Raw genomic sequence first — 56,389 nt, forward strand, 5'->3', positions numbered from 1 at the left:
TTCTGGCGCAGACAGACGGCGGCTCCGATCGCTCATTTATGTCATGAGGTGATATATTTGCGCGCTTTCGCGCCACCGGCTTCCGGCCCCTCCATGTCCACCTCCACCCATCGCCGCGGCGACTTCGCGCTCGATGCGCGCCTGCTGCGCATCGCCACACTGGCGGCCGTCATCGGCGCCGCGAGCACCGTGGCCGCGCGCGTGCTGCTCGACCTGATCCGCTTCTTCACCAACCTGTTCTTCTTCCAGGACTTCTCGCTGGCCGACCGCTCGCCGGCCGGCCACACGATGGGCGCGTGGGTGATCGCGGTGCCGGTGCTCGGCGGACTCGTGATCGGGCTGATCGCGCGCTACGGCTCCGAGAAGATCCGCGGCCATGGCATTCCCGAGGCCATCGAGGCGATCCTGTTCGGCCGCAGCAAGATGTCGCCGAAGGTGGCGGTGCTCAAGCCGCTGTCCTCGGGCATCGCGATCGGCAGCGGCGGGCCCTTCGGCGCCGAGGGGCCGATCATCATGACCGGCGGCGCCATCGGCTCGTTGATCGCGCAGCACTTCCACCTGTCGGCGGCCGAGCGCAAGGCGCTGCTGGTGGCCGGCGCCACCGCGGGCATGACGGCGGTGTTCGGCACGCCGGTGGCCGCGGTGCTGCTGGCGGTCGAGCTGCTGCTGTTCGAGTTGCGCCCGCGCAGCCTGCTGCCGGTGGCGATCGCCTGCGCGGTCGCGGGCTTCACGCGGCCGCTGCTGATGGAAGCCGGGCCGCTGTTCCCGCTGCAGACCGCGGCGCCGGGCCCGCTCGCGCTGCTGTCGTGCGTGGTGGCCGGACTGCTGTGCGGCGCGCTCTCGGCCAGCCTCTCGCTGTCGCTCTACAAGGTCGAGGACCTGTTCGGCAAGCTGCCGCTGCACTGGATGTGGTGGCCGGCGCTCGGCGGCCTCGCGGTGGGCATCGGCGGTTATTTCGAGCCGCGCGCGCTCGGCGTGGGCTACGACGTGATCGGCGACCTGCTGCACAACCAGCTGGCCTGGCAGGCGGTGCTCGCGCTGATCGCGGTCAAGGCGATCATCTGGGTGATCGCGCTCGGCTCGGGCACCTCGGGCGGCGTGCTGGCGCCGCTCTTGATGATGGGGGCGGCGCTCGGCGCGGTGCTCTCGCACGTGCTGCCGGGCGGCGACCCGATGCTGTGGCCGCTGGTCTGCATGGCCGCCACGCTCGGCGGCACCATGCGCGCGCCGCTGATGGCCACCGTGTTCGCCTTCGGGCTCACGCACGACAGCAATGCGCTGCTGCCGCTGCTCGCCACCTCGGCCACCGCCTACGGTTTCACCGTGCTCACCATGCGCCGTTCGATCCTCACCGAGAAGATCGCGCGCCGCGGCCATCACATCTACCGCGAGTACGGCATCGATCCGCTCGAACGCCAGTTCGTGGAAGAGGTGATGACGCGCGAGGTGCGCACCATCGACGCCGCACTGCCGGTGGCCGAGGCGCTGGCCATGTACTTCGGCGAAGGCCAGGCGCACCGTGCGTTCCCGGTGCTGCGCGGGCGCGAGGTGATCGGCGTGGCCGACCGCGCCGTGCTCTCTGCCTGGAGCACCGGCACCGTCGGCGATGCCGTGGCCGGCACGCCGCCAGTGGTCGCGCTGCCCGGCGAGAACTGCCGCGCGGTCGCCACGCGGCTCGCGCGCCACGGGCTCGAGCGGCTGCCGGTGGTGCGCGATGCCGATTCGCGCCTGCTGGTCGGCATCGTGGCGCGCAGCGACCTCATCAAGCCCTCGCTCGCGCACTTCCACGAGGAAGAGCAACGCGAGCGGGTGCGCAGCCTGCGCTGGAGAAGCTGAGCTTCGTTCAGAACCCGGCCAGCACCACCTTGCCCTGCGCCTTGCCGCTTTCGATCAGCGCATGGGCGCGGCGCAGGTTGGCGGCGTTGATGGTGCCGAAGCTCGCGTTCGCGGTGGTGCGCACGCGGCCGGCGTCGACCAGCGCGGCCACCTCGGCCAGCAGCGCGCCCTGCTCGGCGATGTCGGGCGTCTCGAAGCGCGAGCGCGCGAACATCATTTCCCAGTGCAGCGACAGGCTCTTGGTCTTCAGCGGCATCGCGTCGAGCGTCTTCATGTCGTCGATCACCGCGAGCTGGCCCTGGGGCTTGAGGCTCTCGATGATCTGCGCGTAGTGCTGCTCGGTCTGCGTGAGGCTCGCGACCATGTCGACCTCGGCGATGCCGGCGGCCTTGAGTTCGGCCGCGAGCGGCTTCGAATGGTCGATGACGAGGTGCGCGCCCAGTTCCAGGCACCAGGCGCGGGTTTCGGCGCGCGAGGCGGTGGCGACCACGCGCAGCTGCGTGAGCTGGCGCGCGAGCTGGATCAGGATCGAACCCACGCCGCCGGCGCCGCCGGTGATCAGCAGGGTCTGGCCCGCGCCGCCGCCCTTGGGCACGCGCAGGCGGTCGAACAGCAGTTCGTAGGCGGTGATGGTGGTCAGCGGCAGCGCGGCGGCCTGGGCATCGTCGAGCGTGCCCGGCGCGATCGCGGCGATGCGCTCGTCGACCGCGTGCAGTTCCGAATTGGCGCCGGGGCGCACGATCGAGCCCGCGTAGTAGACGCGGTCGCCGACCTTGAAGCCCGTCACGCCCGCGCCGATGGCCTCGACCGTGCCGACCGCGTCCCAGCCCAGCACCTTGGCCTGGCCGGCCTCGGGCGCGGCGTTCCTGCGCACCTTGGTGTCGACCGGGTTGACCGACACCGCCTTCACGCGCACCAGCAGGTCGCGCGCGCCGGGCTGGGGCGCGGGCAGCTCGATGTCCTGCAGCGCTTCGGGGTGGTCGATCGGGAGGGGCTGGTAGTAGCCGACGGCTTTCATGGCGGTTCCTTTGTGGCGGATCTGGAGATGGATCGAATGTAGGGTGACAATCTCGATTTGATAAGGCTGGCTAGGCGAGCAACACTTTCAAATGAAGATTGAAAATACCTCGGACCTGCGGGTGCTGGTGCAGACCGCGCGCGCCGGCACGCTGACGGCCGCGGCCCATGCGCTGGGCATCACGCCGGCGGCTGCCAGCGCGACGCTCAAGCGGCTCGAGACGCAGCTCGGCGCGCGCTTGTTCGAGCGTTCCACGCGCGCCATGCGCCTCACGCCGCAGGGTCAGACCCTGCTCGACTACGCGGTGCGCGCCTTCGAACTGCTGGCCGAGGGCGAATCGCTGGTCACGGCCGACCGCGGCGAGCTGGTCGGCACGCTGCGCGTGGCCGCGCCCTCGGACCTCACGCGCAGCACCCTCTTGCCCTGGTTCGACGAGTTCCTCGCGCTGCACACGGGCGTGCAGCTGTCGCTGTCGGTCGGCGACCGGCCGCTGGACGTGATGCGCGACGAGGTCGACGTGGCGCTGCGCTACGGCGCGCTGGCCGATTCGCGGCTGGTGGCGCGGCCGTTCGCGATGACCAATCCCTTGTTGACCGCCTCGCCGGACTACCTGCGGCGGCATCCGGCGCCGAAGGTGCCGCAGGACCTGGTGCATCACAACTGCCTGATCTTCAATCGCGGGGGACGGCTGCATCGGGTCTGGCGCTTTGCGCAGAACGGGCAGTGGACGGAGGTGCGGGTCGATGGGAATCGCAGCGTGGACGATGCTTCGCTGGCGCGCGAATGGGCGGTGGCGGGGTATGGGGTGACGCTGAAGTCGGCGCTCGATGTGCGCGGCGATATCGAAGCCGGGCGGCTGGTGCATCTGATGACGGATTGGGAGACGGAGCCTTATCCGTTGCATGCTTTGTTGCCTAGTGGGCGGTTTGTTCCGGCTCGGGTTCGGGCTTTGGTTGATTTCCTGGCTTTGAAGTTTGATGTGTTGGGGCGGGGTGTTTACTCTGGGTAGGCTGTTGGCCGGGTCTCGCCCCGGCGGGCGAGTCACTTTCTTTTGCTTCGCTGTATGGACCGGGCACATGGTGGACAGGTGTGCGAGGACATGGTGGACACCATCGGGCGTATCGCCCGATCGGAAGACGACCATGCCCTGGAGCACCCGAGACACCATGAGCCTGAGAGAAGAGTTCGTTGCCCTGGCACGCCAGGAAGGTGCCAACCGGCGTGAGCTGTGCCGGCGCTTCGGCATCAGCCCGCAGACCGGCTACAAATGGCTCGCACGCAGTGCCACGCTGGGTGCCGCCGGCCTGGGCGATGCCAGTCGCCGCCCACACAACAGTCCCGGCGAGACCTCGCCCGAGCTTCAACAATCCATCGTTTCGCTGCGCCAGCAGCACCCTGCATGGGGCGCACGCAAGCTCGCACGGCGCCTGAGTGACCTCGGACAGGGTTGCCTGGCTCCGAGCACCGTCAACTCCATCCTCAAGCGCCACGGCCTCATCAGCGCCCAGGCCAGCAGTGCGGCCACCGCCTGGCAGCGCTTCGAGCACGAGGCGCCCAACAGCCTCTGGCAGATCGACTTCAAGGGCTACGTGTCCACCGCAGCGGGGCCCTGCCATCCGCTGACGCTGCTGGACGACCACTCCCGTTACAACCTGGCCCTGCGCGCCTGTGCCCGCCAGCAAACGGCCAGCGTGAAGGAGCAGTTGCAGGACGTCTTCTCCCGCTACGGTCTGCCGGTGCGCATCAATGCGGACAACGGCGCACCCTGGGGCAGTCCGCGCGAGCCGGGCCAGCTCAGCGAACTCGCGCTGTGGCTCATCCGCCTGGGCGTGCGGGTGAGCTTCAGCAGCCCTTATCACCCGCAGACCAACGGCAAGGACGAGCGCTTCCATCGCAGCCTGAAGGCGGAGTTGCTGGTCGGGCGCAGCTTCCAGGATCTGGCGCAGGCGCAGCAGCAGTTCGATCGCTGGAGGCGTATCTACAACCATGAGCGCCCGCATCAGGCGCTGGGCATGAACACCCCGGCGAGCCGGTACCGCGCCAGCGAGAGGGCCTATCCGAGGACGCTGCCACCGCTCGAGTACGGCCCGAACGACACGGTGGTGAAGGTCGGCTGGCTGGGGGAGGTGCGCTTCAAGAGCAAGCGCTTCAAGGTGTCCGCAGCACTCAAGGACCACGAGATCGCGCTGCGCGCGCAGCCCGGGCGAGAGGGCTGCTACGACGTCTACTTCGTGCACCACAAGCTGCGCGAGATCGACCTGCGCGAGGCCTGAACCACCATGCAGAATGTGTCCACCATGTCCTCGCACATGTGTCACCCATGTCTCCGGTCCATACACTTCGCCAAAAGAAAGTAACCAAAGAAAAGGCGACCCACTGTCTGCGACCCTCCGCTTCGCTACGGGCAACCTGCGGTGCTCGCGTTTCGCGGGGTCTCGCAGAACTCGCTTCGCTGCGCTGCGCTCAGACAGCTGCGAGCCCTTATCCGCGAAACGCTGCGCTCCTCGGCGCAGCCAGAGGGGGTGGGTCGGGCCATCGCTGCGCTCGGCTCCGGATACCCAACGGGCCGTCGCTTCGCTCGGCCTCAGTGAAAGACCCAGGGCCTACGCATGCGCACTCACCACACAAGGACGCGCCATGGCGCGTTGACCCTAGTCCCCTCTGGCTGTGCCGAGGAGCGCAGGAGAAAGCGGGATAAGGGCCGCAGCTGTTTGAGCGAAGCGAGTTCTGCGGACCCCCGCTTTCTCCGAGCACCGCAGGTTGCCCGTAGCGAAGCGGAGGGACACAGACAGCGGGGTCGCCTTCTTTTGCTTACTTTTCTTGGCGAGACAAGAAAAGTAAGTCGCCCGCCGGGGCGAGACCCGGCCAACAGCCTCAACAAAGAAAAGACACCAGCCCGCCAACCGCAATTCAAATCATCGGCGTAACCGCCCCATCCATCGCCACGATCGCCCCCGTCACATAACTAGCCTTCCCCGAAGCCAGAAACAGCACCGTATTCGCCACCTCCTCCGGCGTAGCAATGCGCCCCAGCGGCAGCCGAGCGGTGGCCCGCTTCAGCGCCTCGTCGGTATCGATGCCCTGCAGCTTCGCATCCGCCTTCATCCCTTCGGCCAGCCGCGCAGTCAGCGTGAGGCCAGGATTCACCGCATTCACGCGCACCCCCTTGGCGGCATAAGCCGCAGCCATGCCCGCACTGACCAGCATCAGCGCCGCATTGGCGGCACCACCGGCCATATGCACGGGACTCGCGACCTTGCCGCCCTGCCCAATGACATTGACGATGGCCCCCCTGCCGCGCTGCCCCATGCGCTTGACCACGGGATCGATCATGTGGATGTAGCTGAAGTACTTCGCGTCCATCGCGTCGTGCCAGGCAGCGGGCGTGAGGTCGTCGGGCGGGGTGCGGCGCGCGGCGCCGGCCGAGTTGACGAGTACGTCGACGGGGCCGAAGGCCTGCTCGGCGGCGTCGAGGGCGGCCAGGGCGGCCGCCGGGTCCTTGAGGTCGGCGGCGTGCAGCGAGACGCGGCCCTCGGCCTGCGCGTGGGCCGCGAGCAGTTCCTGGCGGCCCTGTTCCAGGTTGGCCGGATCGCGCGACACCAGGCTCACGCGGGCGCCCTCGCGCAGGAAACCGAGCGCGCAGGCCAGGCCGATGCCCTTGCTGCCGCCGGTGATGAGTACGTGGCGGTCCTGGAGTTCGAGATCCATCTGAGTGTCCTTGTGGGTGGTTGGCGGAGTCGCGTGGATTGAATCACCGCTCTAAGATCGCCGGATGAACGCTCCCACGGTATCCCTGCCCCGCTTCTGGTCACAGCTGTCCACGCGCGACTTCGCCGCGCTCGATGTGGCAGCCACGGTGGCGGTGCTGCCGCTGGGCGCCACCGAGCAGCATGGGCCGCACCTGCCGCTCGGGGTCGACACGGTGCTGGCCGACGGCATCGTCGCGGCGGCGCTGCCGCTGCTGCCGGCCGAGCTGCCGGTGCTGTTCCTGCCGACCCAGCAGATCGGCCTGAGCCCCGAGCACGCGCGTTTCGCGGGCACGCTCACGCTGTCGGCCGAGACGCTGATCCGCGTGTGGAGCGAGATCGGCGCCGGGGTGGCGCGCGCCGGGGTGAAGAAGCTGGTGCTGTTCAACGCGCATGGCGGCCACGTGGGCGCGATGGACATCGTGGCGCGCGAGCTGCGCGCCGCGCACGGGCTGATCGTCTATTCCGCGAGCTGGTTCAACCTGCCGCTGGGCGAGGCGGGCGCCCGGTTCAGCGCGCACGAGCACCGCTTCGGCGTGCATGCGGGCGAGATCGAGACCTCGATGATGCTGGCGCTCGCGCCGGGTCAGGTGCGCATGGACGCGGCACAGGATTTCCGCTCCAGCTCCGAGCAGCGCGCGGCCGACTACGCGATCCTCGGCAACGGCAGGAGCGCGAAGCTCGGCTGGGCGATCGAGGACTACAACGCGCAGGGCGCGGCGGGCAATGCGGTGGCGGCCACGGCGCCGGCGGGGCAGGCGGTCGTCGATGCCGCGGCGGCGCAGCTCGCGCTGCTGCTGACCGAGGTGTCGCGCCTGCCCTTGAGCACCGCGAACACCGGCCCACTGCCCTGAAAAAAGAGTGAGGGAAGAGCGGCGGCCGCTCAGGCCTTCGCCAGCACCTCGGCGAACATGCCCGAGTCGACGTTGCCGCCCGTCAGGCTGATGCCCACCGTCTTGCCGCGCCAGCGTTCCCGCTGCTGAAGCGCGCCGGCCAGCGCGGCGGCGCCCGCGCCCTCGGCCACGTTGTGGGTGTCGCTGAAGAGGATGCGCATCGCCTCGCCCACCTCCTCGTCGCTGACTGCGATCACGTCGTCGGCCTCGCGCAGCAGCACCTCGAGCGACTCGGGCACCGGCACGCGGCAGGCCATGCCGTCGGCCAGGCGCGTGCTGACCGGCGACTCGACCGGATGGCGCGCGCGGAACGAATCGAGGTAGGCGGTGGCATGGGCCGACACCACGCCGACGATCTTCGTGGCGACGCCGCAGTGCGCGCGCGCCGCTGCCGCGCCCGCGAAGCCCGAGCCCAGGCCGATGGGCACGAACAGCACGTCGGGCGGCGCGTGCTTGAGCGCCTCGAAGAACTCGACGTAGGCGGTCGACACGCCGCGCACCAGCTCGCGGTGGAACGAGGGCACGCGGTGCAATCCGTCGCGCTCGGCCAGCACGGCCGCATGCTCGGACGCGGCCTGGAAGTCCTCGCCGTGCTCGACCAGTTCGACGCCGAGCGCGCGCATGGCGGCGTTCTTCTCGACCGAGTTGCCATGCGGCACCACGATGGTCGCGGCCAGGCCGTGGCGGCGTGCCGCGAAGCCCAGCGACTGGCCATGGTTGCCGCGCGTGGCGCTGATCACGTGGCGCGCCCCGGGCTGCTCGCGTGCCAGCGTCTCGAAGTAGGTCAGGCCGCCGCGGATCTTGAAGGCGCCGACCGGCGTGTGGTTCTCGTGCTTGGCCCAGAGCTTCGCGCCCAGGCGCCGCTCGAGCAGCGGCCAGGCGTACTGCGGCGTGGGCGGCATGGCCGCGTGCACGGTGGCGAGCGCGGCTTCCATTTCTTCGCGGGTGAATCGCATGGTGATCACTTTCTTTCGGTCAGGGCCACGCGCACCGCCAGCGCGGCCAGCACGCTGCCCATCACGTAGCGCTGCGCGCGCAGCCAGCCTTCGCTCTTCGACAGCACGGCCGTGATGCTCGCGGCGCCGACGATCATGGTCGTGTTGACCACGGCGCTGCTGGCCATCTGCGCGGCGCCGAGCTGCAGGCTCTGCAGCAGCACCGAGCCGCGCTCGGGATGGATGAACTGCGGAAAGAACGAGAGGTAGAACATCGCCACCTTCGGGTTCAGCAGGTTGGTGAGGAAGCCCATGCGGAACAGCTTGCCCGGCGGGTCGGCCGGCAGCGCGCGGGCCTCGAAGGGGGCCGTGCCGCCGGGGCGCACCGCCTGCCAGGCGAGCCACAGCAGGTAGGCCGCGCCCGCGAAGCGGATCGCGTCGAAGGCCAGCGGCACCGCGAGCAGCAGCGCCGTGAGCCCGAGCGCGGCGGCGCACAGGTGCACCAGGAAGGCCATCAGCACGCCGCCCAGCGAGATCAGCCCGGCACGGCGGCCCTGGATCAGGGTGCGCGAGACGCAATAGATCATGTTCGGCCCGGGCGTGAGCGCGAGCAGCAGCGAGGCGAGCGCGAACCAGGCGATTTCGGTCAGGGTCAGCATGTCAGAGTCCTCGGGATTCCAGGGTGACGGGGCCGCGCGGCGTGTCGAACACGGCCACGAGGTTCGGTGCGCCGGCCTCGACCTGCAGCGCGCGCAGGCCGATGGCCGAGAGCGCGGCCGACAGCGCCGGCGCGCGCGGATGGGTGGCATGCAGCGAACGCAGCGCGAGGCCCGAGGCCGGCATGGCGTCGACCGGATGCACCGGGCCCCACTGGATCAGCGTGGGCAGCGCGCCGTAGAACAGCCGCTGGCCGTCGTCGCGCACCGTGATCTGCCATTCGAGCCGGCCGGCCGCGGTGTCGCGCGAGGCCTCGAGCAGGTGGCCGCGGTCGATCTGCGCATGCTCCTCGCGCGCCAGGGCCTGGATGGCGGCGCGCGCATCGGGCACGCGCGCCACGAAGTGGATCAGCCGCGGGCCGTGCTGCGCGAGCCCGGCCTGCAGCTCGGCATCGTCGAGGTCGAACCAGCGGCGCGTGTTCGGGCGCGACGGCGCCTTGCCCGGTTCGATCGCGATGATCTCCGCGTAGGCGCGTGGATGGGCGTCGCTCGCGACGTTCAGCAGCCGGTTGTGCGTGCCCATCAGCGGATGCGCGCCGCCGGGCGCGGGCACCACGCCCAGCGTGGCCTCGCACCACGCCACGCCCTCGGCCAGCGAGGCGGCGGCGATCACGAGGTGGTCGACTTCGGCATGCATCGCGGTGTCTCCGTTCAGAGCGCGACGCTGCCGTCGACGCAGGTCACGGCATCGCCGCCGACCCAGATCCGGCCCTCGGCGTCGCGCTCGATGTGGACGCGGCCCGCGCGGCCCAGGCACTGGCCCTGCGCCGCCAGGTAGCGCGCGGGCATGTGGCCGTCGGTGATCAGCCATTCGGCCAGGCCCGCGTTGAGGCTGCCGGTGACCGGGTCTTCCTGCACGCCGATCGGCTCGGCGAAGGCACGCACCTCGAGGTCGATCTTCGCGCCGTCGTCCAGCGGCACGGCGGGGCGGTTGCCGAAGGCGCGCGCCTCGCGGTTCGAGCGGCCGATCAAGAGCGAGGTGTCGTGCACCGTGGGCACGCCGGCCACGCCGGCCTTCACGCCCAGCTCCTTGAGCGCGCGATGGTCGGGCGACAGCGCGAGCACCGAGTCGGCATCCTCGAGCAGCAGGCCGAACCAGACCGGGCCGTTGTCGAGCACCTGCGCGGCGATCACCTGCTGCGCCTTCAGGCCCAGCGCGCCGGCCACCTTGGCCAGCAGCGCGGGACTCGGCGCGCTGCGCTTGAGCGGCGGCGCCGCGAAAGCCAGCCGCGTGCCCTCGCGCCGCAGCGGCACCAGGCCCGCGCCGCACTGCTGCACCACCTGGCCCGGGGCCTTGGGCTTGCCGCCGGCCTGCAGCCAGGCATGGCAGCTGCCGATGGTGGGATGGCCCGCGAACGGCAGCTCGCCGCTGGGCGTGAAGATGCGCACCCGGTAGTCGGCCGCGGGATCGGTGGGCGGCAGCAGGAAGGTGGTTTCGGACAGGTTTGTCCACTGCGCGAAGCGCAGCATGGCCGCATCGTCGAGCTCGCTGCCATCGATCACCACGGCCAGCGGGTTGCCGAAGTAGGGATGGGCGGTGAAGACGTCGACTTGCTTGAACGGGCGGGTTTTCATTTCTTACTCGAGAGGGAGATCGAGCACGCCGCGCGCGCCCGGACGGATGAGCAGGTCGTTGAACCAGCGCTCGACATTGGGCCAGCCGGGACGGCGGTATTCGGCGGCCGGCAGGTTGAACCAGCGGTGCGCCTCGCAGCCGATCGGGATGTCGGCCATGGTGAAGCGCTCGCCGGCGATGTAGGGATGGCGCGCGAGGTGGGCGTCGAGCAGGCCGAACAGCGCCTCGCTCTCGCGCACGGAGGCGTCGATCAGCGCCGGCTGGCGTTCGGCCGGCGGCGTGCGCACCCATTGCACGAAGGCATCGCGGCTCGCGCGGTTGAGCGTGGTCTGCTGCCAGTCCATCCAGCGCTCGGCGTCGAAGCGCGCGGGCAGGTCGGCCGGGTAGAAGGCGCCGTGCGAGTACTTGGCGCAGAGGTAGCGCACGATCACGTTCGATTCCCAGAGCACCACGCGCTCCGCGTCCTCGCCGTCGTCGATGGTGGGCACCATGGCGTTGGGGTTCAGCGCCAGGTATTCCTCGGTCTGCACCACGCCGAAGCGGCCGCCGGCCTCGGTGCGCTGGAAGTCCAGCCCGAGTTCCTGCGCGCACCACACCACCTTGCGCACATTGATCGAGCTGATGCGGCCCCAGATGTTGAGCATGTCGTCGTCTTTCCTTGAAGCTTGTGTGTTCGTGTTCGGGTCAGTCCCGCATGATGCGCGCGGTGCCCGAGACGCGGATCGAGCTGCCGGGCGCGGCCGGGATGTCGGCATGCAGGCGCGACAGCATGCCCATGTCCTCGCCCTGCACCACGTCGATCGCGCCGCCGTGCGGCCAGTCGATATCGCGCAGGTAGCCCGCCAGCGCGGCCGCGGCGGCGCCGGTCGCGGGGTCTTCGTAGACGCCGCCCGAGGCGAAGGGATTGCGCGTGTGGAAGCGCCGCGCGCTCTCGGCATGCAGCAGCACGATGGTCGTGAGATCGAAGCGGGCCATCAGCGCGCGGCCGGCCTCGAGCTCGTAGTGCATCGCCGCCAGCGCCGCGCGGCTCTCGAGCGCGAGCACCAGGTGATCGGCGCCCGCATGGGCGACGGCCGGCGGGATGCGCGCATCGAGCGCGGCCGCGTCGAGTCCGAACAGCGCCAGCGCGGCCGACAGCAGGGCCGGCACGGCGGTGGCGCTGCGCGTGGGCGGCGACTGCAGCGCGGCCTCGACGGTGGCGCCGTTGCGGCGGCCCTCGACCGTGATCCGCGCCTGGTTCAGCGTGAGCGGAAACACGCCGTCGCCCTGCTGCAGCGCGAGCGCCGCGCCGAGCGCGATCGTCGCGTGGCCGCAGAACGGCACTTCGGACTGCGGCGCGAAGTAGCGCACGCGCCAGCCGTCGGCGGTGCGCGCGGCGAAGGCGGTTTCGGAGAAGCCCACGTCGGCGGCGATGCGCTGCATCTGCGCCTCGGTCGGCAGGGCCTCGGCGATGACGACGCCGGCGGGATTGCCGCCTTGCTCGCCATCCGAGAAGGCCGCGATCTTCAGGACATTCATGGGGACCTCTTCAGCGCGGCACGGGCCGGTCGAGGAACAGCAGGCGCACCGCGAGCGCCAGCATCACGGTGGCGAGCAGGCCGCGCTGGAACTTCTGGGCGCCGGGGCGGCGCTGCAGCCAGCGGCCGACCTGTCCGCTGCAGGCGCCCAGCAGGGTGTTGAAGCCCAGCGCCGCCAGCGACAGCACGATGCCGAGCTGCACCAGCTGCAGCGGCACGCTGCCGCGCGCGGGATCGACGAACTGCGGCAGGAACACCATGAAGAACAGCAGCGCCTTCGGATTGACCAGGTTGTTCAGCAGGGCCATGCGCACGATGCGGCCGAAGCCGGCCGGTCGCGCCTGCACGCCCGGGCGCAGGCCGCCGCCGCTGCGCAGCGCCTGCACGGCGAGCCACAGCAGGTACAGCGCGCCGGCATAGCGCAGCAGGTCGAAGGACGGCGGCCAGGCCGCCACCAGCGCGGTCACGCCGGTGGCGGCGAACAGCGTGTGCACCAGGTCGGCGGCCGAGATCCCGAGCGCCGCTGCGAAGCCGCCGCGCGGGCCATGGGCCACGCCGTGCGAGAGCACGAAAGCCATGTTCGGGCCCGGCGACAGGAACAGCGCCAGCACCGCGAGCAGGAACAGCGAGAGCGTTGCGAGGCCGATCAAGGCAGGCTCCGGTGAATGCGCGCGCTCAGATCTGCGCGGCCGCGAGCTGCTTGTCGCCGGCCAGCGCGAGTTCCTCGCGCACGGTCTGCGCCAGCGCGGCGATCGCGGTGTCGATCTCCTCGACGCTCGCGGTCACGAACGACAGCCGCAGCGTGCGCGCGTCGCCTTCGCCGGCATAGAAGGGCGCGCCCGGCACGAAGGCCACGTTGCGCTCGACCGCCTTGGGCAGCAGGGTCACGGTGTCGATGCCCTCGGGCAGCCGCGCCCACAGGAACATGCCGCCCTTGGGCGCGTTGAACTTCACGTCCAGGCCGGCCATCTCGCGCGTGAGCGCGGCGCTCATCGCATCGCGCTGGCGCTTGTAGAGCGCGCGGATGGTCGGCACGTGGCGCTCGAGGAAGTTGTCCTTCATCACGGCCGACACCATGCGCTGCGTGAAGATCGGCGTGTGCAGGTCGACCGCCTGCTTGGCCTGCAGCAGCTTCGGGTAGATGGACTTGGGCGCCACCAGGAAGCCCAGGCGCAGGCCCGGTGCCAGCACCTTCGAGAACGAGCCCAGGTAGATCACGCCCTCGGGGTTGCGCGCGGCCAGCGGCGGCGGCGGGGCTTCGTCGAACCAGAGTTCGCCGTAGGGGTTGTCCTCGACGATCGGCAGGCCGGCCGCGGCGGCGGCGGCCGACACGGCGGCGCGGCGTTCCTCGGTCATGGTGCGGCCGGTGGGGTTCTGGAAGTTGGGCAGCAGGTAGATGAAGCGCGCGTCCTTGGCCTTGGCGACCAGGTCCTCGACGATCACGCCATCGTCGTCGCTGGCCACGCCCACGGGGTTGGGCTCCATCGGGCCGAAGGCCTGCAGCGCGCCGAGGTAGGTCGGCGTCTCGACCAGCACCTTGCTGCCCGGATCGATCAGCACCTTGGCGACCAGGTCGAGGCCCTGCTGCGAGCCGGTGGTGATCAGCACCTGCGAGGGATCGACGTTCCACGGCAGCATGTCGGCCACGGCCTGGCGCAGCGGCGCGAAGCCCTCGCTGGCGGCGTACTGCAGCGCGGCCTGGCCGTCGTTGTGCAGCACTTCGGCGCAGGCATCGGCGAAGGCCTGGATCGGGAAGGTCTTGGGCGAGGGCAGGCCGCCGGCCAGGCTGATGATGCCGGGGCGCTCGGTGACCTTGAGGATTTCACGCAGCACCGACGGGTTCATCTTGGCGGCGCGGGCGGCGAGTTTCCAGTTCATGGGAGTCTTCTTTCTGACGGTGAGGGGCGATGCGAACGAACGGGGTGCGGATGCGAGGGTAAGACGGAGGGCGCGATCAGTCCACGGCGCCGACCGGTGCGCGCAGGACCGGGGTGGCGGGCGCCGACGGCTGCGACAGCCGCTTGCCGACCACCACCGTGGCCACCACCGCGGCCGCGAAGCCCAGCGTGACCACGTCGAGCGGTTCGCCGAGCAGCGGGATCGACACCAGGATCGAGAGGAAGGGCTGCAGCAGCTGCGTCTGGCTCACGCGCAGCGCGCCGCCGAGGGCCAGGCCGCGGTACCAGGCGAAGAAGCCGATCCACATCGAGAACATGCCGACGTAGACGAAGCCCAGCCAGGAGGCGGTGGCGATCGGCTGCGTGGGCCACAGCGCGAGCGTGGCCGGCAGGGTGACCGGCAGCGCCATCACGCAGACCCAGCAGATCACGCGCTCGGCGCCGAGCGCGGGCGTGACCTGCGCGCCGTAGATGTAGCCGAAGGAGGCGGCGATCACGGCGCCGACCAGCAGCAGGTCGGCCCATTCGAAACCGAAGCCGTGGCCGTTCTGGCTCGCGCGCACCAGCGAGAACACCACCACCAGCAGGCTGCCCGCGATGGCGCAGAGCCAGAAGCCGAGCCGCGCGCGCTGGTGCAGCACCCAGGCCGCGACCGCGGCCGTGACCAGCGGCAGCAGCGCCGTCACCACCGCCGCATGGCTGGCCGTGACCACGCGCAGCGCATAGGCCAGCAGCAGCGGAAAGCCGACGCAGTTGCCGAGCACCGCGATGCCCAGCGGCTTCCACTGGTGGGGCGCCGGCCGCGGCGAGCGCGTGACCAGCAGGAACACGGCCGACAGCAGGCCCGCGAGCGCGGCGCGGCCGAGCGTGACGAACCACGGCGAGAGCTGCGGCTGCGCCTGCGTGCCGGTGGCCAGCCGCGTCATCGGTAGCGTGACCGCGAACAGCGCCACGCCGATCACGCCGAGCCACATGCCGAGGGTTTCGTCCTTGATCTTCATGGCGGACCTAGACGCGCAGCATCCACCAGGCGGTGAGCACCAGCACGGCGGCCATCGCACGGTTGAACCAGGCGAGGCGCTGGCCCTTCGACAGCCATTCGCGCAGCAGCGCGCCGGCCAGCGCATAGGTGAAGTTGCTCGCGAAGGCGTAGACCAGCATCACCGGCGCGACGATCGCGAAGCGGTGCAGCGGCTCGGCCTGGCCCGCGATCCAGCCGGCCACCAGCGTGAGCGCCAGCAGCCAGGCCTTGATGTTGAGGAACTGCAGTGCCACGCCCTGCACGAAGCCGACCGACAGGTTGGCATCGTCGGCGCGACCCAGCGTGGTGCTGGTGGCGAGCTTGAACGCGAGGTACAGCAGGTAGGCGATGCCCAGCGCCTTGATCGCCCAGCGCAGCGCGGGCGCCGCCATCACCAGCGCGCCCAGGCCGGCCGCGCACAGCGCGAGCAGCAGGGTCCAGCCCACGGGCACCGCGACCACGAAGCGCATCGCGCGCGGCAGGCCGCCGTTGGCCGCGAGGGTGGTCGACAGCGTGGTGTTGGGGCCGGGCGAGAAGCTCATCGCCGTGGCCAGCACCAGCAGTGCGGTGAATTCTTGCCAGTTCATGACACACACTCTAAACTTTGGACCATTACAGTTCCAGTACAGATGGCCGTACACACAGTCAATCTGTATCGGCCTTGCGTACAACACAGATCGAACGTCGATGCTGACACGAACCTCGTCCCAGTCGCTGACCGCCCAGTTGGCCGATCGCCTGGCCGAACGCATCCGCAACCGGCTGCTGTTGCCGGGCGCGCGCCTGCCCTCGGTGCGCGAATGCGCGCGCCAGCAGGGCGTGAGCCCCTACACCGTGGTGGCGGCCTACGACCAGCTGCTGGCGCTCGGGCTGGTGGAAGCGCGGCGCCAGCGCGGCTTCTTCGTGCGCGATTCGGGCCGCGATCCTGCGCGCGACCCGGCGCAGCCGCCCGGCGACCCGCTGCAGATCAGCGCGATGTCGATGGTCACGCAGATGATGGCCTCGCGCACGCCGGCCGACGCCAGCTCGCTGATCCGCAGCATGTTCCACCGCCCGAGCGACAAGCCGCAGCCCGGCATGGGCGTGTTTCCGCCCGACTGGCTCGATTCCTCGTTCATGCCGACGGCCGTGCGGCGCATGACCAGCACCGCGATGCTGCAGGAGCTGTCGCTGCAGTACGGCGAGCCCGCGGGCGACGCGGCGCTGCGGCGCAGCCTGTCGCAGAAGCTGGTGGGCATCAACGTGCCGGCCGCGCCCGACCAGATCGTGACCACCATCGGCGCCACCCATGCGCTGGACATCGTGAGCCGCACCATGCTGCGCGCCGGCGATCCGGTGATGGTCGAGGAGCCCGGCTGGGCGCTCGAGTTCGCGCGGCTCGAGGCGCTGGGCATGCGCATCCTGCCGGTGCCGCGCCGCGCCGACGGGCCCGACCTCGACGTGATGGCGCAGTACTGCGCGCTGCACAGCCCGAAGCTGTTCGTCAGCGTGAGCGTGCTGCACAACCCGACCGGCTACAGCCTGTCGCCCAACAGCGCGCACCGCGTGCTCAAGCTGGCCAACGAGCACGACTTCCACATCGTCGAGGACGACACCTACAGCCACCTCGCGCCCGAGCACGCCACGCGGCTCAGCGCCCTCGATGGGCTGCAGCGCACCATCTACGTCAGCGGCTTCGCGAAGATCCTCGCGCCCAACTGGCGCATCGGCTTCCTGGCCGCCTCGCCCGCGCTCAAGGAGCGGCTGCTCGAGACCAAGCTGCTGGCCACGCTGACCTCGCCCGCGCTGTTCGAGCGGGCGCTCTCGTGGTGCATCGACCAGGGGCAGCTGCGCCGCCATGCCGAGCGCGTGCGCATCCGCCTCGAGGGCGCCCGGGCGCGCGCCGCCAAGCTGGTGCTGGCGCACGGCTGCACCTTCGCGTCCGAGCCCGCGGGGCTGTTCGGCTGGGTCGACACCGGCGTCGACACCGACATGCTGACCCAGCGCATGCTCGACCAGGGCTACCTGCTGGCGCCGGGCTCGCTGTTCCATGCGCGCCGGCCGCCCACCACGCTGATGCGCATCAACTTCGCGAGCTCGCAGGACGCGAGCTTCTGGAAGGTCTTCGCCAAGACGCGCGACGAGCTCTGATCCGGGGCGGGGCGGGCCCTGCCTTGGAGTAAGCTGGCAGCACAACACCCGCCAGACCGGAGACCTGCCGCATGAACAAAGCCAGCCAACCCTTCGATTTCAGCCAGTTCGTACCCGGCTTCGACTTCCTCAAGAACCTCGCGGCCGGCGCGAGCGGCGCCGGTTCCGTGCCCGGCATCCCGAGCCTGGCGAGCTGGGTGGCGCCCACCATGAGCGTGGAGGAGGTCGACAAGCGCATCCAGGAACTCAAGACGGTGCAGTACTGGCTCGAGCAGAACGGCCATGCGCTCAAGGCCACGATCCAGGCGCTCGAGGTGCAGAAGATGACGCTGTCCACCCTGCGCGGCATGAACGTGCGCATGGAGGACCTCGCGGGCGTGTTCACGCGGCAGGCGAATGCGGCGGCCACGGCGGTCAGCCCGGCGCCGGCGGCCGCGCCGGCCGCGGCGCCCGAACCCGAGGTCGAGTTCGAGGACGAAGAGGAACTCGACGAGGAGGAGGAAGAAGAGGAAGAGGCTCCGCCGCCGCGCCGCAAGGCCAAACCGGCCGCCAAGGCCGCCTCGAAGTCCGCCACGGGCGATGCCGCCGGCGGTGCCGTCGACCCGCTCAAGTGGTGGGGCTCGCTGACCGAGCAGTTCCAGCAGATCGCGAGCACCGCGCTGCAGGACGCGGCCCAGCTCAAGATGCCGGCCGTGACCCAGCCGCTGGCCGACGCCGTCGGCAAGGCCATCGGAACCGCGAGCGCCTCGCGCAAGTCCACCCCCCGCAAGGCCTCGACGGCCGCCAAGCGACCGGCGGCGAAGAAGCCGGCCGCGGCGCCCGCGGCCCGCAAGCGAACGGGCGGCCGACGCTGAGCCGCCTTGTCCTGAACATCGAACGAAGCAGGTTGGCACGATGAAGTTGTTTCCCTCCGGTCACGCCACCCATCCGCAATGGCGCATGGCGGCCGGCCTTGTGCTGGCCCAGCTGCGCGCGCAGATGGCGCTGCCCGACTACGCCTCGGCACCCACCCTCGGGCTGCTCTACATCACCGACCACTATGCGGTCGATGCGCAGGAGATCCTCGACCACCTGAGCGCCGAGCTGCCCGAGGTGACCGACTGGGCGGGCACCGTGGGCATCGGCGTGTCGGCCAACAATGCCGAGTACTTCGACGAACCCGGCCTGAGCCTGATGCTCTGCGCGCTGCCGAGCGACCAGTACCGCGTGTTCTCGGGCGTGGCGCCGCTGGCGAGTTCCGAGATGAGCGGCTTCGAGGCCCACACGGCGCTGGTGCATGCCGACCCCGCCACCCCCGACCTGACCGAGCTCATCGGCGAGATGGCCGGGCGCACCGACACCGGCTACCTGTTCGGCGGCCTCTCCTCGGGCCGCGGCGGCGCGCTGCAATTCGCGGTCGGCGGCAACGGCAACATCCGCGGCCAGGGTGCGGCCGGCGGCGTGTTCTCGGGCGGCCTGTCGGGCGTGGTGTTCGGCGAGGGCGTGCGGCTGGTGTCGCGCGTCACGCAGGGCTGCCAGCCATTGCGCTCGGGCAGCGCGCGCGAGCGCGAGATCACCGAGGCCGACGGCAACCTGGTGCTGCAGCTCGACGGCGAGCCCGCGCTCGACGTGCTGCTGGCCGACCTGCAGGTCTCGCTCGAGCGGCCGCAGGAAGCCATCGAGGCCGTGCGCGCCACCCTGGTGGGCCTGGTCGATGCCGGCAGCGACGGCATCCGCCGCACCGGCGACCTCGGCGCCGACGTGCTGGTGCGCCACATCATCGGCCTCGACCCCACGCGCCGCGGCATCGCGATCGCCGACGTGGCCGAGGCCGGCATGCGCCTGAGCTTCTGCCGCCGCAACGCCCAGGCCGCGCGCGCCGACCTGATGCGCATCTGCGCCGAGATCCGCGAGGAGCTCGAGCCCGAGGAACAGACCCTGGCCACCGCGCGCGCCGTCGCCGCCGGCGAGGCCGAGGCGGCGCCGCATCCCGCGCGGCGCATCGCCGGCGCCGTCTACGTGAGCTGCTCGGGCCGCGGCGGCCCGCACTTCGGCGCGCCCGGCGCCGAGCTGCAGATCGTGCGCCACGCGCTGGGCGACGTGCCGCTGGTCGGCTTCTTCGCCGCGGGCGAGATCGCGCGGCACCACGTGTATGGCTACACGGGGGTGCTGACGGTGTTCACGGCGGACGACTGACGGGTCCGCCTTGCTTCGGAGGCTCAGCCCAGCGCGGGCTGGGCGATGCCCGCCACGCCCCTGGGCATCCCAGCGAACGCGAAATCCACCTCCGGCACCAGCCCGCTCACGATGCGCGCGATCGACTTGCCCGAGCCGCAGGCATGGGTCCAGCCGAGCGTGCCGTGGCCGGTGTTGAGGTAGAGGTTCGCGAGCTTGGTGCGGCCGATCAGCGGCACGTTGCTCGGCGTCGCCGGGCGCAGGCCGGTCCAGAACTGGGCTTGCGTGGTGTCGCCGGCGCCGGGGAACAGTTGCTCGACGCGGCGCACGATAGCTTCGCAGCGCACGCGGTTGAGGTCGCGGTCGTAGCCGTTGAGCTCGGCCGTGCCGGCGATGCGCATGCGGTCGCCCGACTCCGAGGTGTAGCGCGAGAACACCAGCTTGTATTCGTCGTCGGTCAACGAGACCTGGTAGGCCTTGCTCGCGTCCTTGACCGGCAGCGTGACCGAATAGCCTTTGGCCGGATAGATCGGCAGCCGGATGCCCAGCGGTGCCGCCAGCAGCGGGCTCAGCGAACCCATCGCCATCACGAAGGCATCGCCGCGGATGCGCTGGAAGCGGCCCTCGGCATCGGTGACCTCGACGTGGTCGATCGCGCCACCCACCTCGCGCAGCGCGGTGATGGTGTGGCTCATCAGGAACTTCACGCCGGCCTCGGCCGCGAGCCGCGCGAGTTCGCGCGCGAAGCGGTTGGCGTCGCCCGACTCGTCCTCGGCCGTGTAGGTGGCACCGGCCAGCTGCGGCCGGATGTGGGCCAGCGCGGGCTCGAGCTTCACGGCCTCGTCGGCCGAGATCACCTGGCGCTCGCAGCCCAGCGCGCGCATCTGCTCGGCGGGCGCGAGGGCGCCGTCGAACTCCTTTTGCGTCGTGTAGAAGTGCAGGATGCCCTGCGTGCGCTCGTCGTAGCGGATGCCGGTGTCGCGGCGCAGCTGCTGCAGGGTGTCACGGCTGTAGGTGCCCAGGCGCACGATCTGTTCGATGTTGTGGCGCGTGCGCGCGGGCGTGCATTCGCGCAGGAACTGCAGGCCCCAGAGCCACTGGCGCATGTCGGCGCGGATGCGGAACAGCAGCGGGGCGTCTTCCTTGCCCAGCCACTGCAGCACCTTGAGCGGCGCGCTGGGATTGGCCCAGGGCTCGGCATGGCTCACCGAGATCTGGCCACCGTTGGCGAAGCTGGTTTCGGCGGCCGGGGTGGCCTGCCGGTCGATCACGGTCACTTCGTGGCCGAGTTGCTGGAGGTAGTAGGCCGAGGTCACGCCGAGCAGGCCGGCGCCCAATACGATCACGCGCATTTCAAGTACCTTTCGAGGTCGAAGCGCTTGAACGGCGTGAAGGTCGTGCTACTGAATAGATAGCGCGCAACCGGACGGCCGTCCAATTGCCGCTCCCCCTGTCCTCGGTACCTGAGAGTTTCATCCGCTGCACCTCGCAGCGGACTTGCTCCTTCGGCGCAGCACGGCCGCGATGGGCGATGTGCTGGCTCTCCAGACGGCGTTTCAGTGGTTGCAGTACAGGCCCCGCGCGAGCGTGGAGCCGACCTGAGCGTTTATGGGAGTTTGCGCCTTCGGTGGGGCTGCCTGCGCGATGCATGCGGCCCGCTCTCCTGCAATGGGTGGCGATTGTAGGCGGGCCGCGGGCACCGGCCAACCCCGGGATTCGGCCTTGCAGGCAGATGGGATAATCCGCGAAAGCCGCGCCAGCGCGGCTTTCGACCAAGCGGCACTCCAATTCACAGCACAGAGGACTCCATGATCCTGGTTACCGGCGGCGCCGGCTTCATCGGCGCCAATTTCGTCCTCGACTGGATCGCGCAAGGCGACGAACCGGTCGTGAACCTCGACAAGCTCACCTACGCCGGCAATCTCGAGACCCTGGCTTCGCTCAAGGGCGATCCGCGCCACATCTTCGTTCAGGGCGACATTGGCGACAGCGCGCTGCTCGACCGCCTGCTGGCCGAGCACAAGCCGCGCGCGGTGGTCAATTTCGCGGCCGAGTCGCACGTGGACCGCTCGATCCACGGCCCCGAGGATTTCGTGCAGACCAACGTGCTCGGCACCTTCCGACTGCTCGAGTCGGTGCGTGGTTACTGGAACGCGCTGCCGGCCGACCAGAAGGCGGCCTTCCGCTTCCTGCACGTGTCGACCGACGAGGTCTACGGCTCGCTCTCGAAGACCGACCCGGCCTTCACCGAGGAGAACAAGTACGAGCCCAACAGCCCGTACTCGGCCAGCAAGGCCGCGAGCGACCACCTCGTGCGCGCCTGGCACCACACCTACGGCCTGCCGGTGCTCACCACCAACTGCTCGAACAACTACGGCCCCTTCCATTTCCCCGAGAAGCTGATCCCGCTGATGATCGTCAACGCGCTGGCCGGCAAGCCGCTGCCCGTGTATGGCGACGGCATGCAGGTGCGCGACTGGCTCTACGTCAAGGACCACTGCAGCGCGATCCGTCGCGTGCTCGAAGCGGGCCGGCTCGGCGAGACCTACAACGTGGGCGGCTGGAACGAGAAGCCGAACATCGAGATCGTGAAGACCGTGTGCGCGCTGCTCGACGAGTTGCGTCCGCGTGTCGACGGCAAGGGCTACGCCGAACAGATCAGCTACGTCACCGACCGCCCCGGCCATGACCGCCGCTACGCCATCGACGCGCGCAAGCTCGAGCGCGAGCTCGGCTGGAAGCCGGCCGAGACCTTCGACACCGGCATCCGCAAGACGGTCGAGTGGTACCTCGCCAACGGCGACTGGGTGCGCAACGTGCAAAGCGGCGCCTACCGCGCCTGGGTCGAGAAGCAGTACGACGCGAAGGCTTCCGCATGAAGCTGCTGCTGCTGGGCAAGGGCGGACAGGTCGGCTGGGAACTGCAGCGCAGCCTCGCACCGCTGGGCGAGCTGGTCGCGCTCGATTTCGACAGCACCGACTTCCACGCCGACTTCAGCCGTCCCGAGCAACTGGCCGACACCGTGCGGCAGGTGCGCCCCGACGTGATCGTCAATGCCGCCGCCCACACCGCCGTCGACAAGGCCGAGAGCGAGCCCGAGTTCGCGCGCAAGCTCAACGCCACCTCGCCCGGCGTGGTGGCGCAGGCCGCGCAGGAGATCGGCGCGCTGATGGTCCACTACTCGACCGACTATGTCTTCGACGGCAGCGGCACCGCGCCCTGGAAGGAAGCCGATGCGACCGGACCGCTGAGCGTCTACGGCCGCACCAAGCTCGAGGGCGAGCAACTGGTGGCGCGGCACTGCGCGAAGCACCTGATCTTTCGCACCAGCTGGGTCTATGCGGCGCGCGGCGGCAACTTCGCCAAGACCATGCTGCGGCTGGCCAGGGAGCGCGACAAGCTGACCGTCATCGACGACCAGTTCGGCGCACCCACCGGCGCGGAGCTGCTGGCCGACATCACGGCGCATGCGATTCGCGCGACGCTGCAGGATCCGTCGAAGGCCGGCCTTTATCACGCGATCGCGGGCGGCGAGACCACCTGGTACGGTTACGCGCGCTACGTGCTCGAACTCGCGCAGCAGGCCGGCGTCGAGCTCAAGGCCGGGCCGCAGCAGGTCGAGGCCGTGCCGACCAGCGCCTTTCCCACGCCGGCCACCCGGCCGCACAACTCGCGCCTCGACACCTCGAAGCTGCAGGCCGCCTTCGGGCTGGTGCTGCCGCCGTGGCAGAACGGCGTCGCGCGCATGCTGCGCGAGATCCTCTGAGTCCGGCATCCGTGCCGAACACGACATCCGAAGAGAAGAGACACCAACGATGACCATCCAGACGACGCAGCGCAAAGGCATCATCCTGGCCGGCGGCTCGGGCACGCGGCTGCATCCGGCCACGCTCGCGATCAGCAAGCAGCTGCTGCCGGTGTACGACAAGCCCATGATCTATTACCCGCTGAGCACGCTGATGCTCGGCGGCATGCGCGACATCCTCGTCATCAGCACGCCGCAGGACACGCCGCGTTTCCAGCAGCTGCTGGGCGACGGCAGCCAGTGGGGCCTGAACCTGCAGTACGCCGTGCAGCCCAGTCCCGACGGGCTGGCGCAGGCCTTCATCATCGGCGACAAGTTCGTCGGCAATTCGCCGAGCGCGCTGGTGCTGGGCGACAACATCTACTACGGCCACGACTTCGTGCACCTGCTGTCCGACGCCGATGCGCAGGACAAGGGCGCGACCGTCTTCGCCTATCACGTGCACGACCCCGAGCGCTACGGCGTGGTGGCTTTCGATGCGCAGGGCAAGGCCAGCAGCATCGAGGAGAAGCCGCTCGAGCCCAAGAGCAGCTATGCCGTGACGGGGCTCTACTTCTACGACAACCAGGTCGTCGACATCGCCAAGGCCGTCAAGCCCAGCGCGCGCGGCGAACTCGAGATCACCGCGGTCAACCAGGCCTACCTCGACCTCGGCCAGCTCAACGTGCAGATCATGCAGCGCGGCTATGCGTGGCTCGACACCGGCACGCACGAGAGCCTGCTCGAGGCCGGCCAGTTCATCGCCACGCTCGAAAATCGCCAGGGCCTGAAGATCGCGTGTCCCGAGGAGATCGCCTGGCGCAACGGCTTCATCGATGGCGCGCAACTCGAGAAGCTGGCCGCGCCTTTGGCCAAGAGCGGTTATGGCAAATACCTACAGCGCCTCTTGAAGGAAGAGGGACGGCCGTGAAAGTCATCCCCACCGCCATTCCCGAAGTGCTGGTCATCGAGCCGAAGGTGTTCGGCGACTCGCGCGGCTTCTTCTTCGAGAGCTTCAACGGCAAGGCCTTCGACGAGGCCGTGGGGCGCCACGTCGAGTTCGTGCAGGACAACCATTCGCGCTCGGCCCAGGGCGTGCTGCGCGGGCTGCACTACCAGATCCAGCAGCCGCAGGGCAAGCTGGTGCGCTGCACACGTGGCGCGGTGTTCGACGTGGCGGTGGACATCCGCAGGTCGTCGCCGACCTTCGGCCAGTGGGTGGGCGAGGAACTCAGCGAGGACAACTACAAGCAGATGTGGGTGCCCGAAGGTTTTGCGCACGGTTTCCTGGTGCTGACGGAAACAGCGGAGTTTCTGTACAAGACGACCGACTACTACGCGCCGGCGCATGAGCGCTGCATCAAATGGGACGACGCCGACCTGGCGATCGCGTGGCCCGCGACCGGAGGCGTTCCGCAGCTCTCCGGCAAGGACCAGGCCGGCGCCAGCTTCGCCGGCGCCGAAGTGTTCGACTGACAGGCCCGAACACGGCGCGGGCATCGGCGCGGCTCTCTCGTGGCCGCCGACCCCGACGCCGCTCGCGTACGGTCGCTTCATGACCGCTGCGCGTAGCCTGCGGAATACCCAGCCGCACCGTCCCCGAAAGCGATCGCTTCATCGACATTTCATAGGTCGATGTTAGTATTTGTTTGCATTGAGGTAACACTTCCTCGATGACTCCCCGCACGATGGATCGACGGCATCGAGCACGCCACCAAGGCGTGCCGGTGCCGAGAATCGGCACCCCACTTCCCCCTAGAACGCGCCGACAAGCCGCGCAGCCGGAGAGCCCCAGAAGATGGATCAGCAGGAATTGATTCGAGAAGTCATTTCGGATCTGAAATCCACGCCCGACACCCCGAAAGAGGGCCGCTACCTGTCGATCGCCGAGGCCGAGAACATCCTCGACACCACCATCGAGCATGTGCGCAGGACCGGGTCGGCCACCGAATTTCTCTACCTGACGGCGCATCGCCGCCGGCTGTCGCTGTCGCTCACGATGATTCCGTATGCCGAATCGCCGGATGCGTCGTGCCTCGATATCGGCTGCTATGGCTACATGGCCTTCTGGGCCTGGCATTACCTGGGCTATGCGCGCGTCGAGGGCATCGAGATGCGCCCCGACATCGACCAGCCCATCCTGACGCGCAGCATCGAGATGGAAGGGCGCCGCCTGGAGTTGAAGAGCTACAACTTCAACATCACCCAGGCGCAGTGGCCGCTCGATGCCACCTTCGACACGGTGCTCTTCTTCGAGACGCTGGAGCACGTGGACCAGGACCCATCCGGTGTGCTGCTCAACGTCACGCGTTGCATGCATCGCGACTCGATTCTCGTGACCTCGGTGCCGAATTCGGCCTCGTACAAGACGCTGCGGGAATTCATCGCGGGGGCACCGCCCTGGGTCTACTGGTTCTTCCATCCGGACCTCGGGCACGAACCCCGGCATTCGTTCGAATACACGCCCATCTTCTTCAAGATGGCGCTGCGCAGCGCAGGGCTCACCGACGTCGCGTTTCGCACCATCTGCGCCTTCGCGGAGCCCGAGCACGTGACCGACATCTTCGAAGTCGGCGCCATGCTGTCGATCGATGCCTCGCTGTTCGGCGACACCATCCTGGTCCAGGCCCGCAAGACCTCGGACGAGCCGTTGTTCCGCTACCCCGATTGCCTCTACAGCAGCGACCGCTACTACCGCACCACCAACCCGGCCATCGAGGAGCGTCTGACGCAGGCGCGCTCCACCTATGCGCGCAAGCGCGATGCCGCCGTGCAGGAGGCGCGCGACCAGGGCCAGGCACAGCTGCAGATCGAGCGCGAGCGGCTGGCGCAATGCGAAGCGGAGAAGCTGGAGGCCCAACGCCAGGCCGCGCACGTCACGACGCTCTACCAGGCCGTCACGGGCAGCGCCTACTGGCGGGTGAGCGGTCCGATCCGGCGTTTCGGCACCCGGCATCCCGGCCTCGCGGGTGGCGTTCGCGCCATCCTGTCGCCGCTGGTCCGCGTGCTCCGCGGCTCCAAGGGTTCGTAGCCAGCGCGCGTGCGTTCTGGCGCACGCGTACCCGCTGGCGCCGGCTCAGCCGTCGAGCGAGGCCAGGGCGCCGGACAGCGACGCAATGACGCGGGCGCCATCGAGCTGCGCCAGGTCCGACGCTTCTTCGTTGCCGGCCAGCAGGAAACGCACGGGAACGCCCGCGGCGCGGGCCGCCTGCATGTCGGTGATGCGGTCGCCGACCATCACGGACGCCGAGAGATCGATGCCCAGTTCGCGCGCCGCGCGCAGCAGCATGCCGGGGGCCGGCTTGCGCGAATCGCAGTCGCGTCGATAGGGGCCGATGCCATGCACCGGATGGTGCGGGCAGAAGTAGACGCCGTCGATGCGCGCGCCCTGGGCGAGGAACTGCGCCGACATCCAGTCCGACAGCGCGTGGAAGTCCGCCTCGGTGTAGTAGCCGCGCCCGATGCCGGCCTGGTTCGTCACGACGACGACCAGGAAGCCCGCGGCATTGGCGGTGCGCACGAGTTCGAAGATGCCGTCGACGAATTCGACGTGCTCCTGGCGATGGAGGTAGTTCTTCTCGACGTTGACGACACCGTCGCGGTCGAGAAAAAGCGCGCGGCGCCCCGTCATCGCATCGCCAGCTCGACCTGTGCCCGCCGATAGTCCTCGGGAACGCCGATGTCGATGAACTGTCCTTCGCACGGAAAGACCCGGATGTCCGTCGCGGGAACCGCCCGCGCGAGGAAGTCCTGCTCGAGCGAGAACGCGGCATGCAGGGCGCGGTCGTCGAACTGCGAGGTGGGGAAGACATAGCAGCCGGCATTGATCAGGCCGGCGCCCGGGCTGCCCTTCTCGGCGAAGCCCACGACGCGATCGTCCGACACCACGAGCCGGCCGTAGCGGCTCACGTCGGCGACCGGGCGTCCCACGATGACGGGCTTGCGATGCTGCTGCCAGAAGGCCTCCAGCGCCGCGCAGTCCAGGTCGAGGAAGGTGTCGCCGTTGAAGACGAAGACGTGGTCGTCGGCGACCTCGGTCATCGCCAGGCGGATCGCGCCGCCCGTGCCCAGCGGCTGTTCCTCGACGACGAAGCGAAGCGCCATGCCGCGGTAGCTCGCTCCGAAGTGGCTCATGATGGTCGGGGCCATGTAGCCCAGCGACAGCACGATGCGCGAGAAGCCCTGGCGCGCCAGCCCGTCCAGTAGGATCTCCAGGAACGGGCGGCCGGCCACGGGGGCCATGGCCTTGGGCAGATCGGGAACCTCCGAGCGCAGGCGGGTGCCGAACCCGCCCGCCAGGACGATGGCTTCCATCAGTTCGGCGGCGTGAAGATGGCGCGTTCGACCAGGCCGCACAGGATGTGGCCGATCACCAGATGGCCTTCCTGGATCTTCGGCGTGTCGGCCGAGGGCGTCGCCAGCACGAAGTTGCAGAGCTCGAGCATCGGGCCGCCGCGGTTGCCGGTGAGACCGACGCACAGCATGCCGCGCGCGCGTGCTTCCGTGAAGGCCGCCAGCACGTTGGGCGAGCGTCCCGAGGTCGAGTAGCCGATGAAGATGTCGCCTGCCTGGCCCAGCGCCTGGATCTGGCGCGAGAACAGCTTCTCGTAGCCGTAGTCGTTGCCGATGGCCGTCAGGATGGAGGTGTCGGTGGTCAGCGCGATCGCCGGCAGGCCGGGTCGGTCGAAGGCGAAGCGGCTGACGAATTCGCCGGCGATGTGCTGCGCGTCGGCGGCGCTGCCGCCATTGCCGGCGAGCAGGATCTTGCGACCGTTGCGCAGCGCGGCGATGCAGGCCTCGGCGGTGGCGGCCAGCGTTGCCTGCAGCGTCGCGTCGGCCGCCATCGCGGTCATGACTCGCTGGGCCTCGGCGATCTGGGCCGAGATGTAGGAGGAGGGGGTCAGATTCTCCATGCTTGCGCTCCGTTCTTGGTGAAGTGGCAGTTGCTGATTTGACCGTTGAACCGGTCCAGTGCGCGAATCACGTCCATGCGCTGTTCGTTGGGGACGAAGAAGAGCATGAACCCGCCTCCACCGGCGCCCGACACCTTGCCGGCCAGTGCGCCAGCCGCCGTCGCCGCCTCGTAGATCTCGTCGATGTGCGCGTTCGAAACGGTCTTTGCCGAGCGCTTCTTGTTCTCCCATCCCAGGCGCATGGATTCCACCAGGCCGGTGAAATCGCCGCGCAGCAGGCAGTCCTTCATCGCCAGCGCCTCGCGCTTGATGCCGTGCATCGCCTCCAGCGCATCGGTCGCGCCGCTCTTGAGGTTGCCGCTCTGGTCCGCGATGATCTTCGCGGACTCGCGCGAGACGCCGGTGAAGAACAGGACCAGCGAGGCCTCGAGCTCGCAGATGATCGAGCTGCGGATGCGCAGCGGATTCACCAGCGCGCGCTCGTCGGCGTAGAACTCCATGAAGTTGAAGCCGCCGAAGGTGGCGGAATACTGGTCCTGGCGGCCGCCCTGCAGCCCGCAGTCCACGCGCTCGATCTTGTAGGCCAGGTGGGCGACCATGTAGTCGTCCAGCGGCAGATTGAGCAGCTCCACGAAGGCCTCGATCATCGCCACCACCAGGGTGGAGGACGAGCCCAGCCCGGACCCGACCGGCGCGTCGCAGAAGGTGCTGAGCTGGATCGCGATCGGCTGGCCGCCGTTGTAGTTCGCCACGAAGTGGTTGTAGACCGCCTTGTGCAGGTCGAGGCCGCCGTTCAGTGCGATGTGAGGCACCAGGCCCCAGCTTTCCTTGTCCTGCTTGTCCGACGCGACGAAGCGGACCGCGGATTCCTCCAGCGGCTGGATGACCGCGTAGGCATAGCGGTCGATGGTGGCGTTGAGAACGCAGCCGCCGTGCACGTCGCAGTAGGGCGAGACATCGGTCCCGCCCCCGGCGAGGCCGAGCCGAAGCGGCGCTCTTGCTCGAATAGTTTTCACCTGGTTTCCTCGTGGTTTTCTGGGCTGGGCGGCTTCGGGGCGCAGCGCTTCAGATGGTATCGCCCCGGGGGGCACCATCCTGGAACGCCGCTGCGTGCCCCGCCGCCGACATCGGTACGCGCTGTACCAGTGCCTGCAGCGCCGTCACGCTGGTGTCGAAGAACTGTTGATACAGGCCGCGGCTGACGGCAGCCAGACGCTCCAGCTCCGCCGGCCGCTCGACCAGCTGGAGCAGCGTGCGCACCAGGTCGTCGAGCGATGCCAGCTTGTGCAGCGGTTCCATGGTGTCGACGCCCTTGCTGCCCCACTCGGTGGTCAGCAGCGGCATGCCGTAGGCGATCGCCTGCACCGTCTTGACGTTGATGCCGGTGCCCATGGTCACGGGCGAGATCACCACGTCCACCGATTCGTAGAACTCCTGGATGTCGTCGACGAATCCCAGCAGCCGGACCCAGGGGCGGTCGAACAGCGCGGCCTCGTGGGCGGGCAGCGTCGGAATCAGCGCCTTGACCTGTCCTGCGACGAGGACCAGGAAGGGGCAGTGGCCTGTGCCGACCTGGCGGTCGATCGACTGCAGGCAGTCGCGCACGATCTCCAGGTTGATCCGGTTGGCGCTGGCCACGATCCCGACCTGGCGCAGGTCCGTGAAGGCGCGCCGCACGAAGTGCGGGGCTTCGAAGTGCGGCACCACGATCGCCGAGCCGGCGCCGCTCACGCTGTCGAAGTAGTCGGCCTCTTCCTGCCGCCGCGCGACCACGACGTCGGCGCGACGCAGGTAGGCGCCTTCTTCCTCGGGGGTGCAGGAGAAGAACTCCAGCGGCAGGCCGCGCTGCTGAAGCATCTCGTAGCGTCCGCCCATCTTGTCGTGCGTGTCGATGACCCGCAGGATGTACGAGGGGATGTAGTCGAGCATCTTCGACTGGAACACATAGGAGCAGAACACGACGTCGATGTCGTAGCGCGCGCACAGCGCGCGCACGGCCTCGCCCAGGCCGTCCTCGTACCAGCCGTCGAAGGGGATCGCCGATCCGTCGGCGCCCAGCGGATGCGCGTTCGGCAGGATGTCGAAGCTGTCCCACTCGGCACGCATGGACTGCTCGGCCTCGAGGTCGTACATGTTGCTCTGGAGCAGCGCGAAATGCACCTTGTGACCCGAGCGCTGGAACTGGCGCGCGAACTGCTGGATCGTCGCCTGGTTGCCGTGATTGCTCGGATGCGAGGGGAAGGGGCTGAAGTACAGGATGTTGCGCGACTCGGAGGCGGCACGGCGTGCCTGCACCGCGGGGGGAATCGAGCGTTCGCCGCGGGCCGCCACCTGCTGCCATTGCGCACCGGCGGGCAGATGATCGCGCAGCAGCACGTCGTGCCATTTCTCGACCAGCACGGCCTTGTTGCGCCGCTGCAGTTCGATGTGGTCGGCATCGACCTCGTCCGCATAGCTCTGGTGTTCCAGATGCACCAGCTCCGACGCCGGCTGATAGACCACGCGCATGCCGCGCGCGCGCGCCTGCATGGCGAGGTCGGAGTCCTCGCAATAGGCATTGCCGAAGCGTTCGTCGAAGCCGCCGGTTGCGCGCCAGAAGCTGCCGCGGATCAGGATCGAGGCGCCGGTCAGGTAGTCGGTCTCGCGTTCGAAATTGAACACCGGCTCGTCGCGCGGCACCGGCATGGGCAGGCCCTGGCGATAGAGCCAGCGGCCGATGCTCACGCCGTCGGCATTCGCCAGCATGCCGCCACCGGCTTCCTGGATGCGGCCGTTCGGGTACAGCAGCTTCGAGCCGACGATGGCGATCGAATCGTCGCCCTCCAGCGTGCGGTGCATCGCGTCCAGCCAGCCCGGCAGCACGACGGTGTCGTTGTTGAGCAGCAGGATGTGGCGCCCGCGCGCGAGCTTGGCCGCGTGATTGCAGTTGCGCAGGAACCCCATGTTCTGCGGCGTTCTCGCGATGCGCAGGCCCGGCACCAGCTCCTGCGCGCGCAGCGTCTCGTCGCTGGAGCTGTCGTCGGCCAGGATCACTTCGTAGCTGATGCCCACGCCCGCGTTGGTGTAGGCGATCGAGGCCAGGCAGGCCCGGGTCAGCGCCCACTTGTTGTAGACCGGAACGATGATCGAGACGTCGACCGGCACGTCCGCGGGCGGCTGCGGAACGGCGAAAGGCCGGTCCTGCGCGCAGAACGATCGGAACAGCGACAACGGCAGTCCGCGCGCGTCGTTGAGGACCCGGAGCAGCGCGCTGCGGTTGGCCACTTCGCCGAAGCGTTCCTCGACCAGTGCCTGCCCGTTGCGCGACAGGCGCTGCCACAGCGCCTCGTCCTGGTAGAGCGCGACCACGGCCGCGGCGAACTTGTCCGGCTCGTCCTCGATGATCGAATGGACACCGCTCTGGATGCCCATGCCTTCGGCGGCGATCCGCGTGCCCACGCAGGGGATGCCCGCGCCCAGCGTCATCGCCACCTTGCCCTTGATGCCCGCGCCGAAGAGCAGCGGCGCCACGCCGACACGGTAGCCCTGGAGCACCGGCTCCAGGTCGGGAACGAAGCCCCTGATCTTGATGCCCGGAACGGCTTCGAGGGCCTGGATGCTCTCGGGCACTTCAGCGCCGACGACGTGGAATTCGACCTCGGGCAGCGCCGCGCGAACCGCGGGCCAGATCTCCTTGGCGAACCATTGCACCGCGGAGACATTGGGCGCGTGGCCGAAGCCGCCCAGGAAGAAGATGTCGCGCCGCGCGGCGAACCCGGCGGGCCGCGGCGCGACCGGCGCGTACAGCACCGGGAACACGGTGATCGGCTTCTCTGCGCCCAGCTCCTCGCGCAGGAAGGGCACTTCCGCGGGGCTCACCAGCACGACGTGATCGGCGGCTCGCATCATCGCGACCTCGCGCTGCCGCGTCGCTTCGGCGCGCGCGACGGCGGCCGGATCGTCGAGCAGCCGTGCCTCGCGCATCTCGCGCAGGAAGTACAGGTCGGGCGCATGGAAGATCACGCGCGCATGCGGCGCGGTCCTGCGGATCGAGGGCAGCGCGTTCTCGGCCACGTCGAAGCGCATGACGTAGAAGACGCCGAAGCTCGCGCCATGCCGCTCGATGTAGTGGCCGGTGTACTGGAAGCCCGCCTGGCGCGTGATCACCGTGACGCCGAAGCTCTCGAGTTCCTTCTCGTAGCGCGGCGACGGCGTCATGTCGTTCGGCGCGAACACCACTTCGTAGCCAAGCGCCACCAGGTCCCGCAGGATGCCCACGGTGGCGAGTTCCCCGGCCGAGGTATCGCCGCGGGGGATGCGGTAGTCGAGCACGAGGATGCGCCGCTCGAAGCCGTCGGGTCCGCCGCCGGGGCCCGTGCGCGCCAGGCTGGCGCGCAGGCCGCTCAGGCCTTCGGAGCGAAGCATGCGCAGCGCGCTGCCCACCACGCGGCCCACGCTGCCGGCGAGATAGACGCGGTGGGCGAGCGTGTAGCTCAGCATGACGATGCGCCGCCACCAGCGGGGCTTGGTCATGAGGCGCTGGCGGATCTCCTGGTGGGCATCGAAGACCGTGGCCGCGAAGGCCGGGGTCCTGCGATAGGCCCGGAACACGGCTCCGAAGCCGCCGCAATACACCGACGCGGGCAGCAGCAGCAGCAATCCCAGCATCGCGCGAAACAGCAGGCCCGTGCGGCCGATGGCCCGCAGCGGGATCTTGAGCAAGTCGGCCAGCGCGCGCAGGGGGCGCGTGAGCCGCCATGAACTCGAGCGCCGCATCTCCTCGAAAGCGGCCTGCACCGCGCCGACCTGGTGGCGTGCCATGTCGACTTCCCTTTGCAGCTCCTCGACGCGGATGCCCAGCCGGGTGGCGCGCTCCCTGGCGGCATCCGACTGCTTCGACTGGGCATCGGCCTGCTTCCTGAGCCGCGCGATGGTTTCCTCGCGCTCCGCGAGATGCGCGTCGGACTGGGTGGCATGCACCCGGGCCGCTTCGATCTGGCTCAGCAGCGTCTCGACCTGGGCCTGGAGTTTCTCGAGGCCCGCGCCGTGCTCGGCGATGCGCGCCTGCGCGGCGTCCTCGCGCTGCCAGGCTGCATCGACCAGCGTCCTGGACTCCTGCGCGATGGCCGCGAAATGGGACCTCGACGCTTCGAACAGCGCGATCTTCTCCTGCAGGACCGCGTCTGCCGGCCGGCCCTCGGCCGCGAGCAGCTCATGCCGCAGGATCTTCAGGATCGCTTCCGGACTCGGCACGTAGGGCGCGCGTGCCAGCGCCTCCCACAGCGAAGGCCGCCGAAGCTTCGGCGCGATCTGGGTCGCGTAGTGCTGAATACCTTCTTCGACATTCGCCGCGAAGGTAGCGGGAATGCCTACCCCTTGCGCGAAGTCCTGCCATTTCGCCGGCAGATCGACGAAATCGGGATTCCATGGCGCGAACGGCCGCCCGTAGGCGGCCGCGACGATCGCGCCGTGCAGCGAGGCCGACAGCACGAAGCGCGCGGAACACAGCGCATCGATGAAGGATTCGACCGCTTCGTCCGTCGCCTCGATGCCGGGACGCAGCACCAGATCCGCCTTGGAGATGGCCAGCAGTTCCGCATCGCTGCGGCGATCGTTGAAATGGGGGATGCAGAGGGTCTTGTCGCGGTAGTGCGGCTGCGCGCGCGGGCTGTGGAGCGCCGGCAGCAGGAAGGCCGGATCGCCCTGGGGCGTCGTCGCGTCGAGCTGCAGTTCGCTCGCGGACAGCGGTCCGCGCACCGACAGGATCTCCACCTTGGCGCGATTGCGCGCGCTCACGCCGCCGGTCTCGCGAATGCCGCCACCCCATGCCAGGAAGCGGCTGCCGATGCGCCCGCCGCCCACTTCGTGGGCCGTCTTCTCCGCCTCCTCGATGATCCGGTCGCCCAGGAAGCTGCCGATCAGGCGGATCTGGGTCGCATCGCGCGCCGGGGAAAGAAAGAGATGACCCGCCAGATACTCGTTCAGGTAGTCGCCGAAATTCTGGCTCTCCTCGCCCTTCCGCCAGTAGGCAAGCTCACCCATTTTTCTTAGCATCGTGTTAACGCGTCCCCTAAATCAAGGCGCGTATTGTCCATGTAAAGTAAATGTAAACCGCCAACTACTGCCTGGCGGTTGCGTAAGTTTGGTGAGATTCCTCTCAGCCAGCGTCCGCGAAGAGGTGCGGCGAGCGGTGTCGCCGCAGTGGGTGGAGCCTTATTGCTCGACGATCCGTCCGTGCTCCAGATGGATCACGCGATTGCATTCCTTGGCAATCAGATCGGGCGAATGGGACGCCAGCACCAGGATGCCCGAGTTGGTCACCACTTCGCGCATGCGCTTCTCGGCCTTCTCGGTGAATTCCGCATCGCCGACCGACAGCCATTCGTCCATCAGCAGGATGTCGGACTGGATGCTGGTCGAGATCGAGAACGCCAGCCGCATCAGCATGCCGGTGGAATAGGTGCGCACCGGCATGTTCACGTATTCGCCGAGGCCGCTGAACTCGCAGATGTCCTGCGTCAGCTTGTCCACCTGCTTGCGGCTCATGCCCATCACGAGGCCGCGCAGCATGATGTTCTCGATGCCCGTGGCATCGACCTCGATGCCGAGCACCGGGTCGATCAGGCTGGAGACGGTGCCCTGGCGCGTGAACGAGCCCGAGGTCGGTTCGTAGACGCCCGCGAGGGTGCGCAGCAGGGTCGACTTGCCCGCGCCGTTGTGGCCGACCAGGCCCAGCCGGTCACCGCTGCGCAGCTCGAAGCTGACGTCGCGCAGCGCTTGAACGACGGTCACGCCCGTCTCCTTGCCGAGGCGGCCACCGGTGACCGAGGCGGCCAGCGTGCTGCGCAGCGAGCTGGCGCCCGCGCCGTAGATCGGGAAGCTGACGGATACGTTCTGGAGAGAAATCAGTGCCATGGGCGATCAGAGCCAATAGACGACGCGGCGTCGGTACTTCACGAACAACAGGCTGGCGCCGACGATGGTGGCGACCGTCCAGCAGAGGATGCCGAGCCAGTCGTGCAGGCTGGCCACGCCGCCCATCAGCGGGGTGCGCAGCAGGTCGAGCATCTGTGCCAGCGGATTCCACAGCACGTAGCGGGCGCGGCCCGGCAGGTTCTCGGGCAGCCAGAACACCGGCGTCAGGAACATCAGCATCTGCATGAAGCTGGTGACGATCTGCGTGATGTCGCGAAAGCGCGTGCAGATCAGGCCCAGCACCAGGCCGATGGCATGGGCATTCACGAGCAGCAGCAGGAAGGCAGGGAAGAACAGCAGCACGTGCCACGACAGCGAGATGCCGGCCCACAGCGCCACCGGCACGTACAGCACGATCTGGTGCGCGAACTGGATGATGTTGCGCCCGAGGCTGCGCCACACGAACAGCGTGATCGGGAAGTAGCCCTGCTTCAGGTAGTGCGAGGAATTGACGAAGGTGTGGCAGGCGTCGGTGACGATGCTGGAGAACAGGCCCCAGAAGATCACGCCGAGCGCGAGGTGGGGGAAGAAGCGCGACAGCTCGGTGCCGAACAGCGCGCTGTACAGCGGCCCCATGCCCGCGATCATCACGCCCATGCTCAGCGTGAGCCAGAGCGGCCCGAGCAGCGAGCGGCGGTAGCGCAGGACGATGTCGAACCAGGCGAGGGTCCACCAGATGTCGACGCGGCGGGAGCCTTCCCACCAGTCGGCCCAGGCGCTCTTGTGCAGATTGGAATGGACCAGGCTCATAGGTGAGCGTGGATGTGCGCGAAGCGGGCAACGCCGCCCTCGCCGATTTCGCAGCGCATCGTTGAAAGCACCCGCATTGTTTTTTGACCTGTCTTTATTGGAGCGATAATTTTACCGGCCCCTCTCGGGCCAAGCCGTGAGAGGCGTTCCCACGACGCACCGCGCCCAGCGCGAACGGCATTGACATCGCAGGGCCCAGGCCTCAATGCGAGCATTCGGGATGACGGATCTTATTTTATGAGGCCAACGCTGCCTGCCGCACCGCAAGGGAATCGGCTCCCTCCACGTCCTGGCGAACCAAACAAGGCGCAGCTGCAGGCGCGCGTGTACGCGCTCGAGCACCAGGTGCAGGCCATGGAGCGCTCCACCAGCTGGCGCCTGACGGCGCCGGTGCGCTGGGCCAGTCGCCTGGTGCAGCGGCTGCGGGGCACCGTGCCGGTCCCGATCGATATCCAGGGCGGCGACTACGGCGAGTGGATCGCCCGCACCGCCGCGCTGAACGCACCGGCATCGAAGGCGCTGGCCGAGGAGGCTTCCCGCTGGCAGGCGCCGCCGCTGATCTCGGTGCTGATGCCGACCTACAACCCGCGGCCGGCCTGGCTGCGCGAGGCGATCGCCTCGGTGCGGGCCCAGAGCTACGGCCGCTGGGAGCTGTGCATCGCCGACGACGCCTCGACCGATCCCGAGGTCGTCGCGCTGCTGGAGGCCTGCGCGCGCGAGGAGGCCCGCATCCGCTGGGTGCGCCGGCCGGTCAACGGCCACATCTCCGAGGCCTCCAACAGCGCGCTGGCCCTGGCCCAGGGCGACTGGGTGGTGCTGATGGACCACGACGACCTGCTGGCCCCCGATGCGCTGCTGCGCGTCGCCCACGAGATCCGCAGCCGGCCCGATGTCCGGATGATCTATTCGGACGAGGACAAGATCGATGCCTCGGGGCGCCGCTACAACCCCTACTTCAAGCCCGACTGGAACCTCGACCTGTTCCGCTCGCAGAACATCTTTTCCCACCTGGGCGCCTACCAGCGCGCGCTCGTGGACGAGGTCGGCGGCTTCCGCAAGGGCTTCGAGGGCGCGCAGGACTACGACCTGGCGCTGCGCTGCATCGAGCGTGTCGAGCCGCGGCAGATCCGGCATCTTCCGCACGTGCTGTACCACTGGCGTGCCCATGCCGAGAGCACCGCGCAGTCCGCCGGCGCCAAGCCCTATGCCGAGGTGGCCGGGAAGCAGGCCTTGAACGAGCACTTCGCGCGCATCGGCCTCGCCGCGCACAGCGAGAGCACGCCCCATGGCTATCGCATGCACCTGGCGGCGCCCGAACGCTGGCCCCGGGTGTCGCTGATCATCCCGACGCGCGACGCGCTGGGCCTGGTGCGGCAATGCATCGAGAGCATCGTCATGCGCTCGAGCTACCCCGACTACGAGATCGTGCTGGTCGACAACGGATCGACCGACCCCGAGGCCCTGCGCTACTTCGAACAGCTGCGGCATCTGCCGGGCTTCCAGGTGATCCGCGACGACGGCCCGTTCAACTACTCGGCCCTCAACAACGCGGCGGTCGCGCAGGCCAGCGGCGACGTGATCGCGCTGGTCAACAACGACATCGAGGTCATCACCGCCGACTGGCTCGAGCAGATGGTCGCCATCGCGCTGCAGCCCGGCGTGGGGGCGGTCGGTGCCAAGCTGCTCTACCCGGACAACACGGTGCAGCATGCCGGCGTGCTGCTGGGCCTCGGCGGCATCGCCGGACATGCCCACAAGCACCTCGCGCGCGCCGACGGCGGCTACTTCAATCGCGCGCAGCTCGTGCAGTCCTTCGTGGCCGTGACCGCGGCCTGCCTGGTGGTGCGCAAGGCGGTCTACCAGGAAGTGGGCGGGCTCGAGGAAACGAAGCTCAAGGTGTCGTACAACGACGTCGACTTCTGCCTGCGGCTGCGCGAGGCCGGCTATCGCAACGTGTGGACCCCCTATGCCGAGCTCTATCACCATGAATCGGCGACCCGTCCGCGCGACCAGGACCCGGCCCAGCGCGAGCGTGTCGAGCGCGAGGAGGGCTACATGAGGACGCGCTGGGGCGCATTGCTCGAGCAGGACCCGGCCCACAACCCCAACCTGAGCCTGGCGGCGGAAGACTTCCGCCTGGCCTGGCCACCGAGGCCGCTGCCGGAGCTTCGGCCATGAGCACCCCCAACCGCCTCTGGCGCGCCCTGGCCTTCATCCCCAATGCCCTCTACAAGGGCGGCGGCCTCGGCGGCACCGCGCGCCGCGCCGTGAAGATCCTGCGCCAGTCGGGCCTGCGCGGCGTGGTGCGCTCGGTCAGCGTGCTGCTGCGCAACGACGGCCCGCCGCTGATGGCCGATGCCTCGCGGCCCGACCGCTTTCAGTACCGCGAATGGGTCAAGCGCCACGACGCACCGCTCGCGCCGGCGCAGCGCCAGGCGCTCGAAGCGCGGGCCGCGGGCTGGCCGCGCCAGCCCGGCTTCGTGCTGGTGATGGCACTCGATGGCGCCGATGTGCAGCAGGCGGAGCGCGCCGTGGCTTCGGTGCGCGACCAGGTCTTCGCGCACTGGCGGCTGGTGCTCGCGGCCGGACCGGGCACGGCGCAGGAGGTCAAGGCGCTGGCCGGCCGGCTGGCCGCTGCCGAGCCGCGCATCGAGTTCGCCGAGGCGACGCTCGCGCAGGCCTTCAACGCCGCCGACCCCGGTGCCGACGGCTGGCTTGCCGCCTGCGACGCGCGCGATGCGCTGGCCGCCGATGCGCTGTGGCGCGTGGCCGAGGCCGCCGTGGCCCATCCCGAGGCCGCGCTGATCTACACCGACGAGGACCGCATCGCGGCCGACGGGCAGCGCTCGGCGCCGTACTTCAAGCCCGACTGGAACCTCGACCTGCTGCGCTCGCAGGACTTCGTCTCGCGGCTCGCCTTCTTCGCGGCGCCGCTGCTGCGCGAGGTGGGCCGGCTCGACGAGCGCTTCGGCGACGCGGCGCGCTACGACCTGGTGCTGCGCGCGGCCGAGCGCCTCGATGCGGCGCGCATCGTCCACGTGCCGAAGGCGCTGTACCACCGCCATGTCGCCTCCGAAGAGGCGGTGCATGCGATGGACCCGGCCGAGTACGCGCCCGAGGGCGGCGAGCGCGCGCTGCAGGCGCACCTGGCGCGCGGCGGCATCGAGGCCACGGCCGAGCGCGCGGGCGCGGGCTTTCGCGTGCGCCATGCGCTGCCGGTCGAGCCGCCGCTGGTGTCGCTGTTCATTCCCACGCGCAACGGCCTGAAGCTGGTGCGGCAATGCATCGAGAGCATCCTCGAGAAGACCCTGTACCCGCGCTACGAGATCATCCTGATCGACAACGGCTCGGACGACCCCGAGGCGCTGCGCTACTTCGAGGAGATCTCGGCGCGTGCGGGCGTGCGCGTGCTGTGCGACGACAGCCCCTTCAACTACTCGGCGCTCAACAACCAGGCCGCGGCGGTCGCCAGGGGCGAGGTCTTCGGCCTCATCAACAACGACATCGAGGTGATCTCGCCCGACTGGCTCGGCGAAATGGTCTCGATCGCGCTGCAGCCCGGCGTGGGCGCCGTGGGCGCGCGGCTCTGGTATCCCGAGAACACGCTGCAGCATGCGGGCGTGGTGCTGGGCTACCGCGGCGGCGTGGCCGACCATGCGCACCGCCGGCTCGGCCAGGGCGATGCCGGCTACTTCGGGCGCGCGGCGCTGCTGCAGGGCTTCTCGGCCGTGACGGCCGCCTGCCTGATCGTGCGGCGCGCGCTCTACGAACAGGTGGGCGGGCTCGACGAGAAGAACCTCAAGGTCGCCTACAACGACGTCGACTTCTGCCTGCGGCTGCGCGAGGCCGGCTATCGCAACGTCTGGACGCCCCATGCCGAGCTCTACCACCACGAATCGGCCACGCGGCCTTCTGACCTGTCGGAAGCGCAGATCCAGCGCTTCCTCGGCGAGGAGGGCTACATGAAGCAGCGCTGGGGCGAGTTGCTCTTCAACGACCCGGCCTACAACCCGAACCTGAGCCTCGCGATCGAGGACTTCAGCTACGCCTGGCCGCCGCGCGCGGCGAGGGTGGCGGCGCCATGAGCGCGGCCCCGGCCGCCGCCGAGCCGCTGAGCGTCTCGGTCGCCCTGTGCACCTACAACGGCGAGCGCTTCGTGCGCGAGCAGGTCCGCAGCATCTGCTTGCAGACCCGGCCACCGATGGAGATCGTGCTGTCCGACGACGCCTCGCGCGATGCCTGCGTCGAGGTGGCACGCGCCACCGTCGAGGAATGCCTGCGCGAGCGGCCCGGCCTCGCGATCGCGCTGCGCGTGATCGTCAATCCCGTCGGCCTGCGCGTGGTCAAGAACTTCGAGCAGGCGGTGCGCGCCTGCAGCGGCACGCTGATCGCGCTGTCGGACCAGGACGATGCCTGGGTGCCCGAGCGGCTCGAGCGGCTGGTGGCCGAGTTCGAGCGCCGGCCCGAGCTGCGGTTGCTGCACTCGGACGCGCGCCTCGTCGACGCCGAGGGCGCGCCGCTGGGCGGCACGCTGTTCCATGCGATCGAGGTCACGGCCAGCGAGCTCGAGCGCATGCATGCGGGCCAGGCCTTCGACGTGCTCCTGCGCCGCAACATCGTCACCGGCGCGACCACCGTGTTCCATCGCGAGCTGCTCGACGCGGTGCTGCCGTTCCCGGTCGAATGGGTGCACGACGAGTGGATCGCCACGGTGGCCTCGGCCTTCGCGCGCATCGACACCGTCGAGGCGCAGCTGATCGATTACCGCCAGCATGGTGGCAACCAGATCGGCGCGCGGCGCGACACCTTCATGGAGAAGGTGCGCAAGGCCCTGGCCTCGCGCGGTACCACCCACGTCGAGCGCGCGCGCAAGGCCGAACTGCTGCTCGAACGCCTCGAGCAGGTGGCGCGCGCCGGCCGCCCGGTGGCCCCCGACACCCTCGACAAGCTGCGCGGCAAGATCGTGCACCAGCGCTTCCGAACGCAGCTGCCGGCCTCGCGCTGGGCGCGCGTGCTGCCGATCCTGCGCGAGGCCAGAACGGGTCGCTACGACCGGTTCGGCCGCGGTTTTCGCGGCGTGGTGCGCGATCTGTTCGAATCCGTCTGATCCATTCCAGAGCCATCCGTGAGCCACATCCCCCAGACCTCCGTCCCCGTGCCGCCGACCGTGGTGGTCGTGATCCCGTTCTACAACGGCGCGGCCTTCATCGAGCGCTCGGTGGCGAGCGTGTTCGCGCAGTCGATGCCGGCCAGCGAGGTCATCGTGGTCAACGACGGCTCGCGCCCCGAGGAGCGCGCCAGCCTCGACGCGCTGGCCGCGCGCTTCCCGTTCCGCATCCTCGACAAGGAGAATGGCGGCCAGGGCTCGGCGCGCAACGCCGGCGTGGCGGCATCGACGGCCGAGTACATCTGCTTCCTCGACCAGGACGACTTCTACCTGTCGAACCACATCGAGATCCTGGTCAAGGGCATCCCGGCGGACGACCCGCGCCTGGGCTTCGTCTACGCCGACCTGGCCGAGGCCGACGGCGAGGGCAACATCATCCGCGCGGCGATGGTCAAGGACCACACGCTGCACCATCCGAAGACCAATATCTTCGAGATGCTGCGCCACGACATCTTCGTGCTGCCCTCGGCCGCGATCGTGACGCGCAAGGCCTTCGACGCGGTGGGCGGCTTCGACACCCAGTTCATGGGCTTCGAGGACGACGACCTGTTCCTGCGCATCTTCCGCAAGGGCTTCACGAACCACTTCATCGACAAAGTGGTCACGGTCTGGTGCATCCACACCGGCAGCACCTCGTTCGACATGCGCATGATCCGCAGCCGCTTCAAGTACTTCAAGAAGCTGGTCGGCATGTTCCCCGACGAACCGAAGCGCAACCGCTACGTGCTGCGCGACTGCCTGATGCCGCGCTTCGGCCGCTTCTTCATGGACCACGTGATCGAGGCGGTGAAGGCCAACGACCCGAACCGCGCCGAGATGAGCGCGGTGCTCGCCGAGTACGCGGCGATCGTCTATGCGAGCCCGGCGGTCAGCGGCCGCAAGAAGCTCGAGCTGCGCGCCACCGTCTTCATGGCCGAGCACAGCCCGCCGGGGCTGATCCGCGCAATCGGCAAGCTGACGCGGCTGCCCGGGGTGCGCTCGCTGCGCCGATTGCTGGGCTGAGGGGCGGGCCGATCAGGCCGCCTGGCGCCGCAGCCGGCGATAGCGCCAGAACGCGCCCGAAGCCCAGATCTTCAGCAGGCTGGTGACATGCCAGTAGAGGTACTTGCTGCTGCGGTGGCTCGCGCGCTGGGCGTCGTGCCGCGCGCGCAGCTGCTCGCCGACCTGCAGTCGCCAGCCGGCCAGCTGCACCCGCGCGCAGATGTCGAAGTCCTCGCCGTACATGAAGAAGCGCTCGTCGAAACCGCGAACGGCGGCATAGGCCTCGGCGCGGAACAGCATGAACAGGCCCGGCACCCAGGCCGGAACCGTGGGGCGCGCATAGCCGGGCTTCTTGCGCGTGAGGATCTCGAGTGGCGTCAGGATGTCGCGGTGCTGCTCGGGCTCGCGCTTGCCGGGCTCCATGATGCGCGGCGTGAGCAGCCCCGCGTCGGGTGCCGCCAGCGCGACCAGCGGCGCCAGCACGTCGGCATCGAAGCGGATGTCGGGGTTGAGCACCAGGAACCATGGCGTGGCGCAGCGCTCGAAGGCCTGGTTGTGGTTGGCGCCGAAACCCTTGGGTTGCGCGTTCTCGATGCGTTCGAGCGCGAAGCCCCAGGCGGCGCCGGCCAGCGGCGCGTCGGACTCGGGGATGTTCAGCGTCAGCACCACCTTGGCCACCTGTTCGCGGCTGAAGCGGTCGATCTGGTCGAGCAGGGGGCGCACGAGTTCGAGCTGCCCGTGGCTCACGATCGAAATCGTGACGGCGGGGGAGGTCGTAGCGGGGGTGGCCATGGTCTAATTTCGCCCGGGGATTCTAGGGGCCCCGCTACCACCCATGATTGCCCTGATCGTCATCAGCTTCTTCGTCGCCGCCTTCGCGGTCCAGATCTTCATGCGCCGTGCGCGCCGCCATGCGCGGCTGTACGGCGCCGACATGCCACAGCGCTTCCACAAGGGCCATGTGCCGCGCCTGGGGGGCGCGGGCATCATCCTCGGCATGGGCGTGGCCTGGCTCGCGGCCGGCATCACCGGCACCGATCCGTTCAACGTCTCGTGGCCCGCCTCGGCCTCGATGCTGATGCTGGTCTGCATCCTGCCGGCCGTGCTCGGCGGCATCGTCGAGGACGTCACGCAGCGCGTGCAGGTGCGCTGGCGGCTGATGCTCACCCTGGGCGCGGCGCTGCTGGTGTGCTGGGTGCACGGCCTGAGCCTCGCGCGCACCGGCATCCCGCTGGTCGACGGCTGGCTCGCGGCCGTGCCCTATGCCTCGGTGCTGTTCGCCGCGCTCGCCATCGGCGGCCTGCCGCATGCCTTCAACATCATCGACGGCTACAACGGCCTCGCGGGCACGGTGGCGGTGCTGGTCTGCCTCGCGATCTCGCACGTGGCGCTGCAGCTCGGCGACCGCCAGCTCGCGGCCATGATGGTCTGCCTGGTCGGCGCGACCTTCGGCTTCCTGATCTGGAACTACCCGCGCGGCAAGATCTTCGCGGGCGACGGCGGCGCCTACGTCTGGGGCATGGTGATCGCCGTGGCCTGCGTGACGCTGGTGCAGCGCCACCGCGTGGTCTCGCCCTGGTTCCCGATGCTGCTCTTGATCTACCCGGTGTGGGAGACCCTGTTCTCCATCTACCGCAAGCTCGCGCGCGGCCAGTCGCCGGGCACGGCCGACGCGCTGCACTTCCACCAACTGATCTTCCGCCGCATCGTGCGCGTGGCCTTCGCCGACGACGAGGCGCGCCAGCTGCTCGCGCGCAACAACCGCACCTCGCCCTACCTGTGGATCTTCGCCGCGATGTCGGTGGTGCCCGCGGTGCTGTTCTGGAACAACACCTGGGTGCTGATGTTCTTCTGTCTTCTGTTCGTCACGACCTATGTCGGCGCCTACCTCATGATCGTGCGATTCAAGGTGCCGCGCTGGCTGCGGCCCTGATCGTTCGTCTTTGCGAGAATCCCGTCCCATCGTCCATCGTCCACCGTCCCGGAGCCTGACCGCCCATGACCGACCCCGTCCTCAACATTCCCCCGCGCGACAAGGCCGAGATCCTGGCCCAGGCGCTGCCGTACATCCGCAAGTTCCACGGCAAGACCATCGTCATCAAGTACGGCGGCAACGCCATGACCGATCCGGCGCTGCAGGCCGACTTCGCGGAAGACGTGGTGCTGCTCAAGCTGGTCGGCATGAACCCGGTGGTGGTGCACGGCGGCGGCCCGCAGATCGAGGCCGCGCTCAACCGCCTGGGCAAGAAGGGCAGTTTCATCCAGGGCATGCGCGTGACCGACGCCGAGACCATGGAAGTCGTCGAATGGGTGCTGGCCGGCGAGGTGCAGCAGGACATCGTGGGCCTGATCAACCAGGCCGGCGGCAAGGCCGTGGGCCTGACCGGTCGCGACGGCGGCCTGATCCGCGCGCAGAAGCTCAAGCTGGCCGACCGCGCCGATCCCAACGTGCACCACGACGTGGGCCAGGTCGGCGACATCGTCTCGATCGACCCGAGCGTGGTCAAGGCGCTGCAGGACGACGCCTTCATCCCCGTCGTGAGCCCGATCGGCTTCGGCGAGGAGAACGAGAGCTACAACATCAACGCCGACGTGGTGGCCGGCAAGCTGGCCACCGTGCTCAAGGCCGAGAAGCTGATGCTGCTGACCAACACGCCCGGCGTGCTCGACAAGGACGGCAAGCTGCTCACCAACCTGAGCGCGCGCGAGATCGACGACCTGTTCGCCGACGGCACGATCTCGGGCGGCATGCTGCCGAAGATCGAGGGCGCGCTCGACGCGGCCAAGAGCGGCGTCAACGCCGTGCACATCATCGACGGCCGCGTGCCGCACGCGATGCTGCTCGAGATCCTGACCGATCAGGCCTACGGCACGATGATCCGCGCGCGCTGAGCGCGTGGGGCCGGCCCCGAGGCGGGTCGGCGGCCAGCGGGCGCGCGGGGAGGCGCGCGCTCACTGCTGTGCGAGAATCAATTGTTTACATCTTCCGCACGCGCCTCCCATGCAAAACGAAGAGACAGTCGTCCCCGGTGCAGAGACCCAGGCCGAGACCGCGCCGGCCGCTCCGGCGCGCAAGCGTCCCAAGCCCGGCGAGCGGCGCGTGCAGATCCTGCAGGCCCTGGCCGCGATGCTCGAGCAGCCCGGCGCCGAGCGCGTGACCACCGCGGCGCTGGCCGCCCGCCTCGAGGTCAGCGAGGCCGCGCTCTACCGCCACTTCGCGAGCAAGGCGCAGATGTTCGAGGGCCTGATCGACTTCATCGAGCAGAGCGTGTTCACCCTGGTCAACCAGATCCTCGAGCGCGAGGCCACGGGCAAGGAACAGGCGGCCCGCATCATCGCGATGCTGGTGCAGTTCGCCGAGCGCAACCCCGGCATGACGCGCGTCATGGTCGGCGATGCGCTGGTCTACGAGAACGAGCGGCTGCAGCAGCGCATGAACCAGTTCTTCGACAAGATCGAAGCCAGCATCCGCCAGGCGCTGCGCGAGGACCGCGCCGCTGAAGGCTCGGCCACGCCGAGCGTCGATGCGCAGGTGCGCGCCTCGGCGCTGACCTCGCTGGCGGTCGGCCGCCTGCAGCGCTTCGCGCGCTCGGGCTTTCGCCGCGAACCCTCCGAACACCTCGACGCGCTGCTCGCGCTGGTGCTCTAAGCCGCTTCCGCTTCGGGACAGGGCCGCGCAGCGGCCGTGGCTTATCGCCGGCATAGGCAATCGCAATCGAAACAGGTCATTCGATTGTTGAAAATAAACGGGCTCCCACAACCGATAGGAAAAGCCCAATGACCGATCCCCGCAAGCTCACCACCGAGAACGGCGCGCCCGTCGAGAACAACCAGCAGTCGCAGACCGCGGGCGTGAACGGCCCCGTGCTGATGCAAGACCATCACCTGATCGAGAAGCTCGCGCGCTTCGACCGCGAGCGCATCCCCGAGCGCGTGGTGCATGCGCGCGGCTCGGGTGCCTTCGGTACCTTCGAGGTGACGGCCGATGTCACGAAATGGACCAAGGCGAAATTCCTCGGCCAGGTCGGCCAGAAGACCGAGGTGCTGGCGCGCTTCTCGACCGTGGCGCTCGAACTCGGCTCGGCCGACACGGTGCGCGATCCGCGCGGCTTCGCGCTCAAGTTCTACACCGAGGAAGGCAACTACGACCTGGTCGGCAACAACACGCCGATCTTCTTCATCCGCGATCCGCTCAAGTTCCCCGACTTCATCCATTCGCAGAAGCGCGACCCCTACAGCCACGTGCAGGAGCCCAACAACGCCTGGGACTTCTTCTCGCACTCGCCCGAGGCCACGCACCAGTTCACCTGGCTGTTCGGCGACCGCGGCATTCCGAGGAGCTACCGTCACATGGACGGCTTCGGCTCGCACACCTTCCAGTGGGTCAACGCGCAGGGCGAGGCCTTCTGGGTCAAGTACCACTTCAAGACCAACCAGGGCATCGAGACCTTCGTCGCGCAAGAGGCGCAGCGCGTGGGCGGCGAGAACCCGAACCACCACCACCTCGACCTGCTGCATTCGATCGAGCGCGGCGAGTTCCCGAGCTGGCGCGTGCAGGTGCAGATCATGCCGGTGGTCGAGGCGCAGACCTACCGCTTCAATCCCTTCGACCTGACCAAGGTCTGGTCGCACAAGGACTACCCGAAGATCGACATCGGCATCCTCACGCTGAACCGCAACCCCGACAACTACTTCGCCGAGATCGAGCAGGCCGCGTTCAACCCTGCCAACTTCGTGCCCGGCATCGGCCCCTCGCCCGACAAGATGCTGCAGGGCCGCCTGTTCAGCTACGGCGACACGCAGCGCTACCGCCTGGGCATCAACCACACGCAGCTGCCCGTGAACCGGCCGCACGCGACCACGGCGCAGAACTACGGCCGCGACGGCGCGATGCGTGGCGACGGCAACGGCGGCCGCGGCCCGAACTACGAGCCCAACAGCTTCAGCGATGCACCCAAGCAGAGCAACGAGCCGGTCTATGCGCCGCTGCAGATCCACGGCTGGACCGGCAGCCACCAGTGGCAACAGCACCCCGAGGACACCGACTTCGTGCAGGCCGGCGACCTCTACCGCCTGATGGACGAGGCCGCGAAGGAGCGCCTGGTCCAGAGCATCGCGGGCGGCCTGGGCGCGGTCACGCGCCAGGACATCATCGACCGTTCGGTGAGCTACTTCCGCCAGGCCGATGCCGACTACGGTGCGCGGCTCGAGAAGGCGATCCGGGCCGTGCAGGAGAAGATCAGGGGCGACGACACCAGCGTGCAGGTCGGCAAGCCGGCGCACGACGCGAGCAGGAGCTGAGCGCGCTCAGGCGGCGACCGCGACCCCCACCTTCGCGCCCGCCGCCACGATCTCTCCCCAGGTCGCATCGTCGACCCAGATCCCGTCGCGCTGGCGCGCCGCGCGCGCCTTGCGCTCGGGCTCGCCCGCGATCTGCACCGCCTCGAAGCCCTGGCCCGGCGGGCTGCGGCGCAGCCACTCGACGAATTCGCGCGACTCCTGGTCGAAGCTGGCCTGGGTGCCCAGGCGCTCGGGATCGATCAGCACGGTGAGCATGCCGTTGAGCACGCTGCGGCTGGTGTCGGCCGGCCGGTGCCAGGTGCCGCCGCCGGTCAGCGCGCCGCCCAGCAGCTCGCAGGCCAGCGCCATGCCGTAGCCCTTGTGTTCGCCGAAGGTCATGAGCGCGCCGAACAGGCCGTTGCCCTGCGGCACCACCACCACGCCGGGGTCGTCGGTGGGCGCGCCCTTCTCGTCGATGAGGTAGCCCGGGGGCACGCGCTCGCCCTTGTTGTGGGCCACGCGCATCTTGCCCTGCGCCACGCGGCTGGTGGCGTAGTCGAGCACGAAGGGCTCGGCGCCCGCGAGCGGAATGCCGATGCAGCAGGGGTTGGTGCCGAAGCGCCCGTCGCCGCCGCCCCAGGGCGCGACCACCGGGCGCGAGAGCACGTTGACGAAGTGCATCGACACCAGCCCGTGCGAGGTCGCCATCTCGGCGAAGTGGCCGATGCGGCCCAGGTGGTGCGCATGCGCGAGCGTGAGGATGCAGCTGCCGTGGCGGCGCGCGCGCTCGATGCCGAGCTCCATCGCCTGCACGCCCACCACCTGCCCGTAACCGTGCTGGCCGTCGAGCGAGAGCAGGGTGCCGATGTCGAGGTTGATGCGCACCGAGGCATTGGGATGCAGGCCGCCTTCGGCGACCGCGTCGATGTAGCGCGGCAGCATGCCCACGCCGTGCGAGTCGTGGCCGCTGAGGTTGGCCATCACGAGGTTGGCCGCGACCTGTTCGGCCTCGGCCTGCTGGCTGCCCGCGGCGCGCAGGATGCTCGCGACGGTGGATTGCAGGCTGTCGGCCTGCAGTGTTCTCGGCATGGTTCAGATTCCTTTGGCGTTCACGGTGATGGCGTAGAGCGAGGTGGTGGCGCAGACGAACAGGCGGTTGCGCTTGGGCCCGCCGAAGCAGACATTGGCCACGCGCTCGGGCACGCGCAGCTTGCCCAGCAGCGTGCCGTCGGGGTGGTAGACATGCACGCCGTCGGCGGCGCTGGTCCAGATGCGGCCTTCGGTGTCGAGCCGGAAGCCGTCGAACAGGCCCGCGCTGCATTCGACGAACACCTCGCCGCCACGCAGGCTCTTCTTGTCCGGTTCGACGAGGAAGCGGCGGATGTGCCGCGGCCCGTCCGGGTCGTGGCTCGCGCCGGTGTCGGCGATGTAGAGCAGGGATTCGTCGGGCGAGAAGGCCAGCCCGTTGGGCTTCACGAAATCGTCGGCCACGCGCTCGACCGCGAAGCTTTCCGGGTCGATGCGATAGACATGGCAGGCCCCGATCTCGCTGTCGGCGCGCAGGCCCTCGTAGTCCGACAGGATGCCGTAGCTCGGGTCGGTGAACCACACGCCGCCGCCCGAATGCACCACCACGTCGTTCGGCGAGTTGAGCCGCCGGCCCTGCCAGTGCGAGGCCAGCACGGTGATCGAGCCGTCGTGCTCGGTGCGCACCACGCGGCGCGCCAGGTGCTCGCAGCTCACGAGCCGGCCCTGGCGGTCGACGGTGTTGCCGTTGGTGTTGTTCGCGGGTTCGCGCAGCACCGCGGCCTGACCGTTGCGCTCGTCCCAGCGCAGCAGGCGGTCGTTCGGAATGTCGGACCACACCAGCGTGCGCAGCGCGCCGAACCAGGCCGGGCCCTCGCACCAGCGCCCGCCGGTCCACAGCCGCTCGAGCCGCTCGGGCTTGGGCACCAGGCCCGTGAAGCGCGGGTCCAGCGTCTCGAAGCCGGTGCCTTCCAGCGCACCGAAGGGAAGCGTCGTCATCGGCCGTGCGCTCCTACATCACCGCGCCGACCTGCCAGGGCACGAACTCGTTCTGCCCGTAGCCGTGCTGCTCGCTCTTCGAGGGCGTGCCCGAGGCCGTGGCCAGCACCAGCTCGAAGATGCGCTGGCCCATCTCCTGGATCGAGGCCGTGCCGTCGACGATCTCGCCGCAGTTGATGTCCATGTCTTCCTCCTGCCGCTTCCACAGCGCCGAGTTGGTCGCGAGCTTGAGCGAAGGCGAGGGCGCGCAGCCGTAGGCCGAGCCGCGGCCGGTGGTGAAGCAGATCAGGTTGGCGCCGCCGGCCACCTGGCCCGTGGCGCTGACCGGGTCGTAGCCCGGCGTGTCCATGTAGACGAAGCCGTGCGCCGTCACCGGCTCGGCGTATTCGTAGACCGCCTCGAGGTTGCTGGTGCCGCCCTTGGCCACCGCGCCCAGCGACTTCTCGAGGATGGTGGTGAGGCCGCCGGCCTTGTTGCCCGGCGAGGGGTTGTTGTTCATCTCGCCCTCGTTGATGGCCGTGTAGTGCTCCCACCACTTGATGCGGTCCACCAGCTTCTGGCCCACCTCGCGCCGCACCGCGCGCCGTGTCAGCAGGTGCTCGGCGCCGTAGACCTCGGGCGTCTCGCTGAGGATCGCGGTGCCGCCGTGCGCCACCAGCAGGTCGACCGCCACGCCCAGCGCGGGGTTGGCGCTGATGCCCGAGTAGCCGTCGGAGCCGCCGCACTGCAGCCCGATCGTGATGTGGGCCGCGCTGCAGGGTTCGCGCGTCACGGCATTGGCGCGCGGCAGCATCTCCTCGATCAGCGCCACGCCCTTGTCGACGGTCTTGCGCGTGCCGCCCGTGTCCTGGATGTTGAAGACGCGCAGGTTCTCGCCCTCGGCGAGGTTGCCGGTCGCGAGCCAGGCGTTGATCTGGTTGGCCTCGCAGCCCAGGCCCACCACCAGCACGGCCGCGAAGTTGGCATGCGTGGCATAGCCGGTCAGCGTGCGCTCGAGGATCTGCATGCCCGTGCCCTGCGTGTCCATGCCGCAGCCGGTGCCGTGCGTCAGCGCGATCACGCCGTCGACGTTGGGGAAGGCCGCGAGCGCGGCCGGGTTGGTCTTGCGCGAGAAGTGGTCGGCGATCGCGCGCGCAGCCGTGGCCGAGCAGTTCACGCTGGTGAGCACGCCGATGTAGTTGCGCGTGGCCACGCGGCCGTCGGCGCGCCTGATGCCCATGAAGGTGGCCTCGCGCTTCGCGGGCGCGGGCTTCACGTCGGCGCCGAAGGCGTAGTCGCGCGCAAAGTCGCCCTTGTCGGGCCCCATGTCGAGGTTGTGCACGTGCACGTGCTCGCCGGGGCCGATCGCCTTGCTCGCGAAGCCGATGATCTGGTTGTAGCGGCGCACCGGTTCGCCGGCCGCGATGGCGCGCATCGCGACCTTGTGGCCCGGCGGTATCAGGCCGTGGACCTTGACGTCCTCGACGACGGTGCCGCCGAGCAGTTGCGAGCGCGCGATGACGACGTCGTCGGCGGGATGGAGTCTTATGTAGGGATTCATCGTGTGGGGGCCGGCGCGGGATCGCCGGTCGGGGTCATTGCATGATCTTCGGCAGCCACAGCACCGTGGCGGGCCAGTAGGTGATGATGCCCAGGCTCAGCAGCAACGGCACCAGCCAGGGCAGGATCGCCATCGTCGTGCGCTCGATGCTGAGATTGGCGATGCGCGCGAGCACGAACAGCACCATCCCCATCGGCGGATGCAGCACGCCGATCATGAGGTTGAGCACCATCACCACGCCGAAATGCACCGGGTCGATGCCGAGCTGGTTCGAGATCGGCAGCAGGATCGGCACCAGGATCGTGATCGCGGCCGTGGTCTCGAGGAAGCAGCCGACGAACAGCATCAGCAGGTTCGCGAGCAGCAGGAAGACCCAGGCCTCCTTCGTGAAGTTGAGCACCCAGCTCGCGATGTCGGCCGTGACGCCGGTGGCGGTCAGCATCCAGCCGAAGATCGAGGCCGCCGCCACGATGAAGAGCACGGTCGAGGTCGATTCCACCGTCTCGAGGCAGACCTTGACGAACATCTTCCACTTGAGCGTGCGGTACCAGAAGAAGCCCAGCACCATCGCCCACACGCAGGCCGCGATCGCGCCCTCGGTGGCGGTGAACAGGCCGGTCGCCATGCCGCCGATCAGCAGCACCGGCGTCATGATCGGCAGCACCGCCTCGAACCTGAAGACCTTGTCGGCCACGAACAGGATCGCCAGCGCGATCAGCACCGCGGGCTGCGCGGGCGCGCCGAACTTGTCGACCGCGAACCACAGCAGCGTGGGCCACAGGCACACCACCAGCAGCTCGACCAGCGCCTTCATGAGCCGCGGCCACTGGAACTTCACGTCCGCGCCCCAGCCGTTCTTGTGCGCGTAGTAGGCCACCGTGAGCATCATCAGCAGGGTCATGATCAGGCCCGGCATCAGGCCCGCGATGAACAGCGCGCCCACCGACACGTTGGCCATCATCCCGTAGATCACGAAGGGCAGGCTCGGCGGAATGATCGGGCCCAGCGTGGCCGAGGCCGCGGTCACGCCGACCGCGAACTCGGTCGAGTAGCCGTGTTCCTTCATGGCCTTGATCTCGATCGTGCCCAGGCCGGCCGCGTCCGCGATCGCGGTGCCGCTCATGCCCGAGAAGATCACCGAGCCGAGGATGTTGACGTGGCCCAGCCCGCCCTTGAGCCAGCCCACCAGCGCGAGCGCGAAGTTGTAGATGCGGTTGGTGATGCCGGCGTTGTTCATCAGGTTGCCGGCGAGGATGAAGAAGGGAACGGCCAGCAGCGGGAAACTGTCGACGCCGCTCACCATGCGGTGGATGACGACGAAGCCCGGCAGGTTGCCGCTCCAGAGGATGTAGACCAGCGAGGCGCCGGCCATGGCCACGGCGACCGGGATCCCGGCGCTCATGAACAGCAGAAAGACGATCTTCAGCATGTCGTGGGAATGGTTCTGACCTCAGCGGTCGTCGATCGTGGATTCGGGCCGTTCCAGCACGCAGTAGCCGCGGCGCCAGTGCACCACGCTGACCTGCACCGAGCGGACCAGCATGGCGGCGAAGCCCAGCAGGCAGACGCCGTAGACGATGTTCATCGGCAGGTCGACGATGGTCATGCTGGCGTTGTTGCCGATCTTGATCATCATCTGCACCGTCATCACCACCGCGGCCGCGAAGAAGGCGGTGCGCAGCACGTCGACCAGCAGGCCCAGCGCGCGGCCCACCTTGAGCGGCAGGTGGCGGTAGAAGAAGTCGACCTGGATGTGGTTGTTGCGCGCCACGCCGATCGCGGCGCCGACGAACACCGTGCCCACGAGCAGGTAGCGCGCGATCTCCTCGGTCCAGGAGGCCGAGTCGTTCAGCACGTAGCGCGTGATGAACTGGTAGAGGACGGTCAGTCCCAGCACCCAGAACAGGCCCAGCGCCACCCAGCCCTCGATCGTGGTGCCGGACAGGTCGACGGCCTCGTCGGTGACGTGGAACTCGCCGTCGTCGCCCAGCAGCTTTTCATCGCTCATCGTGTCTCCTCGTTGTCGTGCGGAAGCGGCCGGCCATCGGGGCCGGCCGCATGCGGCGTCACTGGATGGCGATGATCCGGTCGTAGTCCTGCTGGCGGTAGCCGTGGTCGGTCGGCTTGGTGTTCTTGAGCACGGCCTCGCGGAACGCGTTCTTGTCGACCACGATCACGTTGTTGCCCTTCTTCTTGAACTCCTCCACCAGCCGGGCCTCGGAGGCGATGATCTCGCGGCCGGTCTTCTCGGCCGCTTCCTGCATCACGTCGCTGAACATCTTCTTCTCGTCGGCGCTGAGCTTGCCCCAGAGCTGGCCCGAGACCACGGTCAGCAGCGAGTCGACGATGTGGCCGGTCAGCGAGATGTTCTTCTGCACCTCGAAGAACTTCTTCGCCTCGATGGTGGGCAGCGGGTTCTCCTGCGCGTCGACCGTGCCGCTCTGCAGCGCGAGGTAGACCTCGGCGAAGGCGATCGGCGTGGCATTGGCGCCCAGCGACTTGGGGAAGGCCAGGTAGGCGGGCGCATCGGGCACGCGGATCTTCAGGCCCTTCATGTCCTCCGGCTTGCTCACGGGCCGCGCCGCGCTCGAGGTCACGTGGCGCGCGCCGTAGTAGTTGAGCGCCGTGATGTGGTTGCCGGTCTTGTCGTCGTAGCCCTTGGCGAGTTCCTTGAACACGTCGCTCTTGGCGTACTTGAGCTGGTGCTCGGCGTCGCGGAAGATGAACGGGAAGTAGGTGATGGCCAGCGGCTTGTAGCTGTTGCCCGCGAAGCTCGCGCCGGTCAGCACGATGTCGACCGTGCCGAGCGTCAGGCCCTGGTTGATGTCGGCTTCCTTGCCGAGGCTGGAGGCCGGGAAGACCTGGATGTCGTACTTGCCGTTGCTGCGCTTCTTGATCTCCTCGGCGGCCCACACCGAGTACTTGTGGAAGGGCTCCGAGGTCTCGTAGACGTGGGCCCACTTGAGCTTGGTCTGGGCCGAGGCGAGGCCCGACACGCCGAGCGCGCCGGCCGCGAGGGCGCAGGCGGCCAGGGCCTTGAGGGCGGTGCGCTTGCTGTTCTTGCTGTCTCTGATCATGTGGCTTGTCTCCGTTGTATTAGTTGGCAGTGGCAGGAATGCTGGCGAGGAGTCAGGAAGGCTTCGCGCGTCGCCAGCTCGCGCTGAATCGCTGGTGGGACTTGTCCATGTGCTCGTGCATCGCGGCGCGCGCGGCCTCGGCGTCGCGCGCGGCCACCGCGTCGCGGATCGCCTCGTGCTCGGCGATGGCCGAGCGCCACGAGGACACCGTCTCGAAGTAGCCGCCCAGGCGCGTGAAGATCGGGCCCTTGCGCGAGTCCCAGAAGTTCTGCACCGTCTCGATCAGCACCGCGTTGCCGCTGGCGCCGACGATCGCGAGGTGGAAGGCGCGGTCGCCCTCGAGCGGCATCACCGTGCGGTCGGCCAGTTCGCGCATGACCTCGATGGCGCGCGTCATCGCGTCGACGTCCTTGCGCTTGCCCATCTGCGCCGCGATGGCCGCGGTCTCGCCCTCGATCACGCGGCGCGCGCGGATCAGCTCGAGCGGCCCCCACTCGGTGGGCGCCACCGGCGCGCTCGCGCGGTGCGAGCGGTCGAGCACGTACACGCCCGAGCCGGTGCGCACCTCGACCCAGCCTTCGACCTCGAGCGCGATCAGCGCCTCGCGCACCGAGGGACGGCTCACGCCCAGTTGCTTGGCCAGGTCGCGCTCGGCCGGCAGGCGCGCGCCCACGGCGAACTCGCCCTGGCCGATCAGCGCACGCAGCTGGTCGGCGATCTGGCGATAGAGGCGTTGGGGTTCGACGGTCTGCAGCGGCACGGAGAAGAGAAGGCGAGCGGGTTTAAGGGTTGTCCTGAATTGGACAAGTGGTAAGGCCAATTCAGAATACGATGCGCGGCCCGTGCCACCCATCGGGCCAAACCCGAATCGGAGACACCATGAGATTGAAGGGAAAGACCGCGCTCGTCACCGCGGCCGGCCAGGGCATCGGCCATGCGAGCGTGCTCGCGCTCGCGGCCGAGGGCGCGCAGGTCTGGGCCACCGACGTCAACGCGCAGCTGCTCGAGCGCCACGCCGGCGTGCCCAACGTCACGGCCGCGAAGCTCGACGTGCTCGACAAGGCCGCCATCGGCGCGCTGGTGTCGACCCTGCCGCCGCTCGACGTGCTGTTCAACTGCGCGGGCGTGGTGCACAACGGCACCATCGAGCAGGCCAGCGACGACGACCTCGCCTTCGCCTTCGCGCTCAACGTGCGCGCCCAGATGTGGACCATCCAGGCCGTGCTGCCCGGCATGCTCGCGGCGGGCCGCGGCAGCATCATCAACATGGCGAGCGTGTGCTCGAGCATGAAGGGCCTGCCCAACCGCTTCGTCTACGGCACCACCAAGGCCGCGGTGCTGGGCCTCACCAAGAGCGTGGCGGCCGACTACGTCACGCGCGGCATCCGCTGCAATGCGGTGTGCCCCGGCACGGTCGACACGCCCTCGCTGGGCGAGCGCATCAACGCCAATGCCGATCCCGAGGCCGCGCGCAAGGCCTTCGTTGCGCGCCAGCCCATGGGCCGGCTCGCGCGGGCCGAGGAGATCGCGCCCGTGGTCGTGTTCCTCGCCAGCGACGAATCCATCTTCGCCACCGGCCAGGCCTTCACGGTCGACGGCGGCATCACGATATGAACCAGCTCGACTTCGCCGGCCGCCACGCGGTGGTCACCGGCGGCGCCACCGGGCTGGGCTTCGGCATCGCGCAGCGGCTGGTCGCCTCGGGCGGCACGGTCACGCTGTGGGACCGCGACGAGGCCGCGGCCGCGCGCGCCGCCGAGTCGCTGGGCCCGGGGAAGGCGCGCGCGCTCAAGGTCGACGTCTCGCAGCAGCCCTCGGTGGCCAAGGCGGTGGCGGCCACGCTCGCGCATGCGCCGCGCATCGATGCGCTGGTCAACAGCGCCGGCATCACCGGCCCCAACGCCAAGCTCTGGGACTACCCGGTGGACGACTGGCGCCAGGTGATGGAGGTCAACGTCAATGGCGTGTTCCTGTGCTGCCGCGAGGTGGTGGGGCAGATGCGCGCGCAGGGCGGCCAGGGCCGCATCGTCAACATCGCCTCGGTGGCCGGCAAGGACGGCAATCCCAACGCCAGCGCCTACAGTGCCAGCAAGGCCGCGGTGATCGGCCTCACCAAGTCGCTCGGCAAGGAGCTCGCCGACACCGGCATCCGCGTCAACTGCGTGACGCCGGCCGCGGTCAAGACCGCGATCTTCGACCAGATGACGCCCGACCACATCGCCTTCATGCTGTCGAAGATCCCGCAGGGCCGCTTCGGCACCGTCGAGGAGGTCGCGGCGCTGGTAGGCTGGCTGTGCACCGACGACTGCTCGTTCTCGACCGGCGCGGTGTTCGACCTCTCGGGCGGCCGCTCGACCTACTGATCGCCCCTTCCCACAGAACCATCCAACCACCCAAGGAAAAGCAAGCATGAAACTCGTCCGCTACGGCAACCCCGGCAAGGAGAAGCCGGGCCTCGTCGACGCCAACGGCCAGCTG

Annotated in this window: 51 protein-coding genes and 1 riboswitch (1 of these 52 running past the window's edge); of the genes, 23 read left to right on the forward strand and 28 right to left on the reverse strand. The window is 69.1% G+C overall.

Features of this window, described 5'->3' with window-relative positions; genetic code table 11:
• The first annotated feature begins 93 nt into the window (after positions 1-93).
• Positions 94-1,836 carry a chloride channel protein gene (locus R0232_RS04580; RefSeq protein ID WP_431511368.1) on the forward strand — a complete coding sequence of 581 codons (1,743 nt, stop codon included), beginning with the start codon at positions 94-96 and terminating at the stop codon, positions 1,834-1,836.
• 7 nt (positions 1,837-1,843) lie between these two features.
• Here the strand turns inward: R0232_RS04580 and R0232_RS04585 are convergent, their stop codons facing one another.
• Positions 1,844-2,854 carry a zinc-binding alcohol dehydrogenase family protein gene (locus tag R0232_RS04585; protein WP_093353847.1) on the reverse strand — a complete coding sequence of 337 codons (1,011 nt, stop codon included), beginning with the start codon at positions 2,852-2,854 and terminating at the stop codon, positions 1,844-1,846.
• Positions 2,855-2,945: 91 nt separating this feature from the next.
• Here R0232_RS04585 and R0232_RS04590 point away from each other — a divergent pair, with 91 nt between their 5' ends.
• Positions 2,946-3,863, forward strand: a complete 918-nt coding sequence (locus tag R0232_RS04590; RefSeq protein WP_431511369.1) for a LysR family transcriptional regulator — start codon at positions 2,946-2,948, stop codon at positions 3,861-3,863.
• A gap of 133 nt (positions 3,864-3,996) precedes the next feature.
• A complete protein-coding gene (locus R0232_RS04595; protein ID WP_431509459.1) occupies positions 3,997-5,127 on the forward strand; it encodes an IS481 family transposase in 1,131 nt (376 codons plus the stop codon).
• 637 nt (positions 5,128-5,764) lie between these two features.
• Here the strand turns inward: R0232_RS04595 and R0232_RS04600 are convergent.
• The gene (locus tag R0232_RS04600) at positions 5,765-6,562 is read right to left on the reverse strand and encodes an SDR family oxidoreductase (protein WP_209542444.1); all 798 of its coding nucleotides are present in this window, start codon (positions 6,560-6,562) and stop codon (positions 5,765-5,767) included.
• Between the two features lie 64 nt (positions 6,563-6,626).
• On the opposite strand from R0232_RS04600, the gene R0232_RS04605 reads away from it, so the two are divergent.
• Positions 6,627-7,454 (forward strand): creatininase family protein, encoded by an 828-nt coding sequence (locus R0232_RS04605; protein ID WP_431511370.1) that lies wholly within the window; start codon positions 6,627-6,629, stop codon positions 7,452-7,454.
• Between the two features lie 29 nt (positions 7,455-7,483).
• Here the strand turns inward: R0232_RS04605 and R0232_RS04610 are convergent, their stop codons facing one another.
• From R0232_RS04610 to R0232_RS04655, 10 genes are all read right to left on the reverse strand, one after another.
• The gene (locus R0232_RS04610; RefSeq protein WP_208507979.1) at positions 7,484-8,449 is read right to left on the reverse strand and encodes a threonine dehydratase; all 966 of its coding nucleotides are present in this window, start codon (positions 8,447-8,449) and stop codon (positions 7,484-7,486) included.
• Positions 8,450-8,454: 5 nt separating this feature from the next.
• Positions 8,455-9,087, reverse strand: coding sequence for a LysE family translocator (locus R0232_RS04615; RefSeq protein ID WP_093353857.1), 633 nt, complete (start codon positions 9,085-9,087; stop codon positions 8,455-8,457).
• Position 9,088: 1 nt separating this feature from the next.
• Positions 9,089-9,781 (reverse strand): VOC family protein, encoded by a 693-nt coding sequence (locus R0232_RS04620; protein ID WP_431511371.1) that lies wholly within the window; start codon positions 9,779-9,781, stop codon positions 9,089-9,091.
• A 14-nt stretch (positions 9,782-9,795) separates the two neighbouring features.
• Positions 9,796-10,719 carry a PhzF family phenazine biosynthesis protein gene (locus R0232_RS04625; protein WP_431511372.1) on the reverse strand — a complete coding sequence of 308 codons (924 nt, stop codon included), beginning with the start codon at positions 10,717-10,719 and terminating at the stop codon, positions 9,796-9,798.
• A gap of 3 nt (positions 10,720-10,722) precedes the next feature.
• A complete protein-coding gene (locus R0232_RS04630) occupies positions 10,723-11,364 on the reverse strand; it encodes a glutathione S-transferase family protein (RefSeq protein WP_431511373.1) in 642 nt (213 codons plus the stop codon).
• A gap of 40 nt (positions 11,365-11,404) precedes the next feature.
• A complete protein-coding gene (locus tag R0232_RS04635; RefSeq protein WP_431511374.1) occupies positions 11,405-12,238 on the reverse strand; it encodes a PhzF family phenazine biosynthesis protein in 834 nt (277 codons plus the stop codon).
• A 10-nt stretch (positions 12,239-12,248) separates the two neighbouring features.
• Positions 12,249-12,887: a LysE family translocator gene (locus R0232_RS04640; protein WP_431511375.1), complete on the reverse strand. Its 639-nt coding sequence runs from the start codon at positions 12,885-12,887 to the stop codon at positions 12,249-12,251.
• A gap of 25 nt (positions 12,888-12,912) precedes the next feature.
• On the reverse strand, positions 12,913-14,115 hold the full coding sequence (locus tag R0232_RS04645; protein ID WP_261214937.1) for a PLP-dependent aminotransferase family protein: 1,203 nt from the start codon (positions 14,113-14,115) through the stop codon (positions 12,913-12,915).
• Between the two features lie 76 nt (positions 14,116-14,191).
• A complete protein-coding gene (locus R0232_RS04650) occupies positions 14,192-15,136 on the reverse strand; it encodes a DMT family transporter (RefSeq protein WP_431511376.1) in 945 nt (314 codons plus the stop codon).
• Between the two features lie 7 nt (positions 15,137-15,143).
• Positions 15,144-15,743, reverse strand: coding sequence for a LysE family translocator (locus R0232_RS04655; protein WP_261214941.1), 600 nt, complete (start codon positions 15,741-15,743; stop codon positions 15,144-15,146).
• A gap of 100 nt (positions 15,744-15,843) precedes the next feature.
• On the opposite strand from R0232_RS04655, the gene R0232_RS04660 reads away from it, so the two are divergent.
• From R0232_RS04660 to R0232_RS04670, 3 genes are all read left to right on the forward strand, one after another.
• Entirely contained in the window at positions 15,844-17,286 is a 1,443-nt protein-coding gene (locus tag R0232_RS04660; protein ID WP_431511377.1) for a PLP-dependent aminotransferase family protein, read from the forward strand.
• Between the two features lie 71 nt (positions 17,287-17,357).
• The gene (locus tag R0232_RS04665) at positions 17,358-18,140 is read left to right on the forward strand and encodes a PhaM family polyhydroxyalkanoate granule multifunctional regulatory protein (protein WP_431511378.1); all 783 of its coding nucleotides are present in this window, start codon (positions 17,358-17,360) and stop codon (positions 18,138-18,140) included.
• Between the two features lie 40 nt (positions 18,141-18,180).
• Positions 18,181-19,461 carry an FIST signal transduction protein gene (locus tag R0232_RS04670; protein ID WP_093353884.1) on the forward strand — a complete coding sequence of 427 codons (1,281 nt, stop codon included), beginning with the start codon at positions 18,181-18,183 and terminating at the stop codon, positions 19,459-19,461.
• A gap of 23 nt (positions 19,462-19,484) precedes the next feature.
• Here R0232_RS04670 and R0232_RS04675 read toward each other — a convergent pair whose 3' ends face one another.
• Complete coding sequence (locus R0232_RS04675; protein ID WP_431511379.1) at positions 19,485-20,792, reverse strand: D-amino acid dehydrogenase; 1,308 nt, start codon at positions 20,790-20,792, stop codon at positions 19,485-19,487.
• 88 nt (positions 20,793-20,880) lie between these two features.
• Positions 20,881-20,998, reverse strand: a riboswitch (glycine riboswitch).
• A 250-nt stretch (positions 20,999-21,248) separates the two neighbouring features.
• Here R0232_RS04675 and rfbB point away from each other — a divergent pair.
• From rfbB to R0232_RS04700, 5 genes are all read left to right on the forward strand, one after another.
• A complete protein-coding gene (gene rfbB, locus R0232_RS04680; protein WP_208509352.1) occupies positions 21,249-22,319 on the forward strand; it encodes a dTDP-glucose 4,6-dehydratase in 1,071 nt (356 codons plus the stop codon).
• Positions 22,316-23,206 carry a dTDP-4-dehydrorhamnose reductase gene (gene rfbD / locus R0232_RS04685; RefSeq protein WP_208509351.1) on the forward strand — a complete coding sequence of 297 codons (891 nt, stop codon included), beginning with the start codon at positions 22,316-22,318 and terminating at the stop codon, positions 23,204-23,206. Before rfbB ends, rfbD begins: the two co-directional genes overlap by 4 nt.
• A 49-nt stretch (positions 23,207-23,255) precedes the next feature.
• Positions 23,256-24,155 (forward strand): glucose-1-phosphate thymidylyltransferase RfbA, encoded by a 900-nt coding sequence (rfbA, locus tag R0232_RS04690; RefSeq protein ID WP_208509350.1) that lies wholly within the window; start codon positions 23,256-23,258, stop codon positions 24,153-24,155.
• On the forward strand, positions 24,152-24,700 hold the full coding sequence (gene rfbC / locus R0232_RS04695) for a dTDP-4-dehydrorhamnose 3,5-epimerase (protein WP_208509349.1): 549 nt from the start codon (positions 24,152-24,154) through the stop codon (positions 24,698-24,700). The genes rfbA and rfbC overlap by 4 nt, the downstream gene beginning before the upstream one ends.
• A gap of 322 nt (positions 24,701-25,022) precedes the next feature.
• Complete coding sequence (locus tag R0232_RS04700) at positions 25,023-26,255, forward strand: class I SAM-dependent methyltransferase (protein ID WP_431511380.1); 1,233 nt, start codon at positions 25,023-25,025, stop codon at positions 26,253-26,255.
• A gap of 45 nt (positions 26,256-26,300) precedes the next feature.
• Here the strand turns inward: R0232_RS04700 and gmhB are convergent, their stop codons facing one another.
• The 7 genes from gmhB to R0232_RS04735 all read right to left on the reverse strand — a co-directional run bounded on the left by gmhB (position 26,301) and on the right by R0232_RS04735 (position 35,841).
• Positions 26,301-26,855: a D-glycero-beta-D-manno-heptose 1,7-bisphosphate 7-phosphatase gene (gmhB, locus tag R0232_RS04705; RefSeq protein WP_431511381.1), complete on the reverse strand. Its 555-nt coding sequence runs from the start codon at positions 26,853-26,855 to the stop codon at positions 26,301-26,303.
• The gene (locus R0232_RS04710) at positions 26,852-27,538 is read right to left on the reverse strand and encodes a nucleotidyltransferase family protein (RefSeq protein WP_296776985.1); all 687 of its coding nucleotides are present in this window, start codon (positions 27,536-27,538) and stop codon (positions 26,852-26,854) included. The genes gmhB and R0232_RS04710 overlap by 4 nt, the downstream gene beginning before the upstream one ends.
• Positions 27,538-28,137, reverse strand: coding sequence for a D-sedoheptulose 7-phosphate isomerase (locus tag R0232_RS04715; RefSeq protein WP_431511382.1), 600 nt, complete (start codon positions 28,135-28,137; stop codon positions 27,538-27,540). The genes R0232_RS04710 and R0232_RS04715 overlap by 1 nt, the downstream gene beginning before the upstream one ends.
• Positions 28,125-29,153 carry a dehydrogenase gene (locus tag R0232_RS04720; RefSeq protein ID WP_296776976.1) on the reverse strand — a complete coding sequence of 343 codons (1,029 nt, stop codon included), beginning with the start codon at positions 29,151-29,153 and terminating at the stop codon, positions 28,125-28,127. The genes R0232_RS04715 and R0232_RS04720 overlap by 13 nt, the downstream gene beginning before the upstream one ends.
• 49 nt (positions 29,154-29,202) lie before the next feature.
• On the reverse strand, positions 29,203-34,158 hold the full coding sequence (locus R0232_RS04725; RefSeq protein ID WP_431511383.1) for a glycosyltransferase: 4,956 nt from the start codon (positions 34,156-34,158) through the stop codon (positions 29,203-29,205).
• Between the two features lie 171 nt (positions 34,159-34,329).
• Positions 34,330-35,031 (reverse strand): ABC transporter ATP-binding protein, encoded by a 702-nt coding sequence (locus tag R0232_RS04730; protein WP_208509343.1) that lies wholly within the window; start codon positions 35,029-35,031, stop codon positions 34,330-34,332.
• 6 nt (positions 35,032-35,037) lie between these two features.
• Positions 35,038-35,841: an ABC transporter permease gene (locus R0232_RS04735; protein ID WP_208509342.1), complete on the reverse strand. Its 804-nt coding sequence runs from the start codon at positions 35,839-35,841 to the stop codon at positions 35,038-35,040.
• Positions 35,842-36,165: 324 nt separating this feature from the next.
• Here R0232_RS04735 and R0232_RS04740 point away from each other — a divergent pair, with 324 nt between their 5' ends.
• Genes R0232_RS04740 through R0232_RS04755 form a run of 4 tightly spaced genes read left to right on the forward strand, consistent with a single transcriptional unit; the run spans position 36,166 to position 42,010 of the window.
• A complete protein-coding gene (locus R0232_RS04740) occupies positions 36,166-38,019 on the forward strand; it encodes a glycosyltransferase family 2 protein (RefSeq protein WP_431511384.1) in 1,854 nt (617 codons plus the stop codon).
• Complete coding sequence (locus R0232_RS04745; protein ID WP_431511385.1) at positions 38,016-39,926, forward strand: glycosyltransferase family 2 protein; 1,911 nt, start codon at positions 38,016-38,018, stop codon at positions 39,924-39,926. Before R0232_RS04740 ends, R0232_RS04745 begins: the two co-directional genes overlap by 4 nt.
• The gene (locus R0232_RS04750) at positions 39,923-40,948 is read left to right on the forward strand and encodes a glycosyltransferase family 2 protein (RefSeq protein WP_431511386.1); all 1,026 of its coding nucleotides are present in this window, start codon (positions 39,923-39,925) and stop codon (positions 40,946-40,948) included. Before R0232_RS04745 ends, R0232_RS04750 begins: the two co-directional genes overlap by 4 nt.
• 18 nt (positions 40,949-40,966) lie before the next feature.
• A complete protein-coding gene (locus tag R0232_RS04755; protein WP_398496107.1) occupies positions 40,967-42,010 on the forward strand; it encodes a glycosyltransferase family 2 protein in 1,044 nt (347 codons plus the stop codon).
• A gap of 12 nt (positions 42,011-42,022) precedes the next feature.
• Here R0232_RS04755 and R0232_RS04760 read toward each other — a convergent pair whose 3' ends face one another.
• Complete coding sequence (locus tag R0232_RS04760; protein WP_431511387.1) at positions 42,023-42,781, reverse strand: glycosyltransferase family 2 protein; 759 nt, start codon at positions 42,779-42,781, stop codon at positions 42,023-42,025.
• 43 nt (positions 42,782-42,824) lie between these two features.
• Here R0232_RS04760 and R0232_RS04765 point away from each other — a divergent pair, with 43 nt between their 5' ends.
• The 4 genes from R0232_RS04765 (at position 42,825) to R0232_RS04780 (ending at position 47,290) form a co-directional block, all read left to right on the forward strand.
• Positions 42,825-43,922: a glycosyltransferase family 4 protein gene (locus R0232_RS04765; protein WP_093353938.1), complete on the forward strand. Its 1,098-nt coding sequence runs from the start codon at positions 42,825-42,827 to the stop codon at positions 43,920-43,922.
• A gap of 65 nt (positions 43,923-43,987) precedes the next feature.
• Positions 43,988-44,881 (forward strand): acetylglutamate kinase, encoded by an 894-nt coding sequence (argB, locus tag R0232_RS04770; RefSeq protein ID WP_093353940.1) that lies wholly within the window; start codon positions 43,988-43,990, stop codon positions 44,879-44,881.
• A gap of 109 nt (positions 44,882-44,990) precedes the next feature.
• Positions 44,991-45,638, forward strand: coding sequence for a nucleoid occlusion factor SlmA (slmA, locus tag R0232_RS04775; protein WP_093353943.1), 648 nt, complete (start codon positions 44,991-44,993; stop codon positions 45,636-45,638).
• 128 nt (positions 45,639-45,766) lie between these two features.
• On the forward strand, positions 45,767-47,290 hold the full coding sequence (locus R0232_RS04780; RefSeq protein WP_431511388.1) for a catalase: 1,524 nt from the start codon (positions 45,767-45,769) through the stop codon (positions 47,288-47,290).
• Positions 47,291-47,296: 6 nt separating this feature from the next.
• Here R0232_RS04780 and R0232_RS04785 read toward each other — a convergent pair whose 3' ends face one another.
• Genes R0232_RS04785 through R0232_RS04815 form a run of 7 tightly spaced genes read right to left on the reverse strand, consistent with a single transcriptional unit; the run spans position 47,297 to position 54,671 of the window.
• Positions 47,297-48,358, reverse strand: coding sequence for a malate/lactate/ureidoglycolate dehydrogenase (locus tag R0232_RS04785; RefSeq protein ID WP_431511389.1), 1,062 nt, complete (start codon positions 48,356-48,358; stop codon positions 47,297-47,299).
• Between the two features lie 3 nt (positions 48,359-48,361).
• Positions 48,362-49,294, reverse strand: a complete 933-nt coding sequence (locus R0232_RS04790; RefSeq protein ID WP_431511390.1) for an SMP-30/gluconolactonase/LRE family protein — start codon at positions 49,292-49,294, stop codon at positions 48,362-48,364.
• A 13-nt stretch (positions 49,295-49,307) separates the two neighbouring features.
• Entirely contained in the window at positions 49,308-50,834 is a 1,527-nt protein-coding gene (locus R0232_RS04795; protein WP_431511391.1) for a UxaA family hydrolase, read from the reverse strand.
• A gap of 34 nt (positions 50,835-50,868) precedes the next feature.
• Positions 50,869-52,263, reverse strand: coding sequence for a TRAP transporter large permease (locus tag R0232_RS04800; RefSeq protein ID WP_203204265.1), 1,395 nt, complete (start codon positions 52,261-52,263; stop codon positions 50,869-50,871).
• Between the two features lie 21 nt (positions 52,264-52,284).
• On the reverse strand, positions 52,285-52,842 hold the full coding sequence (locus R0232_RS04805; RefSeq protein ID WP_203204266.1) for a TRAP transporter small permease: 558 nt from the start codon (positions 52,840-52,842) through the stop codon (positions 52,285-52,287).
• A 58-nt stretch (positions 52,843-52,900) separates the two neighbouring features.
• Positions 52,901-53,911: a sialic acid TRAP transporter substrate-binding protein SiaP gene (locus tag R0232_RS04810; protein ID WP_208509331.1), complete on the reverse strand. Its 1,011-nt coding sequence runs from the start codon at positions 53,909-53,911 to the stop codon at positions 52,901-52,903.
• A gap of 52 nt (positions 53,912-53,963) precedes the next feature.
• Positions 53,964-54,671 (reverse strand): FadR/GntR family transcriptional regulator, encoded by a 708-nt coding sequence (locus R0232_RS04815; protein WP_093353965.1) that lies wholly within the window; start codon positions 54,669-54,671, stop codon positions 53,964-53,966.
• Between the two features lie 119 nt (positions 54,672-54,790).
• On the opposite strand from R0232_RS04815, the gene R0232_RS04820 reads away from it, so the two are divergent.
• The 3 genes in view from R0232_RS04820 to R0232_RS04830 are tightly spaced (at most 46 nt apart) and all read left to right on the forward strand, a layout consistent with a single transcriptional unit that may run on beyond the window.
• On the forward strand, positions 54,791-55,525 hold the full coding sequence (locus R0232_RS04820; protein ID WP_431511392.1) for an SDR family oxidoreductase: 735 nt from the start codon (positions 54,791-54,793) through the stop codon (positions 55,523-55,525).
• Complete coding sequence (locus R0232_RS04825) at positions 55,522-56,274, forward strand: SDR family NAD(P)-dependent oxidoreductase (RefSeq protein ID WP_431511393.1); 753 nt, start codon at positions 55,522-55,524, stop codon at positions 56,272-56,274. Before R0232_RS04820 ends, R0232_RS04825 begins: the two co-directional genes overlap by 4 nt.
• Before the next feature lie 46 nt (positions 56,275-56,320).
• Positions 56,321-56,389, forward strand: partial view of a fumarylacetoacetate hydrolase family protein gene (locus tag R0232_RS04830; protein WP_431511394.1) — the beginning only. It continues 780 nt past the right edge of the window; 69 of the gene's 849 nt are visible here — the first part of the coding sequence; it begins with the start codon at positions 56,321-56,323; the stop codon falls past the right edge of the window.

This window comes from Variovorax sp. DAIF25 (assembly GCF_050711835.1).
Classification (GTDB): Bacteria; Pseudomonadota; Gammaproteobacteria; order Burkholderiales; family Burkholderiaceae_C; genus Variovorax.

Coding starts and splice junctions, on each gene's coding strand:
- argB (WP_093353940.1), top strand. CDS start 43,988: ATGACCGACCCCGTCCTCAACATTCCCCCGCGCGACAAGGCCGAGATC.
- R0232_RS04820 (WP_431511392.1), top strand. CDS start 54,791: ATGAGATTGAAGGGAAAGACCGCGCTCGTCACCGCGGCCGGCCAGGGC.
- R0232_RS04725 (WP_431511383.1), bottom strand. CDS start 34,158: ATGGGTGAGCTTGCCTACTGGCGGAAGGGCGAGGAGAGCCAGAATTTC.
- R0232_RS04660 (WP_431511377.1), top strand. CDS start 15,844: ATGCTGACACGAACCTCGTCCCAGTCGCTGACCGCCCAGTTGGCCGAT.
- R0232_RS04630 (WP_431511373.1), bottom strand. CDS start 11,364: ATGCTCAACATCTGGGGCCGCATCAGCTCGATCAATGTGCGCAAGGTG.
- R0232_RS04605 (WP_431511370.1), top strand. CDS start 6,627: ATGAACGCTCCCACGGTATCCCTGCCCCGCTTCTGGTCACAGCTGTCC.
- R0232_RS04710 (WP_296776985.1), bottom strand. CDS start 27,538: ATGGAAGCCATCGTCCTGGCGGGCGGGTTCGGCACCCGCCTGCGCTCG.
- R0232_RS04590 (WP_431511369.1), top strand. CDS start 2,946: ATGAAGATTGAAAATACCTCGGACCTGCGGGTGCTGGTGCAGACCGCG.
- R0232_RS04580 (WP_431511368.1), top strand. CDS start 94: ATGTCCACCTCCACCCATCGCCGCGGCGACTTCGCGCTCGATGCGCGC.
- R0232_RS04665 (WP_431511378.1), top strand. CDS start 17,358: ATGAACAAAGCCAGCCAACCCTTCGATTTCAGCCAGTTCGTACCCGGC.
- R0232_RS04655 (WP_261214941.1), bottom strand. CDS start 15,743: ATGAACTGGCAAGAATTCACCGCACTGCTGGTGCTGGCCACGGCGATG.
- gmhB (WP_431511381.1), bottom strand. CDS start 26,855: ATGACGGGGCGCCGCGCGCTTTTTCTCGACCGCGACGGTGTCGTCAAC.
- R0232_RS04610 (WP_208507979.1), bottom strand. CDS start 8,449: ATGCGATTCACCCGCGAAGAAATGGAAGCCGCGCTCGCCACCGTGCAC.
- R0232_RS04765 (WP_093353938.1), top strand. CDS start 42,825: ATGATTGCCCTGATCGTCATCAGCTTCTTCGTCGCCGCCTTCGCGGTC.
- R0232_RS04810 (WP_208509331.1), bottom strand. CDS start 53,911: ATGATCAGAGACAGCAAGAACAGCAAGCGCACCGCCCTCAAGGCCCTG.
- R0232_RS04595 (WP_431509459.1), top strand. CDS start 3,997: ATGCCCTGGAGCACCCGAGACACCATGAGCCTGAGAGAAGAGTTCGTT.
- R0232_RS04825 (WP_431511393.1), top strand. CDS start 55,522: ATGAACCAGCTCGACTTCGCCGGCCGCCACGCGGTGGTCACCGGCGGC.
- R0232_RS04650 (WP_431511376.1), bottom strand. CDS start 15,136: ATGAAGATCAAGGACGAAACCCTCGGCATGTGGCTCGGCGTGATCGGC.
- R0232_RS04620 (WP_431511371.1), bottom strand. CDS start 9,781: ATGCATGCCGAAGTCGACCACCTCGTGATCGCCGCCGCCTCGCTGGCC.
- R0232_RS04780 (WP_431511388.1), top strand. CDS start 45,767: ATGACCGATCCCCGCAAGCTCACCACCGAGAACGGCGCGCCCGTCGAG.
- R0232_RS04745 (WP_431511385.1), top strand. CDS start 38,016: ATGAGCACCCCCAACCGCCTCTGGCGCGCCCTGGCCTTCATCCCCAAT.
- R0232_RS04790 (WP_431511390.1), bottom strand. CDS start 49,294: ATGACGACGCTTCCCTTCGGTGCGCTGGAAGGCACCGGCTTCGAGACG.
- R0232_RS04800 (WP_203204265.1), bottom strand. CDS start 52,263: ATGCTGAAGATCGTCTTTCTGCTGTTCATGAGCGCCGGGATCCCGGTC.
- R0232_RS04675 (WP_431511379.1), bottom strand. CDS start 20,792: ATGCGCGTGATCGTATTGGGCGCCGGCCTGCTCGGCGTGACCTCGGCC.
- R0232_RS04585 (WP_093353847.1), bottom strand. CDS start 2,854: ATGAAAGCCGTCGGCTACTACCAGCCCCTCCCGATCGACCACCCCGAA.
- rfbA (WP_208509350.1), top strand. CDS start 23,256: ATGACCATCCAGACGACGCAGCGCAAAGGCATCATCCTGGCCGGCGGC.
- R0232_RS04805 (WP_203204266.1), bottom strand. CDS start 52,842: ATGAGCGATGAAAAGCTGCTGGGCGACGACGGCGAGTTCCACGTCACC.
- R0232_RS04735 (WP_208509342.1), bottom strand. CDS start 35,841: ATGAGCCTGGTCCATTCCAATCTGCACAAGAGCGCCTGGGCCGACTGG.
- R0232_RS04785 (WP_431511389.1), bottom strand. CDS start 48,358: ATGCCGAGAACACTGCAGGCCGACAGCCTGCAATCCACCGTCGCGAGC.
- R0232_RS04645 (WP_261214937.1), bottom strand. CDS start 14,115: ATGAACTGGAAACTCGCCGCCCGCGCCGCCAAGATGAACCCGTCGGTG.
- R0232_RS04700 (WP_431511380.1), top strand. CDS start 25,023: ATGGATCAGCAGGAATTGATTCGAGAAGTCATTTCGGATCTGAAATCC.
- R0232_RS04670 (WP_093353884.1), top strand. CDS start 18,181: ATGAAGTTGTTTCCCTCCGGTCACGCCACCCATCCGCAATGGCGCATG.
- R0232_RS04635 (WP_431511374.1), bottom strand. CDS start 12,238: ATGAATGTCCTGAAGATCGCGGCCTTCTCGGATGGCGAGCAAGGCGGC.
- R0232_RS04625 (WP_431511372.1), bottom strand. CDS start 10,719: ATGAAAACCCGCCCGTTCAAGCAAGTCGACGTCTTCACCGCCCATCCC.
- rfbD (WP_208509351.1), top strand. CDS start 22,316: ATGAAGCTGCTGCTGCTGGGCAAGGGCGGACAGGTCGGCTGGGAACTG.
- R0232_RS04750 (WP_431511386.1), top strand. CDS start 39,923: ATGAGCGCGGCCCCGGCCGCCGCCGAGCCGCTGAGCGTCTCGGTCGCC.
- R0232_RS04760 (WP_431511387.1), bottom strand. CDS start 42,781: ATGGCCACCCCCGCTACGACCTCCCCCGCCGTCACGATTTCGATCGTG.
- R0232_RS04600 (WP_209542444.1), bottom strand. CDS start 6,562: ATGGATCTCGAACTCCAGGACCGCCACGTACTCATCACCGGCGGCAGC.
- rfbB (WP_208509352.1), top strand. CDS start 21,249: ATGATCCTGGTTACCGGCGGCGCCGGCTTCATCGGCGCCAATTTCGTC.
- R0232_RS04715 (WP_431511382.1), bottom strand. CDS start 28,137: ATGGAGAATCTGACCCCCTCCTCCTACATCTCGGCCCAGATCGCCGAG.
- R0232_RS04730 (WP_208509343.1), bottom strand. CDS start 35,031: ATGGCACTGATTTCTCTCCAGAACGTATCCGTCAGCTTCCCGATCTAC.
- R0232_RS04795 (WP_431511391.1), bottom strand. CDS start 50,834: ATGAATCCCTACATAAGACTCCATCCCGCCGACGACGTCGTCATCGCG.
- R0232_RS04615 (WP_093353857.1), bottom strand. CDS start 9,087: ATGCTGACCCTGACCGAAATCGCCTGGTTCGCGCTCGCCTCGCTGCTG.
- slmA (WP_093353943.1), top strand. CDS start 44,991: ATGCAAAACGAAGAGACAGTCGTCCCCGGTGCAGAGACCCAGGCCGAG.